Raw genomic sequence first — 54,425 nt, forward strand, 5'->3', positions numbered from 1 at the left:
GGCCGGGAGCGTCGGGATAGCTGCCGCGCAGGACGAGCGCGGAGCCCTCCCAGACCGCGGAGGTGATCACGGGGCGGCTGCTGCAGGTCACCCTCACCCTGCCCAGGCCCCGGACGAGTGAGCCGGTCAACGGTTTCCTCGCTGTGGACCAGGGAGTGGCGAACCTGGCGGTCACCTCCGATGGTGCGGTGCTGCCCGGCCCCGCCCTGTCCGGCACCATCGATGGCAACGGGCATGTGCGAACGTTGCGGGAGCGGCGGCACCGGCAACGCCGCCGGCTGCAGAAGAAGGGCACTCCTGCGGCGCGGCGGGTGCTGCGCCGCCTGTCCGGGCGTGAGCACCGGATGATGACCGACGTCAACCACCAGATCAGCAAGTATGTGGTGCGCGAAGCCGAACGCACCGGACGCGGCATCGTCCTGGAGGATCTGCAGGGCATCCGCTCCCGGGTAAGGGCTCACCGGTTCCAGCGGCGCACCCTGCACTCCTGGGCGTTCGCCCAGATGATCGAGTTCACCCGCTACAAGGCCGTACGGGCCGGGGTCGCCTTCATGCTGGTCGACCCCGCCTACACCAGCCAGGCCTGTCCAGAGTGCGGGTGTGTCGCCAAGGCGAATCGGCCCGCGCGGGGCCGCTTCGTCTGCACCCGGTGCGGCCTCGCTGGGCACGCCGACCACATCGCGGCCCGCAACATCGCCCAACAAGGCGTCGCGGGCTGGGCTGCCGTCAACCAGCCACACGCTACCGGCCTCCCCTCAGCCAGACGGGACCGTGAAAGCGAACCACCGGCTTCAACCAGTGGTAGTTGACCATGAAACAGTTCTTCGGATCGCTCCCGGCAAGCGCCGAGGGGGCGGCCGGGTGGACGGGGCGGGCATGTGCCGCGGGGGCTCGCCGACCTGGTGAGCGGGTCGCTGGGCAAGGGCACGCAGTACCCGCTCAAGCTGGGCGCCGCGCTGCTGGCGACCATTCCGGTGGCCGTCGTGTTCGTGGTCTTCCAGCGGTACTTCGTACGCGGCGCCAACGAGGGCTCCGATAAGGGCTGATGGCCGCCCATTCCCCTGGGCGTCAGGGTTTGTTCACAGACGGGTAGCAACCACACCATAGATTCCGATCCCATGAAATTTGATGACAAGTCGCCCTTGCTCTCCCGGCGTTCCCTGCTTGCCGGTGCGCTCTCCGGAGCCGGTCTCGCCGCGCTGAGCGCCACCGCCGCGTACGCCGGCGTGCGAGCGCCCCGCGTGCTGATCGCCACGAACGAGCCGTGGGGCACCTACCACGTGGCGCCGCTGCTGCCGGAGGCGCGGCGGCAGGGGTGGGAGATCACGCAGCTGGTGCCGGATCTGTCCGGGATCAAGCCGGGCGATCCGGTGCCGGTCGTGACACCGGACCGTGTTCAGGGCGCCGACCTGCTCGTGGTGACGGGCGCCGGGGACTGGCCGGCGGAGTGCGCGGCGCGGTTCCCGAAGCTGCCGTTGATCGCGAGTTCGCTGGCGTATCAGCTGCCCGTCGAGGCGCCCCGCGCGAAGGAGTTCCGCGACCGGCTCAGGGCGATCACCGCGTCCTCGCCCGCCGAGGCCAAGGTGTTCGACGACTACCTGGGCACGCGCCGCCCGATCGCGGTCGTGGGCACCCCGCAGACCGACGACCTGCCCAGGCACGCCCCCGAGGCCGGGACCGTCCTGGTGCTGACCAGCGTCACCAGGTCGAGCAGCACCGGCGGCTCGGCGCCCGGCACCGAGCTGCTCCTGGCCGCGGCCGAACGGCTGGCGGCAGCGGGCAAGCACATCCTGGTCGGGCTGCACCCGCGCGAGGACCGCTCGCTGTGGGAGCGGTACGAGATCAGCTCCGTGCCGTCGGTCCAGGCGTCGGCGCGGGCCGAGGCCGCCATCGGCATCCCGGGGACGGTCTTCCCCGTGGTCGCGGCCGTGGGCGTCCCGCTGGTGGGCTGCACGGATCCGCGCCTGCAGATCCCGGAGTACCTGCTGAGCGTCTGCTCGCACACGATCACCACCGCGGACGAGGCCGTGGCCGCCGTGGCGGAGGCCAAGCCGGTGTCGCGAGAGGTGCTGTACGAGGCGGTGGGGCCCGTCGGCGGCTCGGCCCGCCGTCTGCTCAAGGTGTGGCGGAAGGCGGGCGTCCGCGTCTGAACCCGGTGGGCGGGCCGCGTTCAGAGTGTTCAGGATTGCAGGTTCGACGTGGTGAAGCGGGTCAGGGCTCCCTCCCCGCCTCCAGCGCGCCTGGAGACGGGGAGGGAAGTCGTCACTTCAGGCCGTACGCCCGGTGGACGGTCTGCTCCACGGTGTTGCCCTCGGCGTCCGTGGCCTGGGCCCTGAGCCCCACGGCGCCCGTGGTGCGGGACAGCTCGGGCGTCGTGATGGTGGCGCGTCCCGAGGAGGACACGGGCACCGGGGTCCAGTGGGCGCCGTCGTCGAACGTGACCGAGAGCTTCAGCGCGGTGAGCTTCGCGTCCCGCACGCCGTAGGACCCGTGGTATCCGGTGACGGTGATCCGGTGCGAGGTGCCTGCCTTGAGCCGGTTGTCCAGGTCGAGGGGCACGTCGTAGCGGAGGTTGAGCCGCCTGACCGGCTCGCACGGCGCCAGCTTGCCCGTGGCGAACCAGGCTATGCAGAGACCGTCGTCCGTCGTGGACATCCCTCCGGTCGGCCGCTTGGACCGGAAGGTCCACGCGGTCTCGACGTCCTTGGCGTACAGCTGCGACGGGTTGGGGGTGTGGAACTTGTCGGTGAGCCGGTAGGCGGCCTCCGTCTCCGGCAGGGTGAAGGTCGGCACGACGAACGCGACGATCCAGAGCACGATCTGGGTCTCGACGAGCGGGATCTCCTGCCCGTCGCGATACAGGTGCATCTCGTCCTTGCCGCCGTGGACGTCGCTCTGCCAATTGGCGTTGTACGTGTACGCCTCCTGGTGGTTCGGCACCGGCCCCATGACGGGCACGGTCGCCAGGAAGGTGTCCTGCGTACGGCACGGGAAGCACTGGGCGACGCCCGCGTCGAGCACCGCGTCGGAGACGACGACGTTGCCCGGCACACGGGGCTGGATCCCCCACGCCTCGGTGCGCGACCCGGCCTTGGCGAAGATGTCCACGGCGGTCGTCGTCAGCGCGTGCTTGGCGTAATAGTTGTCGCCCTCGTCGTACATCGTGGTGTTCGTCCGGGTCCAGACGACGTCCGGCGAGAGCGGCCCCACGTACTCGGTGAGGGCCGTCTGCGCGCGCACGGCGTGCTCCATGGACCACGGCCCGGCGTACGCGCCCGGATGGGTCAGCAGCGACGCCGACGTGCTCAGCTGCACGTCGCCGGGCCGGTCGGCGTGGAAGCGGTCGTCGATCTGCTGCAGGTCGCGCGACTTGATCGAGTAGCGGACGCCGGAGGGGACCCGGCCCTGCTCGGGGAGGAACAGCGAGTACAGGTACGGCGTGGTCGCGACGCCCTCCGCCGTGACCGTCACCGGCCGGCGCCGGGACAGGGCGGCCAGCGCGCGCCCCTGCTCGGCGGGCAGGCTCATGGTCGGGATCGGGTACGTGGGCCAGCTCCCGGCCGGGTCGAGGAAGGACCGGCCGGCGGCCCCGTACCCGAGGACCGCGGCGGCGCCCGCCTGCTGGGCGGCCTTGACCCGGTCCAGGGCGTTGCCCGTGCAGGCCGTGGCCGGGCACAGGTCTTGGAGGTCGAGCAGGACGAGCTTGCCACGCACGTCCAGGCCGCTGAAGCCGGCGCCCTTGCCCGCGTCGACCAGCGTGAGCCTGCTGCGGCCGTCGAGCTTGGGCGTCACCGTCTGCAGGTTCGCGTAGCGCGGGGTGAGGGCGGGGCCGCCGGGCACCTTCATCCGGATGGCCGGGGCGCCCATCTGGTAGCGGCCGGTCAGATGGAACGTGCCCTGGGTGACCTTGCGGGTGGGCAGCATCAGGTAGTCGTCGATGCCGTACTGCGGATACAGCGACTCCGCGTCGATGGCGGCCACGCCGTTGGCCGCCTGGCGCCGGAAGGTGTACTGGGAGAGGTAGACCTCCGAGTCGCGCGGCGTCTCCACGGAGACCTTGCGCGCCTTGCGCAGGTCGAGCGTGACCGTGGTGTCCTTGGTGATCTCGATCTGCGGCTCGACGGGCAGGGCCTGGACCCATTCGCCGTCCGCGCCGCGCCAGGCGACCGCGCTCATCACGGCGTAGGTGCCGGGGTAGACCTGTGCCTGGCTCTCGGTGCCCGTGGCGGGGCTGTAGGAGTACTGCAGGTCGTCGCGGTCGTCGGTCCGCATGAGCAGCCACGGGATCTCCGTGTTGCCGGTGGCCCCGTCGGGCAACACCAGCCGGGTGCGGACGGTGACCTTCCGCGGCTCGACGAACGCGCCGACGGCCGTGTTCACCTGGACGTCGCCGCTCGAGGCCCGAACGTAACCCTCGTACCAGGTGTCGGGGCCCGCCGGGTCGAACGTGACCGTGACCGGCGCGGTGCCGTGCGCCGGGACGGTGACCCTGTCGCGGTCGAGGGTGAGCGCGCGGGCCGGCAGGTCGCCGCCCCGGTGTGCCTTGACGCCGGTGCTCAGGGTGAGGGTCACCGGCTGGTCGCCGTCGTTGGTGTAGGTGAGGGTCTTGGTGACCGGGCCGCTCTGGGGCGAGGGCAGGAAGCCGAAGTCGATGCTGCCGGAGGCGCGTACCTGCTGCTTGACGGCGCGGGCGACGTCGACGCGGCCGGCGCCCTGCTCGTAGGCGTCCTGCCCGTCGCCGTGGGCGGTGCTGGTGAGCGCGGCCTTGAGCTGGACGTTGGTCCAGTCGGGGTGCTCCTGGGCGAGGATCGCGGCGGCGCCGGCGACGTGCGGGGTGGCCATCGACGTGCCGGACGCGGCGGTGTAGCCGTCCTCGGCGGGCTCGCCCATGGACGTGCCGCGCGCGCGGGCGGCGACGATGTCCACGCCGGGGGCGCTGATGTCGGGCTTGAGGCTGTAGTCGAACGGGGTGGGGCCGCGGCTGGAGAAGGACGCGAGCGCGTCCGAGCGGTCCACGGCGGCGACGGTCAGCGCGGAGGCGGCGGTGCCGGGCGAGCCGATCGTACGGTTCTGGCCGTCGTTGCCCGCGGCGATCACGAACAGCGCGCCGGAGTCGGCGGAGAGCTTGTCCACGGCCTGGTCGAGCGGGTTGTCCGGGCCGGGGCAGCACCCGCCGAGGCTCATGCTCACCACGCGGGCCTGCTGGGCGACCGCCCACTGCATGCCCTGGATGATGTCGGACTCGAGGCCGCTGCCGTAGTTGTTCATCACCTTGCCGACGAGCAGCGACGCCTCGGGCGCGACTCCGCGGTACTTGGGGCCGTTGCCCGCGATGATGGAGGCGACGTGCGTGCCGTGGCCGTGACCGTCCTCGGCGCTCGACTCGGAGCTGAAGTTCGCGGTCGCGGCGATCCGTCCGGCCAGGTCGGGGTGGGTGGCGTCCACGCCGGTGTCGAGCACGGCCACCTTGACGCCCGTGCCCTTGAGCCCGGCCGCCCACGCCTCGGGGGCGCCGATCTGCTTGACGCTCCGGTCAAGCGTGACCTGGACCTTGCGGTCGAGCCAGATCTTCGAGGACGCGGCCCTGGCGGTGGCGACCCCGGACCAGAACTGCCCGGCGGCCTTCTTGTCCACCTTGACGGCCACGCCGTCGATGCTGGCGAGGGCGCGCGCCCCGGCGATCCGCTGCTGCGGCCCGTGCTGGACGATCACCGGCAGGGTGGGGCTCTCGGCGTCGGAGTAGCCGTTGCCCGCCAGGTACGCCACGTCGAACAGGCCCCTGTCCAGGCGGCCCGCCGACAGCTCGTCCATCACGTCCGTGGGGTAGACGTAGTACGCCTTGCCCTCGCGTACCGACATGAAGAACACCGGCGCGCCGTCGGGCCTGCGGGCCGGCTCGACCTGGGCCTGCGGGCTGCCGTCGGGGGCGGTGCCGTAGGTCACCACGTCCCCGGTGATCAATGTGATCTTCTTGGCGGACTCCCCCGCCGCACCGGCGACCGGCGCCGGGGCCGAAGGGGTGGGAAGGGGGGTCGGCGCTGCCATCCCGGTGGACAGCAGCACGCCTAAAGCGACAAGAGAGCGGCCGATCATGCGTCTCCTCAGAGATCATCTAGTCCCCGGGAACCATGACAGATCGCAGTAAAGCCGCGAAAGATGATCGAGAGTCCTTTTCCCGCCATGTACGGAAACAGGACAAGCGCCGGCAATGACTGGTCCCGGCGCGGCGATCACGGACGGTAAGCTGGAGATGACGGAAGGGGGACGTCATGATCGAGGTCAAGAGCATCGACAAGCCAGACGAGCGCCGCGACTTCCCCATGGGGCATCTCGAAGTGTGCAACCTGGAGGGCCTGACCTTCGGCGTGGCCACGTTCGAGCCCGGCTGGCGGTGGTCGGCGTCGGTCAAGCCGATCGTGGGCACCGACTCGTGCCAGGTCCACCACAACTGCTTCGTCGTCCAGGGCCGGATGCGCCTGCGGACCGACGAGGGCGGCGAGGCCGAGGTGGGCCCCGGCGACGTCTTCGTCTGCACGCCCGGGCACGACGCCTGGGTGGTGGGTGACGAGCAGTGCGTGGTCTACGACTTCGCGGGCGGCGCCGCCGAATACGCCAGGGGCACCCGGGCCGGCTGATCGGGCCGGCTGATCGGGGCCGGGCATGGCTGTGGCCGGATCGCCAGTCCGGTGCGATCCGGCCACAGGTCAGTGGGTGTTTATGAGCAGTGCTCGAAAGGGCTCTCGTACTTGCTGGTGCCGACGCTGCCGCCCCACTTGACGCACTTGTCGGCGGCGGCGGCCCGTACGGGTCCCGCGTAGTACTCGAACTTGCCCGCGTCCTCGATGCGGGCCTTGTCCTTGACCTCCAGGAAGGCGCTCGTGTCGGAGGCCGTGCCCACGGAGACCTTCTTGATCGTGGCCACGCAGTTGTTGCCGTTGGCCGAGTTGTAGAGCAGGTGGACCGTGCCCGCCGCGCCCCCCGTGCCGAGGGCCTGCGAGTCGATCACCTTGTAGCCGCTGCCGCACACCTCTTCAGGCGTGTGCGGGTTCGTGCCGCCGCCCCCGCCGCTGCCGCCGGTGACGTACTGCATGTACTTCGTCCAGTCCCAGTAGCGGCCCGGGTCGGTGTGGTCGGTGCCGGGGACCTCGACGTGGCCGATGATGTGGGTACGGTCCTTGGGGATGCCGTACCGGTCGGCGATGTTGCGGGTCAGCGCGGCCGACGAGCGGTACATCGCGTCGGTGAACCACGTCGCGTTGTCCACGAAGCCCTCGTGCTCGATGCCGATCGAGCGCCGGTTGTAGTTGCCGGCGTGGAAGGCGCGGTCCTTCTCCCTGACCATCTGGGTGATGGCGCCGTCGGAGGAGCGCACGACGTAGTGGGCCGACGTGGGGTTCGGCCTGGGCCCGGTCTGGAACCAGTCGATCGTCCCGGCGTAGGAGCCCTGCGTCACGTGGATGACGATGCGGTCGATGGCGTCGCTGGTCGGCCGGTTGGAGACCGCGTAGTTGCTGCTGTGGGCGGGCGCCCACACGGCCGACGGGTAGTCCGTGCTCGCCGCGAGCGTGCCGGGCTTGTCCAGGTCGTCCGCCTTGGCGTACTGGCCGCGGTCGGGCGTCACGGCGCGGGCCGGCACGGTGACGGTCTCGCCGCCCGGCGTGGTGGCGCGGATGCCCTGGGCCAGCATGTCGTAGACGGTGTCGGCGTAGAGCCGGGCGACCTCGGGCGCGGACGCGCCGGAGTACTTGGCCACCGCCTGGTACCACTTGCCGGCGTCCTTGCGGGCGGCGGCGGTCAGTTTCAGCTCGTCGGCGTAGGCCCGCAGCACCGCGGCGCCGCCGGCGATGTTGGCCGCGTCGTCCGCCTTCAGCGCCGAGAGCGGCTTCTTGGTCAGCGTGACGGCCCGGTCGAGGGTCTTGGAGGTGACCAGGTGCATCATGCCGTACCCGCCGTCCGCGCTGGGCTGGCCCTTGTGCCCGTCCAGGTGCGTCTCGGAGTACGCGACCGACACCAGCAGGTCACGCGGCACCTCGTAGGCGGCCGCGGCCTTGGCGAACGCGTCGGCCAGCGGGTCGGCCGCGGCGGCCGAGGCAGGGTGCCCCGCGCCTGCGAGCATCGCCAGGGGGATGACCGCGCCCGTCACAATTGTGCGAATCTTCACAGGGTTCAGCTCCCGCAGTGCCCGGACGGGGCGTCGTACTTGCTCGAGCCGACGCTGCCGCCCCACTTGACGCACTTGCCGGCGGCCGAGCCGCGCACCGGTCCGGCGTAGTACTCGAAGCTGCCGCTGTCGCTGACGCGGGTCTTGCCCTGTACCTCGAGGTACGCGCTGGTGGCGCTGGCCTTGCCGAGCGAGGTCTTCTTGATCGTGGCCACGCAGTTGTTGCCGTTGCCGGAGTTGTAGGTCAGGTAGACCGTGCCGGCCGTGCCGAGGGCCTTGGACTCGATCACCTTGTAGCCGCTGCCGCAGACGGACTCGGCGGTGTGCGGGTTGCCGCCGCCGCCACCACCACCGCACTTGTTGTTCGAGGTCACCGAGGCGATCGGGTAGCCGAAGGTGACGCCGTTGAAGACGGCCTTCTTGATGTTGGCCGGGTAGCTGGAGCCGTTGCGCACCTCGTAGTGGAGGTGGGGGCTGATGTTGTTGCCCGGCTTGCTGGTGTTGCCCACGGTACCGATCTTCTGGCCCTGGGCGACCTGGGCGCCGGCCGAGACGGCGCGGGAGTTCAGGTGGGCGTAGTACGAGGTCCAGCCACCACCGTGGTCGATCTTGACCAGGTTGCCGTAGCCGTTGGTCGAGCCCTGGTGGGCGGAGATGACCACGGTGCCGGCCGCGGCGGCGACCACGGTGTCACCCTTGTCGGCGTCGGGCGTGCTGCCCCGGTTGAAGTCGATCTCGTACGACCTGTGGGCGCTGCTCCCGCTGTTGTTGCCCGTCCAGGTCTGTCCGCAGGGGAACGGGAGCTGGAAGCTCGGGGCAGCCAGGGTCGACACCGGCGGAACGTCCACCTGGTTCGGCGGGTTGCCCATCTCACCCTCGTCCTCCTGCGCCGAGGACGACGGCTTAGGAGACGGGGTCGGGGCGGCCCATGCCGCCGTCGCGATCGAGCTCGTGGCGAGGCTGAAGAGCAGGGCAACCCCGGCCGTAAGCACCCCTCTGGGTCTCATGCGGATACCTTTCTGCGCGCGCCGGAGTGGGGGGTCCCCGACCGGCACCGCGAACTGTCCGTTGGATCTTTCGAAGCGCTCTTGCTGGGGACCAAGATTGCGAGTACGACATACAAAGAACATCCAAAATCGGTATAAAGGCCCTTCCAGCTTGATACGCCTCACCCACGGGCGCCCCGCCCGGCGTCCAGCTCAGGAGAACGCGCGGTCATGGTGGTTGAACAGCCCGTATTCAGGGTTCTCGGGCCGCTGCAGGTCTGGGGTCCTGAAGGGCCCCTTCGGATCGCGGGCAGGAAGCCCAGGCTTCTGCTCGCCTCGCTGCTGCTGGACGCCAACCAGGTGGTCAGCTCGGACATGCTCGTCGAGGTGCTGTGGCCGCGGGTGCAGCCGTCGTCCGCCGTGGCCAACCTGCGCACGTACGTGAGCTCGCTGCGCTCGGCCGGGGTCCAGATCGTGGCCCAGGCCTCCGGCTACGCGATCGAGCTCGACGCGGACCGGCTGGACGCCCTGCGGTTCGAGGAACTGGTGACCATGGCGCGGGCGGCGGGCCGTACCGATGAGGCCTTCGAGCACTTACGCCGCGCGCTGGCGTTATGGCGCGGCACGCCGCTCGGCGACCTGCCCGCCAGCCCGCTGTGGGACGGGCGGCTGCGCGTGCTCACCCAGGCCCGGCTGGCCGCGGCCGAGGAGCTGGCCGAGCTGAAGCTGGCGCGCGGCGAGCACGCCGGCGCGATCGACGACCTGCGCGCGCTGATCGGCGAGCACCCCTACCGGGAGGATCTGTGGCAGCGGCTGATCCTCGCCCTGCACCACAGCGGCCGGCGGGCCGAGGCGCTGCACGCCTACACCACGATCAGGCGGCAGCTCGTGGACGAGCTGGGCATCGAGCCGGGGCAGGACCTGCGTGACGTGCACGCCTCCGTGCTGGCGGGCGACCCCGCGCCCGTGACGGCGGGCGACCCGCCTGCGGCGCTCGCCGCCGCCGCGCCCCACCAGCTTCCCGCGGACGTGCCGGACTTCACCGGCAGGGCGGCGGACGTGGCGGCGCTGACCCAGGCCCTGTCGGCGGGCGAGCGGCCGCCGGACGGCCCCCCTTCGATCGCCGTGGTGACCGGGCCACCCGGCGTCGGCAAGTCGGCGCTGGCCGTCCACTGCGCGCACGCCCTGCGCGCCGAATACCCGGCCGGACAGCTCTACCTGTGCCTCGGCGGCACCGAGACGACGCCGGCCGACCCCCTCGACCTCCTCGCCGAGGCGCTGCGCGCGCTCGGCGTCGCGGAGCCGGCCCTGCCGCTCACGCTGCGCGAGCGGGCCTCCCTGTACCGATCCCTGCTGGCCCGGCGGCCCATGCTGGTCTTCCTCGACGACGCCGCCGACACCGCGCAGGTACGCGCCCTGCTGCCCGGCCACGGCTGCGCGGTGCTCGTCACGAGCCGGCGGCGGATCGCGGAACTGCCGGGCGCCCTCCAGCTCGAGCTCGATGTGCTGGCGCCCGAGGAGTCCGAGGAGCTCCTCGGCAAGATCGTCGGCGCCGAGCGGGTGGCCGCGGAGCGCGAGGCCGCACAGGCGATCGTGCACTCCTGCGGCCACCTGCCGCTGGCCGTCAGGGTGGCGGGGGCCCGGCTGGCCGGGCGGCCCGGCTGGCCGCTGAGCGTGCTGCGACAGCGGCTGGACGACGAGACGAGCCGCCTCGACGAGCTGCGCGCCGGAGACCTCGAGGTACGCGGCTCGTTCGAGCTCAGCTACCGCCGGCTCCCCGGCGACGCGGCCCTGGCCTTGCGCGCGCTCGGCCTGCTCGGCTCGCAGTCCGTGCCCGGCTGGGTGGCCGACGCCGTGCTCGACCGGCACCGGTCGGACACCGTGGTCGACACCCTCGTGGACGCCAACCTGCTGCGCCTGGCCGGCACCGACCCCGTCGGCCAGCCCCGCTACCGCCTGCACGACCTGGTCCGCTGCGCCGCGAAGGAGAAGGCGGGCGCCCCCACCATCGACGGCGCCGAACGGCACGCGCTCGTCAGGGTGCTCGGCGGCTGGCTGACCGCCGCCGAACACGCCGCCACGCGGCTGCCGACCACCCTGTTCGGGCTGACGTCCGACGGGGCGCCCCGCTGGAGCCTGGAGCGGGAGACCCTCGGCCGCCTGACCGCCGAGCCGCTGGCGTGGTTCGACGCCGAGCAGGACTCCCTGGTCGAGGCCGTACGGCTGGCCGCCGACGCGGGCCTGGCCCAGTCCGCGTGGGGGCTGGCCGCGACCCTGGTGCCGTACTTCGACCTGCACTGCCGCCTGGAGGAGTGGCAGACCACGCACCGCGTCGCCCTGGACAGCGCCCGCGCGGCCGGCGACCGCCACGGCGAGGCCGCCATGCTCCGCGGCCTGGCCCAGGTCTGCGTCTACCAGGACCGCTACGCCGAGGCCGGGGACATGTTCCGGCGGGCGCGGGCCATCTTCCACGAGCTGGGCGACACGCGGAGCGAGGCGATCTCCATCTGCGGGCTGGCGGCGGTCAACCAGTTCTCCGGCCGGCACCTCAGGGCGCTCGGATCCTTCAGGCACGCGCTGGCCATGTTCCTGGCCATCGGGGACCGGAGCGGCGAGGCGTACGCGCGGCAGGCGATCGGGCGCGTCTACCTGTCGCTGCGCGACGTGCGCCAGGCCTCCAGGTGGCTCGGGGACGCCCTGCGGCTGGCCGAGGAGCTCGGCGACGCCCACCGCGAGGGCTGCGTGTCGATGCAGCTCGGCCGCCTGTACGACCTGGTCGCCGAGTCCGACAGGGCCATGCGCTCACAGGGGCACGCGCTGGACATCTTCGAGGCCCTCGGGGATCGGCACTGCGGCGCGTACGCGATGCGGAACCTGGGCGGGCTCCAGGTGGCCAGGGGCGACCGGTCGGACGGCTCCGACCAGCTGGAGCGCTCACTGGTGATCTTCCAGCAGCTCGGGGACCGGAGCGGCGAGGCCGACACGTACCAGTCGCTGGGCGAGCTGTACCACTCGTCCGGGCGCTCCGTGCTGGCCCGCCACTACCTGCACCAGGCCCACGAGCTGCGCAGGGAGCTCAGCGAGTCGTTCGCGTGACGGCGGGGTGGCGGGCCAGCCACCGCGCCGTGGGCCAGGTCTCGAGGCGCCACGCGCTGTCCCAGAACATCCACTCGTACTCGGTGGCCCGGCAGAACGCCTCCTCCATCGCCCGGCGCGTCCCCGGGTCGGCGAGCTCGGCCAGCCGGTCCACGAGCGCCCTGGCCTGCTCCACCGAGGCCGCGAAGGACGGGTCGGAGTAGGTGGCGATCCAGGTCCGGTACGGGTGGTCGGCGGCTTCCGCCGTGCGCTCGAGCAGCGCCGTGCCGACGTCCTGGTAGACCCAGAAGCACGGCAGCACGGCGGCGGCGAGCACGGGCAAGGGGGCGGCGAGAGCCGTGGCCTGCAGATAGGAGGAGTAGGCCAGGCAGGTGGGCGAGGTGGCGACGGCTTCCGTCTCGGCGGCCGCCAGGCCGAACTGCTGCAGGTAGCCCGCGTGCAGGCCGCGCTCGACGACCAGCGCCGTGTGCGCGCTCCGGGCGAAGAACGCGGCGTCGGCCGGGTCGGTGGCGCGGGCCGAGGCGGTCGCCAGCACCTTGGAGTACGCCACCAGGTAGCGGCCGTCCTGGACGAGGTAGAACGCGAAGCGGTCGCGGTCGAGGGTGCCGTCGCGGAGCGCGGTGTTGAACGGGTGGTCGTGGATCGCCTCGAGCAACGGGGCCGTGCGCGTCCACATCTGCTCACAGAAGGTCACCGATGACGTCCCTTCGCTAGTGCGAACTAGATCAGGTTCGACGGGTGTGATCTCAGCCCGGCCTACCGGGCACCCCGCGTCACGGGGAACGCTAGCAGACGGCGAGCAGTCCCGGACCAGCGGCATGACGGCGGAACGCGCGTGAGACGGCGCCGGAGACCGGCGGCCGGGGTGAAACTTTCACGTCGATCCCGTCACCCTTCATCGCTTGACCTGCGATGGTGAGGATTTCTTGCTCGCCGCTGTTTCCCCTGGCCGGATGCGGACTTACGGTGACCCCACTTCCCCGTCGAACCGGTCCGGGTCGCGTCGAAATCTCGTCGAAGCGCTTCGACAGTCCGGATTCGACGAGGAGGTGCCCGCCATCGGCCGACAACAGCGGAAAGGGAGATCATGCTCAGGACGCTCCGCCTCTTCGTCTCGGCATCCATGCTCGTCGCGCTCATCGGGGTGCTCGCTCAGCCCGCCCAGGCCGCCGTCTGGTCCTCGACGGCCCAGTGGGGCACCTGGACCAACGGCGGTTACACCCTTTACAACAACATCTGGGGCAGCGGTGCCGGCCCACAGACGATCTGGGCCAATTCGTACAGCAACTGGGGTGTCTGGGCCAACCACCCCAACACCGGCGGCGTCAAGTCCTATCCCAACGCCACGAAGAACGTGAACCGGCGGCTCAGCGCCCTCGGCAGCGCGACCAGCAGCTTCAACGTGACCGTCCCGAACGGCGGCGCCTACACCAGCGCGTACGACATCTGGTGCGACGGCCACACCTACGAGATCATGCTCTGGATGAACAAGTACGGCCCGGTGGGCCCGATCGGGTCGCGGCAGACGAGCGCGTCGGTGGGCGGCCACAGCTGGGACGTCTACCGCGGCTCCAACGGGTCCAACCAGGTGTTCTCCTTCGTGCGGCAGGGCAACGTCAGCTCCGGGAGCGTGGACATCAAGGCGATCCTGAACTGGCTCCGGTCCAGGAACTGGTTCGGTGACGTGACGCTCGGCGACGTCCAGTTCGGCTACGAGATCACGTCGTCCAGCGGCGGGATGGACTTCCGCACCAACAGCTTCTCGGTGTCGGCGAGCTGAACTCGGCCCTTGGGCGATCACGCCGCTCGGCGTGACGGCGGAACACGCCGCTCGGCGTGACGGGGCGGCACGCGCGTGAGGCGGCTCAGGCGGTGAAGGCGGTGCGGTGGTCACGGGCCCAGGTGCCATACGTGCGGGGCGGGCGGCCCAGCGCCTTCTCCACGTCCGGCGTCAGCCGGGCGTTGCCGCCTCGCGCGACCAAGTCGGCGCCGTTGACGGCGGTGTCGGCGAACGCGGCGTCCTGTCCGGCGGCGAGCAGCCGCTGCCGGTAGAGCTCAAGCGGCACATCCACGGCCTCCAGGCCGCGACCGAGGACCTCGCCCAGACACTCCACCATGTCGGGGACGCTCAGCAGCTCCGGCCCCGTCAGTGTGAGCACGCCGCCCGCGAAGTCACCGGACGTCAGCGCGCGCACGGCTACCTCGGCCACGTCACGCGGGTCGATGACGCCCTGCGTGCCGGTGCCGGTCATGTTGGGAATCGGGTGCCCTGACCGGATCGGGGCGGCCCAGCGCAGGCTGTTGGAGGCGAAGCTGGAGGGGCGCAGCACCGTCCATTCCACGCCGGTCGACCGCAGCGCTTCCTCGCCGGGAAGGTGCCAGTCCGTCACCTTGGAGTCGGACTGCTCGCCGGTGCCGATGGCCGAGAGCTTCACCGCCTTCCGTACGCCCGCCGCCCGCGCGGCGGCGAGCATCGCCTCGTCGTGCCGGATGATCGCCGGGCCGGGGGCGCTGAGGAGGAACAGGGTGTCGACTCCCGCCGCCGCCTCCGCCAGGGACCCGAGGTCGTCGAAATCGCCTCGTACGGCATCGACGCCGGGCAGTGCGGGAACTCGGGAAGGCTCCCGAGCCATCGCCCGCACCCGCTCGCCACGAGCCGACAGCAACCGGAGCGTTTCACCACCGATGGTGCCAGTGGCACCGGTAACAAGAATCATGCGTCGCATGCTGTCAGCGCATCCGTCGGCGCCTATAGGAAGTTCCGGCACAACCGGCTCATATCCACCATCCGACAAGGGTCCAGCCCAGGGCGGTTAACGTGAGGCCATGAGCATCCCGCCCGGCAGGCTGCGACGCTGGATCAGCGACATCACCGTGTGGACGGACTTCGGGCCCGGCGATCGGCTGGTTCACGTCCCCGACGCCGACACCGCGCTGGTCGTGCGCCGAGCGCGGGACGGGCGCTGCGACCTGCTGGTGACCGGGCCACGTACGCGTGCTACGTACAACACCGGCAAGGACATCCCTTTCAGCCTCAGGCTCCGGCTTCGGCCCGGCTCCGCCCGGCCGCTGCTCGGCGTGCGAGCGGGCGAGCTGGTCGACCGGGTGGTCGGCATCGGCGAGCTGTGGCCCGGCTCGGACGACCTCGTGCTCCGGCTGTCCGAGGCAGGGACCGACGCAGGGCTCGTGCTGAAACATCTGGAGCCGGCGCTGCTGGCCCGGATCGCCACCCGGACCCCGGCGGACCTGGCGCGGAGCGAGCTGGTACGTGCCGCGGCCACGTCCCTGACGCGCCCTGCCGGCCCGGGACGGGAGCCGGTGCCCGCCATCGCGCGGCGGCTGGCCGTCAGCGAGCGTCATCTGCGCGGCCTGTTCGCCGACGGCGTCGGGCTCCCGCCCAAGCGCTTCGAGCGCATCACGCGCGTCCGCAGGGTGCTCGCGGACGGCCGTGCCTCCGGCTGGGCGGCGGCCGGCTACTACGACCAGTCGCACATGACGGCCGAGTTCCGCGTCATGATGGGCGTGACTCCCGGCGCCTTCTTCGCCGGCCGCCTCCCGGCGCTTCAGCCTTGCTAAGCTGACAGTTAGTTCGCTTTCCGAATCAAGCAGAGGGTCGGCGGCATGGTCAAGGCAACGGGTGAGCACATGGGAGTCGTCTCCGGGCTGGTGCGCGCCTCCTTCCTGGTGAGCGCCGTGTACGCCGAGTCGGCGCGCGAGTACGGGATCACCTCGCAGCAGGGACAGCTGCTGTGCGTGCTGATGGCGCAGCCGTACGGGATGAGCGCGCTGGGCGGGATCCTGGGCCTGGCCAAGTCCAGCCTCACCGAGCTGGTCGACCGCAGCGCCCAGCGGGGCCTGGTGCGTCGCGAGCCGGACCCGCGCGACGGGCGCGCCGTGCGGGTGGCGCTCACCGAGCGGGGCAGCGAGCTGGCCGAGGACTTCTACACCGAGACGTGCCGCCGGATCGACCAGCTTCCCTCGAGCCTGGCGGCGGACGAGCGCGCCACGCTGGCCGGGCTGCTGGGCCGCGTGGTCGAGGACAACCAGGTCCCGGTGGTCTTCCTGGAGCCGGCCGACGCCGCCTCCCACAAGCACTGACCGGTACGGCGCCGTCCTTCCCGCAAAGGGGCCCAGGTCCGGTAGGGGCGGGGCGGCCGTCCGAGGACCGGCTCCCGTACCATCGCGGAGTTCCGCACCATGGTCGCCGCCACGGCCGATGAGCGAAGTCCGTCCGCCGGGCGGACGGCGCTCTCCTGCTTCACCGCAGCGCGTGGACCTCGGGATAGAGCCGGGCACCGGCCAGGAGCGAGGACACCTGATGGCGGACCGCCTGGTCGGCGAACTGGGTGACGTAGGCGTTCTGGATGCGCAGGCCACGGGCTCCGTCGATGGATTCCAGCGGGAACAGGGCGCGGATCGGCGCCGCCAGGTAGATCACGGCGTAGTCGGTGAAGTTGAAGTGGCCGGTTCCAGCGATCTCGTAGCGCCAGACGGGGCCGGTGCTCGCGGCAAGCCATTGCCGCGTTCTGTCGCGCATGCCCCGGTTCCCCGCGTCGTCGGCGCGGCAGGCTCCGGTGACGCACGAGTTCTCACCGCCGAGGATCAGCGCGGGGGCGCGCAGGCCGGTACGCACGACGCCGCCGTACAGGGCTCCGTCCAGGTCGACCGCGCCCGCGCAGGACGGGTCGTCGTGGCAGGCCTGGAACGCGGTCGCGCCGCCGAAGGAGTGGCCGACGTACAGCGGGTGGCTCACGTCGACGTGCCCGGCCAGGAGCGCGTCCCGGTCGAGTGCGGCGGCGCGGGCGGCGACGAATCGGGCGTCCGCCGTCCACACGCCGATCAGCCTGTTCGCGGTTTTCTCCTCGTCTGTGTCGTCGGGCTTACCGGTCGGTGTGCTGGTCACCGCGTGCCCGTGCAGGACGGTGACGTTGGCGCTGTAGGTGGGGGTCAGGCTCGCCACGACGTAGCCGTGGCTGGCCAGGTCCTGGGCGAGAGAGCTGAACACCGGCGCGTTCAACCCCATCCCGGGCGCGAGCACGACCAGCGGGAACCGTCCCGGCGCGACGGCGGCGCCGTCGACGGCCCGGCTGTGCACAGCCGCGAAGCTGCCCTCGCCCAGGCCGGGCAGCGGCGTCGGGATGTGCTGGCGCGCCCACTGGCCGGGCGTGTAGGGCGCGCGCGGCCCGCCGGCGTCCCGTGTTGTGGGGTACCAGATCCACACCGACAACTCACGCCGCAGCCCAGGCCGCGGCGCGAGGGGGTCGGTCCGGCGGGTGTCGGTCCATTCCTGGATCACGCGCCCGACTCTGTACGCGCCGGTGGGGTCGGGCAGGTCCTGTGGCAGCACCCGTCGTACGGTCACCACGCCCAGATAGCCGACGATCAGCACGACAAGCACCAGCGGCAGCCCGACCAGGACCCGGGAAAAGCGCCGCACGCGGGTCCTGAAGGCCTGAACCAGCAGGGTGATCAGGGCGACAATGGCCGCCGGCCCCACGGCCAGCCGACTGATCTGCCCCAGGGAGCCCGCAGAATAGTCGAGCAGGTAGCCGATCCCGCCGCGGAAGGCGATGGTGACGGGAACGCTCACGGCCGCGCCGTACAGCGCCGCCGGCAGGACCGGTGGGCGGCGCGGCTCAGTCGATCGCCGGGCCCGGCACAGCAGCCCGAGATAGGCGTTGAGCGGGACGATCAGGGCGACCAGCAAGGTGGCGCCGACGACCACGCGGAAGGTCGCCGCCTGGAGTGGCTGGCGGCCGAGTCCGTCGCCGATCGCCTCGGCCAGCGCCAGGCAGCCCGAGACAGCGGTCGAGAGCAGGACGGCCGCGGCGATCCGGTGCCGGCGCAGGACGTCGGCGACCCGGCGTGCCCGGTCGACGGGAATCCCGAGGCGTTGCGCGGCGGCCAGAAGATCCTCGACCCAGTCGGTGTCGCCCCTGCTATCGGGTCCCGCGTGGCGCAGGGCCACCGCCAGCGGCACGGCCGACAGGGTGACCACCACCAGCCCGGCGACCAGCAGCAGTTGCCGCCAGTCCCGCAGGTCGGCGTTCGCGCCGGCGACGACCGACGCCCAGCAGGTCGCCACCGTCGCCGCCACGGCGGTGAGCACCACCCGGGCGCCTCGCAGCAACCCGGCGGATCCGGGCCGCGCCCAGGCGCGGATGGCGAGCGCCAGCGCCAGGGCCGGGACCAGCAGTTCGGTGGAGGAGATCACGACGTCGTACGGATCGTCCTGCCACGGGCTGGAGGCCCGCACGGCGCGGAACTGGGTGGACAGCAGGATCAGCACGGTGAAGGCCGCCGCGGACGCCATGCAGCACCGCAAGGCTCGGGTGAAGGTCACACGCCGGACGCTAGTACGCGAAACGATGTAACGTCAAACGTACTAGAGGCGGAGGGCCCGGGTGACGCTGACCGCCGAGCACAGCGCGGCCCCTACGCCGATCGCCACACCCGCCAGCGTCAGAGGCGTACGGCCGGCCATGGCGGCCGCGACGGCGTCCACCACCGCCACCGCACCGAGCAGGACGGCCACGGCCGCGGCCAGCAGCACCGGCCGACGCATCACCGCGACCGGCGGCCGGGCCCGCCGCAAGGTGACGACCGGCCCGACGGCGAGCGCCAACACCATCGCACCCAGCCCGGCCACCCACGTCAGCAGACCGGCCAGGAAACCCGGCGACAGCCGGTGCGGCTGCGCGAGCAGCACGGCGCCTGCGGCCTCGACCCCCACCAGCAGACCCGCCGGCAGCAGCGGCCGGACCAGGCGGCGATCCCGGGCCGGAAGCAGGACCCGCAGCGTCAGCTGCAGCGCTCCCGTTCCGGCCACGGCGCAGCCCGCCAGCACCAGCCACCAGGCCGCCGAGACCAGCACGCGAACCGCGTGCGGCGTCCCGGGCTGCGGCGGATCCAGCAGGAGCCGATCCAGCAGCGGAACCGAGGAGATCCCCGCGCACCAGGCGACCCAGGTGGTCGCCAGCGTCGCCTGGAGTCGCCGCCGCAGACGCGCGTCAGGGGCGCCCGCCAGCGCCGGCCGCAGCCAGGCCAGGGTGGCGGCGCCCGCGAGGTCGAGCAGCGCCCGCGGGCCGCCACCCACATCCTCGACCAGTGCCGCGAGCTCCTTCCCGTAGCGCTCCCGAAACCATGGTGGATAGCAGGCCAGCGCGACGCGCGCCACCAGGCCGCTCATCGCGCCAGGCCCGCTGACAGGCGGCGCAGGCCGGTGGTCGCGAAACGCGACATCTCGGCCAGCCGTTCACCCAGCGCCGACGCTCCCGCCGCGGTGATCCGGTACGGCCGGCGACGCTCCTCCCCGGGCAGTGCCTCCACCAGCCCCTGCTCCTCCAGCCTGGACAGCGCGGCGTACAGCGTCCCCGGGCCGAGCGTGATGCCGGTCTGCTCCCGGACGTCCTTGACGATCGCGTAGCCGTGTTTCGGCTCCTCCGCCAGGCTCCCCAGGATCAGCAGCGGCGGACTGCCCCACCCGAGCGGATCCGTCCGTCGAGCCATCACGCCCCCTAGTACGTCAAACGATAGGTCGCCAGACGATGGTACCGCCCTGGCGGCCCCACCGCCCCGGGCATGGAAGGGGCGGTGCGCACGGTGTCACCGTCGCTGACCACCGACGGTTGGACCGCCTTGGCCGCGCATACTCGTAGCATCGGCCGCATGGCATGTGTGCTCGTCGTGGAGGACGATCTGGTCATCAGGTCGGAGCTGGTCGAAGCGCTGGCCGCCCAGGGCTACGAGGCGGAGCCGGCCGCGGACGGGGCCGAGGCGCTGCGGGCGGCCGAGCGGCACCAGCCGGATCTCGTCCTGCTGGATCTGGGGCTGCCCGATGTGGACGGGGTCGCTCTGTGCCGGCGGTTGCGCTCGAGGGTGCCGGACACGGTGATCGTCGTGCTGACAGCTCGTACGCAGGAGTTCGAGGTCGTGGTGGCGCTGGACGCGGGGGCTGATGACTACCTGACCAAGCCGTTTCGGCTGACCGAGCTGATGGCCAGGATCCGCGCGCACCTGCGGCGACGTGGCCCGGCACAGGGGGAGCGCGTACTGACGGCCGGGCGGTTGCGGCTCGACCTGCCCGCGCGGCGCGCCTACGTCGGGCAGGCGGAGGTGGTGTTGCGGCCCAAGGAGTTCGACCTGCTGGCGGCGCTGGTCAGCCGGGCGGGCGAGGTGGTGACGCGCGAGCAGCTCATGGACGAGGTGTGGGACGAAAACTGGTTCGGGCCCACCAAGACGCTGGATGTGCACGTATTCGCGCTGCGCCGCAAGCTGGCCGAGCACGGCGAGGGGATGGAGCGGATCGTCACGGTGCGGGGGCGCGGCTACCGCTACGAGCCATGACCCACCGCAGGCCGGCCGCTGGCTAGGTGTCGTGGCCGGGTAGCAGCAGGCTGAACAGCGGGGGTCTGGCGCGGCTGAGTACCAGCCGGCCGCCTTCAGCTTCGGCGAGAGACCGGGCCAGGGCCAGACCGATGCCGTGGCTGTGTCCGCTGGACCTGATGAACGGGTCGCTCTCCGGCGCCACGCCGGGCCCGTGATCGCTCACCTCGACGGCCATGCCGGGGCCCACGTCGGCGACGGTGACGGCGACCTCTCCCTGGCCGTGACGCAGGGCGTTGTCGAGCAGGACGCGTAGGATCTGCCGGACGGCGGCGGGCTGGGCGGTCACCGGCGGTAGTGCGCGCTCCACGGTGATGGTCAGGCAGCGGCCCTGCCGGGCCAGCGGGCCGTGCCACTCCTGCCGGATCTCTTCCATCAGCGCGTCCACATCGAGTCGCTCGGCGGGCGCGCGGCTGTCGCGGCTGAGCCGTACAAGATCGTCGATTACCTCCTGCAGCCGCTCCCCCCTGGCCAGCGCGGCCCGGGCCGCCGGGGCCAGGTCCGTGCCCGGTCGGGACAGCGCCGATTCCAGGCCGAGCAGCAGGCCGGTCAGTCCGGTGCGCAGCTGGTGGGAGACGTCGGCGCTGAAGGCCCGCTCGCGGGCGAGCACGTCGCCGAGGCGACGCGCCGTGGACTCCAGCGCCTGTGCGGCCTGGTCAGCCTCGCGGAGCCCGGAGGGTGCGGCGCGGACGCTGAAGTCGCCGCCGCCGAGTGCCTGCGCCGCGGCGGTCAGCCGCTCCAGGGGTGTGGCGAGCCGGGCCGACTGGCGCACGGCCGCGCCCGCGGCCAGCGCGATCACGATCAGCGCCAGCCCGGCCATCAGCAGCCACGCCTGATGGATGCGCTGCTCAACCTGCGAGTTCGGCGTCGCCACCCGGATGATCAGCGCGGGGCCCTCCTCGGAGGGGACGGGGGCGGACACGGCCACGAAGCCGTCCTCCACCGTGTCATGGACACGGCCGTCCTTGCTGGAGGTGGCCAGGCCGGAGTGGACGGGACCGTCGCCGAACAGGCGGGCGCCGGTCAGGGTGTAGCCGCCGACGGCCAGGTCGCCCGGCAGGCCCTTCGGCAGCCCCAACGGTACCCGTGGCTCGTCGGGGATCGCGGCGGCTACCCAGGCCGCGTCGCGTTGCAGGGCGCCCACCGTCTGGTCGTGGTAAAGGATGTTCACCGCGATTGCCAGGGGCACCAGGAAGAGCGCAACGGCCAGGGCGGTCACGCTGACGATCACCACCAGCACCCGCCGCCGCAGCGGCACGCCCTGCGCTGTCACCCTTCCAGGGTGGCAGAAGGAAGGTAAACGTCCCGCTAACCCCTTGCTCAGCGGCGTCTTTCTGGCCAGCAGCGCCACGGCGATCGCGATCGACAGAGTCAGGCACACGTGACCGCTGGGAAAGCTGTCGGGGCCGAGCTCCCGCACCAGAGCGTGGACCGCCGGGGTCGGGGGCGGGCAACGATGACCTTGACCAGCGCGCCCACGCCCCACCCTGCGGCGATGACCAGCAGCATGCCTCCGGCGGCGCGCGTCCGTCCCGAGACGGCGACGCCGACGACGAGGACGGCGGCTACGCCACTTGGGACGAGGTTTCGGATGAGGATTAACCTCGCGTTATGGTTGGCCGAACCTGCCGCTATCCCGCGTTTCCGCAGACTGAGGGCGTCAGTACGACGTCAATGCATCGGAGATATTTCAATGCGTAAGTCTGTGATCATCCCCGGACTCGCCACCGTGGCCGTCCTCGTGGCGGGCGGCGGAGCTGCCGCGTACGCGTCCTCCCTCGACCAGAGCCCCGCCCCCACCTCCACCCAGTCCTCCGCTGCCCCCACGGAGCAGGCCCCCGAGAACGAGGCCGCCACGCCCGAGGAGAGCGCGGAGCCCAACGAGGGCACCAAGGAAGACGAGCAGAGCCAGAAGGCCGAGGCCGAGGACGGCAACGACGACCAGGGCGGCGAGAAGGCCGAGGACGGCAACGACGACAAGGGGCAGGAGACCGGCTCCGAGGCCCAGGAGGGCAAGCAGGGCCAGGCGGGCGACCAGCACGAGCAGGAGGGTAAGGGCGACGCCTCCGAACCCGAGGACGGCTGAGCCAAGCGCCGGGCACCCCGAGACTCACCGTGCTGGCGTGCCCGGCTCAGCCCTGAGCGTTCGGCGCTGCCCCGCGGCCGCCGCGCCAGGTCAGGGCAACCACGGGAAGATCTTCGCGCGTTCACAGTGTGCCGCTTGTAGCGCTGCGCGTCCGGCACACTGGGCGGGCCGGCCGTAGCCGCCCTCGGCTCCAGCCGTGGACATCGGCCCCCCGACGCCGCCTTCGCCCTGTACGCGATCCTGGCGGCCGGCACCGTGACGCTGTTCTGGCACCTGACACCTCAGGCCGAAGCGCCCGAGACTGCACGCCCCGACCGGAGGTCGCGCGCGGTGCCGGGCCAGGCGCGCCTGCCGGCCGGGTTGTCCGCCCTGTCCGGCGGGGCAGCCGCCCAGGTGGAGCGCTTGGTCTGGCCCGCATGGGCGCGTGCCGGGGGTCGGCTTGTCCGGCGTCGCAACGAGATCCTCCGCCGGCAAGAGGGCGAGCCTGGCTGGGACGGCCTCGGCAAACGGTCGCGTCCGGTCGCGTCAAGTTACTCCTCACCCAAGCCTGATCACTAAGAGTAATTGATAGATTACTCAGATGATTGTCCGGATGGTGGGCATGGTGCAGCGGCGGCTGTTCGCGTTGATGATCGTCTGTTATCTGCTGGCTGCTGTGGTGCCGCGGCCGGGTGAGGTTTTGCGGACGGCGGCGCTGCGCTTGCTTGGATCGGATGGTTCGGTCACGATGCCCATGGTTCTGCTGGCTGTGATGTTGTCGACTGCAGGTCTTGGGGTGCGGGTGCGGGATCTGTGCGCTGTGGTGGGCAGACCTCTGCGGCTCGCGTCGGGCGTGGCGGTGAACGCGCTCCTACCTCTGGTGCTCTTGCCGGTCGCTGCGATGTGCCTGCAGGCCTGGCCCGACGCCGCGGAGGTGGAGTGCCTCGCGGTCGGATTGCTGCTGGTGCTTGCGATGCCGATCGCCGGCGGAGCAGCGTCCTGGGGGCAGACCGCGGGTGGCAACGTTCCCCTGGTGGTCGCCATGGTCGTGGGTTCGACGCTGCTCAGTCCTGTCACGGTTCCGTGGGGGGTGGCCGCGTCCGCCGCCCTGGTCGGTCCGGCAGGCGTCGGCAGCCTTGATGACACGGCGCGGCTCGACGGGCTGGCCGGGACGGCGGGCGCGGGCGCGTTTGCCCTGGCCTTGATCGTGCTGCCGTGCCTGGCCGGGATCATCGCGCGGGCCATGCTCGGGGAGCGGCGCGCAGCACGCACCGCCCCGGTCATCAAGCTGGTCAACATCGTGAACATCCTGCTGCTGTGCTACATCAACGCTTCCGGCGCGCTCGGACAGGCGCTGTCACATCCCGACCCTGACTTCCTGGCCCTGGCCGTCAGCGTGGCCGGCGCGGTTTGCTGCTTGTCCTTCCTCGTCGGCAGGTGGATATCCCGATGGACCCGATGCGACGCTCCGGACGGGATCTCGCTCACCTTCGCCACCGGCATGAACAACACCAGCGCGGCGGCGGTCCTGGCCGCAAGCTGGTTCGCGCACCGTCCGCAGGTCCTCGTGCCGATCCTGGCCTACAGCCTGCTGCAGAAGGTCGCCGCCAGTCTGTTCGGACCCCGGTCCCCCGCCCCACCTGCGGCGCTGTCATGAGCCCTCCAGCACCGTCTCGGTGACGCATATCCCCTCCACCTACGCCAGGTGCGCGGCTTGATCTTTGAACTTCGACCAGCTCGCCCGGCGCGCCGGTCTGTTAAACCGGTCCTGTCCAGCACAGCCCTGGCCGAAGGCTGAGCCCGCCGAGCCGCCGAGCGGGGACGCGCCGGGCCAGGCGGCTCAGGTAAAGCAACCACGCGCCACCATCTCGGTCGCCACCAGGATCGCGAGCGCCTCGGCGGCCAGCAGAGCCACCAGGACAACGAGCTGCACGACTCCGGCCTCGATCGGGCTCGCCCCGCCGAGCAGCATCCCGACGAAGGCGCCAGGAAGAGTGACCAGCCCTACGGTCCGGGTCTGATCCAGCGCCGGTACCAGCGCCTGGGCCGCCGCCGGGCGGCAGATCTCCAGCGCCGCCTCCCTGGGCAGGAAGCCCAGCGCCAGAGCCGCCTCCACCTCTCCTCTTCGCTGGACCAGTTCCTCCACGGCCCGCCGTCCGGCGAGGGAGGTAGCGGTCAGACAGCCACCCAGCAGGATCCCCGCGATCGGGATCACCACGATCCCGTCCATGGAAATCGTCCCGCTCACGGCCAGGATCATCAGCGCTGGCGCGGAGCCCGCCGCGATCGGCACCGCCGCCCACCAGGCCTTCCGACTGCGAGTAATGCGCCGGCCCGCGGTAAAGGAGGCCACACCGTACATGAGCACGATGAACCCCGCCGCGGCCGCGAAGGAGGCGACCACCCAGGTGATCAGCACAGAGACCGCGCCGAGTTGGGCGGCCGCCCGCACGCAGGCAGTCAGGACGGCTCGTCCATGTCCGAGCCGGCCGAACCAGGCCACCAGGGCGCCCAACACAACGAGAGCGATCAAGGCCACCGGCAGGAGAGGGGTCACAGAGATCAACGAAGAGGAACGCACAGCAGGTAGTGTGCCGCCGTCTACCACCTCGACCATTGCCGGGGCTGCTTGACCACGTTCTCGTCGTCGCCGGTCTCGGCATGATCACCAGGCGTACGCCTCGGGCGCGGGGTTGGCGCCGTTCGGGCCGGGCGGGGGAAAGAGCTCGTCCAGCTTGGCGAGCGTGCCGTCGTCGAGCGTGATCTCCAGGGCACGCAGCGAGCCGTCGAACTGCTCGATCGTACGCGGCCCGATGATCGGCCCGGTAACCCCGTCCTGTGCGAGCAGCCAGGCCAGCCCGACGTTCGCCGGATCCTCACCGAGGTCGGCGCAGAGCTTCTCATACGCCTCGACCGATCCCCGCTGCTCGGCGAACGCGGCAGCCCAGAGCCCCGCGCCGCTGCGGGCGGCGACGCCCTCGCGCTGCTTGCGCAGGACGCCGCTGAGCACTCCGCCGTGCAGCGGCGACCAGGGGATCACGCCCAGGCCGTAGTGCCGGGCAGCGGGCAGCACCTCCAGCTCTGCCCACCGCGACATCAGGTTGTAGATCGACTGTTCGCTGACCAGCCCGAGGAAGTGCCGAGACCGGGCGGCCTCCTGGGCTTGGGCGATGTGCCAGCCGGCGAAGTTGGACGAGCCGAAGTAGAGCACTTTGCCCTGCTGGCGCAGGACGCTGAAGGCCTCCCAGATCTCCTCCCACGGCGTGTTCCTGTCGATGTGGTGCATCTGGTACAGGTCGATGTAGTCGGTCTGCAAACGCTTGAGCGACTCCTCGCACGCGCGCCGGATGTGCAGCGCCGACAGCCCGCTGTCGTTGGGCCACTCCCCCACCGGGCGATAGACCTTGGTGGCGAGGACGGTCCTGTCGCGCCGGCCGCCGCCCTGGGCGAACCACCGGCCGAGGATCTGCTCAGTGGCGCCTTCGCCGTAGACGTTGGCGGTGTCGAAGAAGTTGACGCCGTGCTCGTGCGCACGGTCCATGATCGCGTGACTGTCCGCTTCGGACGCGCGCGACCCGAAGTTCATGGTGCCGAGGACGAGCCGGGAAACCGACAGGCCGCTGCGGCCCAGGCGGGTGTACTCCACGTGTTCCACCTTCCAACTGCATCAAGTAAGACGCGAAGACACTACGACTTGCTACATGAATGATGCAAGTCTGCTGAGAACCGCAACGGTGTCGTATGATCTCCTCATGAAGACAACCGGCGGCCGGGCGCTGCGGGCGGATGCCGAACGCACGATGACGGCGATCCTGGAGGCGGCCGAACGCACACTCAGCCGCGATCCCGCGTCCACGATGGAGCAGATCGCCGAAGCCGCCGGCGTCGCCCGCACCACCGTGCACCGGCGCTTCGCCACCCGCGAGGCGCTCATCGACGCTCTGGCGCTGTGGGCCACCCAGCGGTTCGCCGCGGCGGTCGGCGCCGCCCACCCCGACACGGCCCCGCCGCTGGTCGCCCTCTACCAGACGACCGCGAACGTTCTCGACATCAAGGCCGGCTGGGGATTCGCGATGAGCCAGGCCTCCTCCGCCAACCCGGAGGTGGCTCGCCTCCACAGCGAGGTACGGGACACGTGCGAACGGCTGTTCCGCCGGGCCAGGGAGGCGGGCGTCATGCGCGCCGACGCCGACCTCGCATGGACCCGCCGCGTCTACTACGCGCTCATCCACGAGGCCGCCCAGAACAGGGACGACAAGGACAACGACGTGCTCGCGACGCTCGTCGTGGACACCCTGCTCCGCGGCGCGGGCGCCCCGCACCCCCACCGTCTGTGAGGCCGGCCACCGGCCTTCTCAGTGGGTCATCGGCACGCGCTCGAGCGGAGCCCCGAGGCGGGGCAGGAGCCGCCTGACACCCGGACGGCGGGCCGGAGCTGAAAGTTTCAGCGCCGACGTGCGCGGATGCCGGCGGAGCCGGCGCGGTGCTGGCGTGCCCGCTCCGGCCGGTCCTATGGTGAGGCGGCCATGTCCCGTGTCCTCGCCCTCCTGGCCGGGCTGTGCCTGGCACTCGCACTCCCGCCCGCCACCGCCGCGGCGCGGGCCACGCCCACGACGGGGTCTGTCGCCGCCGCCGTCACCGTGCCGGTCGGCGCCCAGTTCACCGACACGTCGGGAAATCTGCTGCACGCCCACGGCGGCGGCGTGATCAAGGTCGGCTCGTACTACTACTGGTTCGGGGAGAACCGCAACGCCGACGGCACCTTCCGGTACGTCTCCGCCTACCGCTCGGCCGACCTGCGCACGTGGGAGTTCCGCAACCACGTGCTCACCCAGTCCAGCGCCGCCGAGCTGCAGGTGGCCAACATCGAGCGCCCGAAGGTCGTCTACAACGCCTCGACCGGCCAGTTCGTCATGTGGATGCACAAGGAGAACGGCCGCGACTACGGCGAGGCGCGGGCGGCCGTGGCGGTCTCGAACACGGTGGACGGCGCCTACACCTACCTGCGCAGCTTCCGCCCGCTCGGCCACATGTCGCGCGACATCACCGCGTTCGTCGACACCGACGGCACCGCGTACATGATCTCGGCCGCGAACGAGAACTACGACCTGCACGTCTACCGGCTGACCGCCGACTACACCGACGTGGCCGCGCTGGCGCGGATGTGGGCCGGCGACCACCGGGAGGCGCCGGCGATGTTCAAGCGCGACGGCGTGTACTTCATGCTGACCTCCGCCGCCACCGGCTGGCAGCCCAACCAGGCCCAGTACGCCACCGCCACCAGCATCACCGGCACGTGGAGCGCCTGGCAGAACGTGGGCGACTCCACCACGTTCGGCTCTCAGCCGGCGTACGTGCTGCCGGTGCAGGGCACCTCCGGCACGTCGTACCTGTACCTGGGTGACCGGTGGGCCGGCGCATGGGGCGGCCCCGTCAACGACTCCCGCTACGTGTGGCTGCCGGTCCAGTTCCCGAGCGGCACGTCCATGAGCCTGACCTATGCCCGGCAGCTCACCGTCGACGCCGCCACCGGCACGATCACCACGACCGGCACCGGCTACGACCGGCTGGCGGTGCGCCACTCGGGCAAGTGCGCCGACGTGCGCAACGCCTCCACCGCCAACGCGGCCGCCGTCATCCAGTACTCCTGCGGCGGCGGCGCGAACCAGCAGTGGCGCATCCAGTCGATCAGCGGCGGCTACGTGCAGATCGTGGCCCGCCACTCCGGCAAGTGCCTGGACGTCAACGGCGCTTCGACCGCCGACGGGGCCGCCGTCCAGCAGTACGCCTGCGGCACCGGCACCAACCAGCAGTGGACGCTGCAGGACGCGGGCGGCGGCTACCTGCGGCTGGTGGCCAGGCACTCGGGCAAGTGCGCCGACCTGCCCTCGTCGTCGCAGGCCGACGACGTCCAGTTCAAGCAGTACGCGTGCAACGGCGGCCAGAACCAGCAGTTCACCCGTACCCCACTGTGATCCGGTGACAGGCCGTACACGTCAGTCCGCCGGCTCGGCGACCGTGGCGCCCACGACGGCTATGAGAGACCTCGGATGGGAGAGGAGGGACAAGGGGTCAGAGCCACGCCTGGAGCTCCTCGCCGTGCGGATCGTCCGCCACGCTCCACTCGCCGTCGATGCGCATGGTGGCCCGGCGCCCGGTCTCGTAGCGCTCCCAGCCGGGGTCCCCGGTCGTGGCGAAGGCCACCCACGCCGCGTGCATCCGGGTGGCCAGGCCCGGCGGCGGCTCGTCCGGGCCGAGCAGGACCTGTGGGCCGCGCAGCCGGGGCAGGCCGGTGACGTCGAAGACGAACGGCAGCTCCACGGCGTGGGTCGCGCCCAACTCGCCGCCCAGCGCGTTCGAGCGCCACGCGAACGAGTAGCGGTAGGTGGCGGCGGCCCTCCCCACATGCGCGGCCGTCCTCCCCGCATGCGCTGCGGCCCTCCCCGCATGCGCGGCGGCCGTTTGCGCATGAGCGTCGGCCAGGCGCCGGCTTCCCACGCCGAACATGGCATCGCCCATGATGGCCGAGCGCAGCTCCCCGTCGGACGCCTTCGGCCTGGCATTGCGGTAGGTCTCGACGAGGCGGGCGGGCCGCGGGTGTGAGCGCGCCGCGGCGGCGTCCACGTCCGCCGCCGTCGAGGTGGACAGGTTCCCGAACGGCGCCAGGTAGAGGTTGCCCTCCTCCGTGTTGGTGCCCACCAGCAGGTCCACGCCCGCGCCGCGGCCCGCGGCGACGGCCTCGGCCGGCTGCCGGTCGAGCACGAGGCTGAACGGGCTGAGCCCGATGAGCGGATCGCTGTGCGTCTCGGTCCGCAGGTCGATGCCCGACAGTTCGGACATGACCTCGACCAGCCGCCGGTCGGGAATGCCGGCGAAGGCGTCGGCATGCGGCTCGACCCCGAGTGCGTGGGCCGCGGCGCGGGTCACGCTGGCGGCCTGCTCGGGTGTGAAGGCGCCCAGGCCGCTGCCGCTCTGCATGATCACGCGCCGGAACAGCCCCTCGGCCTCGGGCGCGGCCAGCACGCCGCCCACGATCGTGGCGCCCGCGGACTGACCGGACAGCGTGACGCGGGCCGGGTCGCCGCCGAACGCGGCGATGTTCTCCCGTACCCACCGCAGGGCGGCGATCACGTCGAGCAGGCCCCGGTTGGCGGGCGCACCGGGCAGATCGAGGAAGCCCGTGATGCCCAGCCGGTAGTTGAGCGTCACGAGGACGACCCCGTCGCGGGCGAAGGCGGCGCCGTCGTAGATCTCCGCCCGGGTGGAGCCCGCCACGAACCCGCCGCCGTGCACGAACACCATCACGGGCAGCCGCTCCCCGGAGGCCCCCGGCGTCCACACGTTGACGGTCAGGAAGTCCTCGCCGGGGATCCAGCCCGGCCCGAAGTACGGGGTCATGTCCACGCTGCCGAGCCGGCGTTCGGCCTGCGGCGCGGTCGGCCCCGGCTCGGTGGCGTCCCGCACACCGTTCCAAGGGGCGTGCGGGCGTGGGGCGGCGAATCGGGCGGCGCCGGTCGGCGGAGCGGCGTACGGGATGTTCAGGAACACGGTCGCCCCGTCGCGCCGCAGGCCGCGCACTGCGCCTTGCGCGGTGACGACGGTCTCTGGTGCGTGGTGGTTCATCGGGCGTCCTTCGAGGTCTCGGAGTACAGGGCGAACGGAGCCCAGCCCTTGACGGCGAACCCGCCGCCTTCGCGGACCACCTCGGCGGCTCCGTGCCCGCCCAGGTGCGCGGGGACGACCAAGGCGCCCCGGTCGGCGGCCCAGCCGAGCACCTTGCGGCGGGTGGCGCGGGCTCCGGCCGGGTCCTCGCAGAAGCAACTGTTGACGTCCGGCTCCACGAACTGCACGGGGTTGTGCAGCATGTCGCCGACGAACACCGCGCGGTCCGTGCCCGATTCGAGGGTGACCACCGAGGACCCCGGCGTGTGCCCCGGCGCGAGGTCCAGTCGCAGGTTGGAGTCGATCGTGTACGAGTCCTCCCACAGTCTCGTCAGCCCCGCCTCGTGGACGGGGGCCACGCTGTCCTCGAACACGTTCTGGTTGCCGCGGCCGAACACTGACGCGTGGCCGTTCGCCGGGTTCCAGAAGTCGAAGTCGTCCTTCGGCATCAAATAGGTGGCGTTGGGGAAAGTGGGCACCCAGTGCCGACCGTCCAGGTACGTGTTCCAGCCGACGTGATCGATGTGGAGATGCGTGTTGATCACGATGTCCACGTCCTCCGGTCCGACGCCGGCCCGGGCGAGATTGGCCAGGAAATCCCTTTCCAGGTGGCTCCAGACCGGGGCGTACGGGCGCTCCTTGTGATTTCCCACGCCGGTGTCGACCAGGATGGTCCGGCCCTCGCTGCGGAGCAGCCAGGTCTGGATCGCGGAGTTGACGATCCGCGTCTCGGGGTCGACGAAGTGCGGCTCCAGCAAGGAGGAGTGCTCCTCCCACGTACGTGGCGAGCTTTCCGGGAAGAACGTCTTGGGCGTCATCCCGACAGGCCCGCAATATTCCCAGACCCGCGTGATCGTGACGTCACCCAGGGTGATCTGATGGGCAGGCATGAGTATTCCTTGATCAGATGAGTGGTGATGAGTGCGATGAAATCCCCCGCCCTTCCATCGTGCGCCCACCACCGGGGCCGGCGGTATGCGTCAGGTGACTGCATCCGTTGCGGGGTCACGCGCTTGCTACCGTGACAGAAAGCGGCACCGACCTGCGGCGACGCTGCGGTCCTGCTCGATGAGATCACTGGAGGGCCTGTGGACGAGCGGGCGCCGGGTTCCCGCGCCACCGCGGAGCGTGAGGTGTTCGTCGGGCGGGAAGCCGAGGTCGATCGGCTCTCCGCTCTGGTGGCGGACGCGTCCGGCGGCGGCCGGGTTCTGCTCCTGTCCGGAGCCGCGGGAAGCGGCAAGAGCACGCTGCTGGAGTACGCGGCCCGCCGCGCCGAGGAAGCAGGCCGTCGGGTGCTGCGGGCGGGCGGTCGCGAGTCCGAGAGGGACCTGGCCTTCGCGGGCCTGCACCAGCTGCTCCGGCCGGTGCTGGACGAGGCGGCCCACCTGCCGGACCGGCAGCGCCGTGCGCTGCTCGGCGCCTTCGGATTCGTGCCCGACGCCCCCGATCCCCTGCTGACGGGGGTCGCCGTCCTGACCCTGCTGTCCCAGGTTGCCGAACGGACGCCGCTGGTGGTCGTGCTCGACGACGCCCAGTGGATCGACTCGGCCTCCGCCGACCTCCTCGCCTTCGCCGCCCGCCGGCTGGACGACGATCCCATCACCCTGCTGGCCGCCGTACGCGACGACGACCCGGTCGGCGTACGCGACGGCAGGCCGGGCTTCGATCGAGGGCCGGCCTTCGAGCGGCGGCCGGCCTTCGGCCAGGGGTTCCCGACGCTCGTGCTGCCCCCGCTCGACCACACGGCATCCCGGCGGCTGCTCGACCTGCGCGTGCCCGGCCTGACGGGCAGGATCAGGGAATGCGTGCTCGACCAGGCCGCGGGGAACCCCCTGGCCCTGCTCGAACTGGCCGGACACGCCTCGCTCGACCCCGGCGACCACGGCCCGCTGCCGGTCGGAGAGCGGCTGGCGGCCATCTACGCCGCCCGGCTGGCGGAGTTGCCCGAAGCCGGCCGGCGGGCCCTGCTGCTCCTGGCCGCCGCCGACGTGGATGATCCCCCCGACGCCGTGCTGGCGCTGCTGCCCGACGCCGACGACAAGGCCTGGCCGGCCGTCGAAGGTCCGCGCCGGCTCGGCCGTCGCCTCGTCCAGGCGGTTCACGTGAAAGACCCCGCGGCGAGGCCGTCAGCGCACGGTCTCGTAGTGGCGCAGGAACAGCTCCTCCAGCGTCGGCGGCCGGCTGACCAGGCTGCGCACGCCCGCCTCCGTGAGCCGCCGCAGCGCCTGGTCCAGCGCCGGGTTGTCCACCGTGAACCGCACCCGTCCGTCATCGGCGGTGAGGTCGTGCACGCCGGGCAGCTCGGCCAGCCCGTCCGGCGGCCCCGCCAGCTCCGCCTCGATCGACGTGCGCGTCAGGTGCCGCAGCTCCGCCAGCGTGCCCGTCTCTACCGTCCGGCCGTCACGGATGATCGTCAGCCGGTCGCACAGCGCCTCCACCTCGGCCAGGATGTGGCTCGACAGCAGCACCGTACGCCGCGACTCCTTGACGCACTCCCGGAACACCTCCTCCATCAACGGGTCGAGCCCGGAGGTGGGCTCGTCGAGGATCAGCAGCTCCGCGTCCGAGGCCAGCGCGGCCACGAGGGCGACCTTCTGCCGGTTGCCCTTGGAGTACGTGCGGGCCTTCTTGCGCGGGTCCAGGTCGAACCGCTCCAGCAGCTCCGCCTTGCGCCGCTCGTTCAGGCCGCCGCGTAACCGCCCGAGCAGGTCGATCGCCTCGCCGCCCGACAGGTTGGGCCACAAGGTCACATCGCCCGGCACGTACGCCAGCCGCCGGTGCAGCTCGGTCGCCTCCGACCACGGATCGCCGCCCAGCAGCCGGGCGCTGCCCGCGTCGGGCCGCACCATGCCCAGCAGGATCCGGATCGTCGTGCTCTTCCCCGCTCCGTTGGGCCCCAGGAACCCGTGCACCTCGCCGGCGCGCACGGTGAGATCGAGGCCGTCCAGCGCCCTGGTCGACCCGAACCTCTTCACCAACCCCTTCACGGCGATGGCGTCAGCCATGGCGATGCTCCTTCACGTGTTCTGGCCCCGGTCGAGGGCTTTCCTGGCCTCCGCGGCCTCTTCGAGGCTGAGCAGCGGGTGGGAGTAGATGTCGAGCATCACCCGCATCAGCTTGGCCTGCCCCTCCGGGCTGGTCAGGTCGGCGTCCAGACCGCGTTCGACGTGCCGGCGCAGGACCGTGACCGACAGCGCCATCGCGGCGATCAGCGCCGAACGGGACCGCGCGTCGACGTCGGGCGGGTCGGGGCGGTTCTTGTCGGCCTCCGCGATCCACCGCTCGCCGATGTCGACCATCTCGTCGAACAGCGGCGCCGCCCAGCCCTCCGTCAACGCCCGCGCCAGGTAGGGCTGGTAGGGCCCCATCACCGCCACAGGGTTCAGGCCGGCCTGGGGATCGCGCGCGGCGTCCTCGTGCAGCTGGTGAATGATCTTCACCAGGTGCTGGTCGCACGCCTCGCGCAGCGCCTCCTTCGAGCCGAAGTGGTGACGCACCAGGCCCAGGGACACCCCCGCGGTCTCGGCGATCCCGCGGATCGTCGCCCGCTCGAAGCCGTACTCACCGATATGCCGCATCGCCGCGTCCCTGATCCGCGCACGCGCCGTGAGGTCCTCAGGGTCCGGTACGGTCGTCATCCTGTTCCTCTGTATAGCTGACTGTTCATCCGTGGAGCACACTATACCTATGTATAGTCGATAGGCAACGCGCCCCCGACTACGCACATCAGCCCGTCCCGTTCTACGCTCCATGACGACGATTGGAGCCACCGCCGTGCCACAGACCGACCTCCCGACGGCCGCCACGCCCCTGCGCCTGACCACCGCCATCCGGCCCTACGACTGGGGCTCGGTCACGGCGCTCCCCCACCTGTTCGGCACCGAGCCCACCGGCAAGCCCCAGGCCGAGCTCTGGATGGGCGCCCACCCCGGCGACCCCTCCACCGTCGACGGCACCCCGCTGAACGAGCTCATCGCCCACGACCCCGCCGCCACCCTCGGCGAGCCCACCGCCGCCCGCTTCGGCCCCGCCCTCCCCTACCTGCTCAAGGTCCTGGCCATCGAACGCCCGCTCTCCCTCCAGGTCCACCCCACCACCGCGCAGGCCGAGGCCGGGTTCGCCGACGAGAACGCCCGGGGCGTCCCCATCGACGACCCGGCCCGCACGTACAAGGACACCTCGCACAAGCCCGAGATGGTCTGCGCGCTCACCCCGTTCCACGGCCTGTGCGGCTTCCGCGACCCCGCCGCCACCGCCGGCCTCCTCGACCGCCTGGCCCTGCCGGACCTTCGCCCCTGGGCCGACCTGCTCAGAGCGGGCGGCCTGCGGGAGGTGTTCGCCCAGATGCTCGACGAGGCCAACCGGCCGCTGCGCGCCCAGGTCGAGCAGGCCCTGCTCGCCCTTGACGGCGACCCCGACCTGGCCGGGTACGGCGACATCGCCCGCGCCTGCCCCGGTGACCCCGGCGTCACCGCCGCCCTCCTGCTCCACCACGTCAACCTGCTCCCCGGCCAGGCCCTCTACCTCGGCGCCGGAGTCCCCCACGCCTACCTCGGCGGCATCGGCGTCGAGATCATGGCCAACTCCGACAACGTGCTGCGCTGCGGCCTCACCACCAAGCACATCGACGTGCCGGAGCTCATGCGCGTCGTGGACTTCACGCCCTCGGAGCCGCACCTGGTACGACCCGAGGAGGGCGTACGGGGCGAGCACCGCTACCGGCCGCCGGCCCCCGAGTTCGCCCTCGCCCGCTACGACCTGGAGACCCCCCACTCGCTGACCGGCGGCGTCCCCCAGATCGTCGTCTGCGTCGACGGCGAGGCCCACCTCGGAGATCTGACCCTGCGGCCGGGCGAGTCCGCGTTCGTCCCGGCGGCCGTCCCCTCGGTGCGGCTCTCCGGCAAGGGAACGGCGTACTGCGCCTCGCCGGGCGCCTTTACACTGTAGATTCATACATGGGTGAGGCCGATCCTGTGATACGTTCGGCGTCGCCGTGCACCGCTGCGACCTGAGGAGGTGAGACCGATCAACGCTGTGACAGATCGGGGCTCCCTCCCTCGCATGGTCTAGGGAGCGCCCGAAAAGGCATCCCGAAAGGCCTGAAACGCTGTGCGCTTCACCTCTCAGACGTCGTCGGACGGCGTCACCGAACACCTCTTCACCCTCGGCGAGACCCCCGGCGTGCTGTGGACGCCGCAGGACGCCCCCGGCACTCGTCCCGTGATCCTCATGGGACACGGCGGCGGGCAGCACAAGAAGGCTCCCGGCGTCGAGGCCCGCGCTCGCCGCTTCGTCGCCGAGGGCGGTTTCGCGGTCGTCGCGATCGACGCGCCCCACCACGGCGAGCGGCCGAAGGGCGAGGAGTTCAACCGGCTCGCGGCCGAGAACCGGGCCCGCATGGCCGCGGGCGAGGACAAGGCCCCGCTGGTCGCCGCCATGCACGAGCTTCTGGCCGAGCAGGCCGTCGCGGAATGGCAGGCGGTCCTGACCGCGGTCCAGCAGCTCGACCACGTCGGCGCCGGTCCGGTGGGCTATTGGGGCGTGTCGATGGGCTGCGGGCTCGGTGTCCCGCTCGTCGCCGCCGAACCCCGGGTCCGCGCCGCGGTGCTGGGCCTGCTCGGGCCGTCCGGGCTGGCCGGGACCGCCGCGCGGGTCACCGTGCCGGTGCAGTTCCTCCTCCAGTGGGACGATCAGCTGGTGCCTCGGGACCAGAGCCTGGCGCTGTTCGACGCCCTGGCCTCACCGGACAAGACGCTGCATGCCAATCCCGGCGATCACGGGGAGATCCCCGCGTTCGAGACGGACAGCTCGCTGCGCTTCTTCACCCGGCATCTCGGCCAGGACGCGCCCCTGCCCGTGTGATTCCCGGACCGCACGGCGTGCTCGACGGCATCGAGCACGCCGTGCGGCCGGCCGGGAGGCAGAGGCGCGGACACGTTTCGCCGCCGGCTTGAACATCGCGTTCCTAGGCTCCCGGGCATGAACGCCGTGTCTACCGCCACTCATGTGACCATCGAGCCGAGCATCCTGTACTTCGGGACGCCGGTCGTCCTGCTCTCCACGGAGAACCCGGACGGGACCTTCAACCTCGCCCCGATGTCCTCCGCCTGGGCGCTGGGCAACGTGATCGTGCTAGGGCTGGGCGCAGAAGGGCAGACCGCGCGCAACCTCATGAGCCGCCCCGAGGTGGTGATCAACCTGCCCGCTCCCCACCAGTGGGCGGCCGTCGAACGTCTGGCCTCTCTCACCGGCCGTCATCCGGTGCCGGAGAGCAAGCCGGCGGGCTGCCGTTACGAGCCGGACAAGTTCGGCGCGGCCGGGCTGCGGCCCTCGCCGTCCGAGACGGTACGGCCCCCTCGCGTGGCCGAGTGCCCGATCCAGTTCGAGGCGCGCGCGGAACGGGTGGGGCGTGACGTGTCGGGGTCGTTCGTCATCGCCGAGGCCGTCGTGGGGAAGGTGCACGCGGACCCGCGCATCGTCGTGCCCGGCACGCACCACGTGGACCCGGGCGCCTGGAGCCCGCTCATCTACAACTTCCGCCACTACTTCGGCCTCGGCCCCGAACTCGGTCACTCCTACCGCAGCCAGACGCCCCGCACCCGGTAGCGGCGCGGCTCAGCGAGGTTCGCCGGGCAGCCGCCTGACCTTGAGCACGTTGTCCGTGCGGGTGCCGGGGTGGCCGTCGGGGCCGTTCTGGGTACGCTCGTACTCCTCGCTGAGCAGCACCTCCCACTCCCCCTCCGGCAGTTCGAGAGCGTCGAGGACGTCCTGCGGCGTGGGGAAGTGCGCCTCGAAGGGCGGGTTCTCCACCCAGGACGCCCAGCCCCCGTGCCCGACCACCAGCAGCACCCCACCGGGGGCGACGGCCGACGCGGCGGCGCGCAGGATGGCCTCGCGCGGCATGTCACGAGGGGAGTGCAGGAAACAGGCGGAGACGAGGTCGTACGTGCCCTCGGGGAAGGACACGGAGAGGTCGTGCCGCTGCCAGTCGATGCGGTCGGCCACCCCCGCGCTCGTGGCGTGCTCGGCGGCGCGTTCGAGCGCCACGCCGGAGACGTCGGCCGCGGTGACGCGCCACCCCTGCCCGGCGAGCCAGATCGCGTCGGCGCCCTCGCCGCACCCGAGGTCCAGCGCCGTGCCGGACTCGAGGTCCGTCGCCTCGCGCACCAGCATGACGTTGGGGTCGCCGCTCCACATCTGCGCGCTCTGGCCGTAACGAGCGTTCCAGTACGCCTCGTCGGACTCGTACGAATCCTGGGAGCCGTGGGCCCAGGCCCGGGCGGCGACCGCGCGCCGGGTCTCCTCGGCGATCAGGTCGGCGTTGATCGCCCCCGCCGCCCGTACGCCCGCCGCCGCGGCGGCGATGACCTGGTCGGTCAGGCCGGTCACGTTCCCCGCCACCCACACCCCCGGCACGCTCGTGGCGCCCGAGGGGTCGGCGGGCACGCGGGTGCCGATCACGTACCCGGACATCTCCTGCTCCTCCGTCTCCAGCCCCAGCCCCGCGAGCAGGCCCGCGCGGGCGGTCAGGCGGCCGGCGGCGGCAAGGGCCTGGCACGGAACCACCCGCCCGTCGGCGAGCTGTACCCCGGTGAGCCGGTCGTCCGTCACCTCCAGGCCCGTCACCTTCCCCTCCACCACGGTGACGCCCCTGGCGGCGAGCTGCTCGCGCTGCTGCGCGTCGAGCTCGGGCGCGGTGTGCAGGAAGAGGGTCACGTTCTCGCTCCACTGCCGCCACAGCAGTGCCTGGTGAACGGAGAGCGGGCCCGTGCCCAGGACCCCGATGGCCTGGTCGCGCACCTCCCAGCCGTGGCAGTACGGGCAGTGCAGCACGTCCCGCCCCCACCGCCCGGCCAGGTCCGGCACGTCCGGCAGCTCGTCGACCAGGCCGGTGGTGACCAGCAGCCGGGCCGCCTCGACCGCGGAGCCGTCGTCGAGCACGACGCGGAAGCCCCCTCCGTCCAGGCGTTCGGCGGTCTCGGCGGTGCCCGTCACGATCTCCCCGCCGTACCCGGCCACCTCCTCCCGGCCGGCGGCCAGCAGCTCCAGCGGCGCGACGCCCTCGCGCCCCAGATACGTGTGCACGCCCTCGGCGGGGGCGTTGCGCGGCCGCCCCGCGTCGATGACCAGCACCTTGCGCCGCGCCCTGCCCAGCGTGAGCGCCCCGCTCAGCCCGGCGGCCCCGCCACCGACGACCACCACGTCGTACTTCGCGTCCATCGCGCGTCTCCTCTCGATCGTTCCCGACTGCGCCAACTGTCCGCGATCAGCCGACAAGTTGACAAATATCGTTGCCGAAATGGCAAAGTAGGGCGCATGGAACTCGACGACGTGCTCCAGTCCGTCGGCCCGCGGCTCCGGGCGCTGCGCCAGGAGCGCGGGGCGACGCTGACGCAGCTGTCCGCGAGCACCGGCATCTCCGTCAGCACCCTGTCCCGGCTGGAGTCCGGGCAGCGCAAACCGACCCTGGAGCTGCTCCTGCTGCTGGCCCAGGCCCATCAGGTGCAGCTCGACGAGCTGATCGACGCGCCTGTGACCGGCGATCCACGCGTGCACATGCGCCCGTTCAAACGCCACGACATGACGTACGTCCAGCTGACCCGCCGGCCCGGCGGGATGCAGGCGTACAAGCAGATCTACCCGCCACACTGGCCGGGGTTCGAGCCCGAGCAGCGGGTCCACGAGGGTTACGAGTGGCTGTACGTGCTGTCCGGGCGGCTACGGCTGCGCCTCGGGGAGCACGATGTGATCCTCACGCCGGGCGAGGTCGCGGAGTTCGACACGAGGACGCCGCACGCGTTCAGCAATCCCGGCGAGGAGCCGACGGAGGTCCTGGCGCTGTTCGGGCCGCAGGGTGAGCGCATGCACGTCCGCGCCCGCCCCGCCGCCCGCTGACCACGCTCTCTCCGCCCCAGCGGGGTTTGGTGGTGGGGGTAGGTGGCAGTCGAGTGCATGATGAAGCACGTGATCGAGTCCGTGAAGCGGTGGGTGCGCGGGCACCGGCCGGACGGCAATCCGCTGCGGCGGCGCTCCGACCGCCTGGAGAGCGCCGCGCTGGCGGTGGCGGCGCTGCTCGTCCTGCTCAGCGTGTGGCCGGCGGTCGTGGCGGGGCGGGAGGCGTACGAGGAGGCGCGGCACGCGGGCGCCGCGCGCCGGACGGTGGAGGCGACGTTGCTGGCGGACGCGCCGGTCACGCGCCTGTCGTTCGGGGAGGTCTCCCGTGGCGGCCTGACCTCCGCGCGCTGGACGGCGCCTTCGGGGCTGGAGCGCACCGGCCAGGTGCCGGCTCCGTCCTTGGCCAAGGCGGGTGCGAAGGTGCGGATCTGGGTCGGTCCCGACGGCCGGCGGGTCGCCGCGCCCCCGAGCCCCGCGGGGCTCCGGGTCACCGCCGTGGTGACGGCGCTGCTGTTCGTGACCGTGGCGGCGGCGATCGCGCTCCTGGCGTTCGCCGGGTTCCGCCGGGTGCTCGACCGGGGCCGTTACCGTGCCTGGGAGGCCGCCTGGGCGCTGTCCGGCGAGCGGTGGCGGCGGCCGCGCCCGTCTTAGCGGTCCTTTCCTATACCGAAATCGCATGGTCAGTCATGCGCCGGGTCAACGGCCCGCCCAGCTCAGAGGCCATATCAGTGCCGATCGACCGCATTTCCGAGCGTCTATGGTGAAACCGAGTCACGTGTTCGCCCGCTTCATGGACGGGGTGCGGGCGCGGGGCGCCCGGTTCGGCCGGGCGGTGCTGGAGCCGCCGTGTTCGCCGCGGGCGCCCCGCTGTCTCTCCTCGCTTACGAGTCCGTGCCGAAGCCGTCGAGCGCCTCGCGCTCCTCGAGGGTGCGCAGCTCCTGGAACACCGTGATGTGCAGGCCCGCGGGCGCGTCCAGCCGCGAGTTCAGCGACTCCCAGGGCGTCACCGTGGGCGGCGCCACCTCCGCCGCGCCCGCCGACACCAGCCGCTCGGTGGTGCCGCGCGCGTCGTCCACCTCGAACGCCACCCGGATCTTCGGCGCCACCTGACGCCCCACCTCGACCTCGTCGATCATCTTCTTCTGCGCCGGGTTCGCGATCTCCAGCGTGGCCCGTCCGGCGTCCAGGATCACCACCTGCGCGCCGTCACCGCCGGAGAACGCGGCCTGCTCGGGCAGGCCCAGCACATCGCGGTAGAAGGCGACCGCGGCCTCGTAGTCCTCGGCCTCCACCACCAGCCGGAGCTGGCGGACCGGGCGGTCTTCGTCGGGCGTGCTCATGGGGTCTCCTCCAAGGGGACGGGGGCGTTTATTCCCCTGCTCCAACCCGCCGGCGTCGGCCTTTCATCCCCGCCCGTAACGGTCTTCGGCCCGCCAGAAATACCAGAAACCGGCGAACAGCGCGAAAACCGCCCAGAACACGCAGGACACCCAGACCGTCCGCGGCGGGTCGTGGCTGCCGATGAGGAGGTCGCGCATCCATTCGATGTAGGAGGCCGCCGGGTTCAGGTACATCACCGTGGCCACCCACTCCGGCAGGCCCGCGCTGTTGACGACCTTGTCGTGGATGGCGAAGAACACCCCGGACGCGTACAGCCACGTACGCATGATGAACGGCAGCAACTGGTTCAGATCGCGCATCGAGGCGCCCAGCCTGGCGAGCACCAGCCCGGCCCCGATGTTGAACGACGTCTGCAGCACCAGCACGATGGGGATCATCAGCCAGAACCACGTGAGCGGCTCCCCGGTGAGCAGCACGATCAGCAGCAGCACGCCCATCGAGATGCCCAGCTGTTGCAGCTCCTGGATCGTGTACGCCAGCGGCAGCGACGCCCGCGGGAAGTGCAGGGCGCGGATCAGCGACAGGTTCCCGGAGATCGACTTGGCGCCCGCGGTGGCGGTCCGCTGCGTGTACGTGAAGACGAACATCCCGGTGAGCAGGAACGCCGGGTAGTTGTCGACGTTCTTGCTGCCACCCAGGATGAGCCCGAACATCACGTAGTAGATGGCCGCGTTCAGCAGCGGCGTGAGGACCTGCCACAGCTGCCCCAGGGCCGAGCCCGAGTACTTGGAGACGTTGCGCGAGGTCGCGTACGTCAAGATGAAGTGCCGCCGCTCCCACAGCCGGCGGGCGTACACGGGGAGTCTCGGCCGCGCGATGGCGGGGCGCAGCCCGTGCCTCCTGGCGAGCTCGGCCAGCGACCCGCTCTGCGGCGCGGCGTTCTCCAGTTCGCTCATGCGCACCTCATCGGTGTTCATAGGGTCGTGGGCCGCGCCGGTCAGGGCATCGCGAGGGTCACTCCCGTCACGGCGAAGCGTTCGACGGCCGCCAGGTGTCCCCCGGTGGAGGCCACGACGGTCAGCGTACGTCCCGGCGTGGCCGTGAACGAGACCCGGGCCGACCACGGCGAGCCGTTGCCGCCTGCGCTCACGCAGCACGTCTGCCCCACCGGCGCGGACGAGCCCGGCTGCCTCACCTGGACCCTGATGCTCTCGTCCACGCCCGAGATCCGCCCTCCCACGGTCAGCGGGGAGCGCACGACGGCGCCGTACCCGGGCTTGGTGAGCGAGAGCGAGGTGTCGTCGGTGCCGACCACCTCCCAGGGCGCGTCCCCGCCTGAGCCGTACCTGACCAGGTGCACGACGGCCGCGACCAGCGGTCGCGAGTCCTCCTCGCCGCGGTAGGCGACGTGCACCCGCGCGTGGGCGCCCTGTGCGACCGCCTTGGCGACCCGGTCGATCCCGGTGAAGCCGAGGTAGTCGCGGGTGAAGGCGAGCGCGGTACGGCGCGCGTCGAGATGCCACGCCCCGCGGCCGTCCTTGCGGTACGCGCGCCGCCACGCCGCCACCTCGCCCGGGCCGGAGAACGGCCACAGCGGCTGGTAGCGACCGGCGACCAGGCCGTCGCGGGGACGGGACGCACCGGTCGACGCGGTCGGCGAGGCGGTGGGGCCGGTCACGCTCGACGCGGGGGCGGCCGTCCGGGTGGTGGTCGTGGCTCGCTGCGCTCCGGCGTTGCCGCAGCCGGCGGCGGCGAGCCCGAGCACGACCAGCACCGGCAGGGCGTGCCTGGCAAGGGATTTCATAGAGTTGGAAGGTACCCCACCGAGCCCCGTCCTGACCTGGCCTTTCCGCCACTGGTTGATCTCCGGTGGCGGCTAGGCGCCGTGGATGCGGCGGCCCGCGATCTGGTGCGGGACGATCCGGATGTAGAGGCGGCGCTCGCCGCCCACCCACGGCGTGACATCGGCGTCGGCCACCTCGGCCATCTCGTCCGGCGCCACATGGTGGGCGGGGCCCTGCACCAGGACGCTCCACCCTTCGCGGTTGGTCTCGTCGATCCGGTCGATCTCGAAGGCGATCTTGATGTCCACGCCTTCCAGCCCCGTACGGAGGTCACGGTCCATCGAGCCACCCGAGGCCGTGCGGAAGACGATCGCGCCGTGGTGCATCGTGTAGTTGACGAGCAGCACCGCCGTCCCCTGGGAGCTCTGGAACGCGACCCGCCCGATCCCGCCCGGCTCGATCAGCCGCAGGCACTCCTCCCGGTCCAGCTCCTCCAGCGTCGGGTTGGCCATGGCGGGCCCGTGCCCGGGCGGCCGGTCCCGGTCGCCGCCCAGCAGCTCGTGCACCGTGGTCTGCAGGGCGTCGGCCAGGCGGTAGAGGGCTCCGGCGTCGAGCAGGTCGGGGTTCTCCTCGAGATATCGGAGATAGCCCGGCGACATGTCCGCGTGCTCGGCGACCTGCTCGCGGGTCAGGCCGAGGCGTTCGCGGCAGTGGATGATGCGGCGTCCGAGATCTCCCGTGCCGGTCATGATGGCGCCTCCTCGCGTATGGATACGGCGCGCGGTGCCGTTCAACCGGAGCCCGTCCAGACGGGTGCCCACACTCGGACGCCTACCCACGCACACCCCGGCCAGCCCTCACCTGACCAGGGCGAACGCCGTCGAACAGCGGCGCCGCCACTCGGCTACAGGCGGGTGCCGATGACCGTCGTGGCGTCCAGCTCCTCCGAGCGCGCCACGCGGGCGGCCAGGCCCGCGCCCTCGACGGCCTCCGCGGTCGTGGCCGCCTGCCGCTCGCCGGTCTCGACCAGCAGGTGGCCGCCGGGCGCGAGCCACCGCGGCGCTCCGGCGATCACCCGCCGTACGACGTCGAGCCCGTCGCCTCCGCCGTCGAGCGCGACGAGCGGCTCGTGCAGCCGGGCCTCGGCAGGCAGCAGCGCGACCGATTCTGAGGGTACGTACGGTGGGCTCGCGATCAGGATGTCCACCCGGCCCCACAACGAGGCGGGCAGCGGCTCGTACAGATCGCCCTCATAGACGTGACCGGCGGGCAGGTTGCGCCGGGCGCAGCGCACGGCGGCCGGGTCGAGATCGCCGGCGTGCAGCTCGGCCCGCTCCAGCCCTGCGACGAGCGCCGCCCCCATCGCGCCGCTGCCGCAGCACAGGTCGAGGACGACCGGCGTCGCGGCGACCCGGCGGGCCAGCGCGACCGCCTGCCGGATGAGGAACTCGGTGCGCGGCCTGGGCACGAACACCCCGGGCTCCACGACCACCCGCAGCCCGCAGAACTCGGCCCAGCCGAGGACGTGCTGGAGGGGCTCGCCGGCCACGCGCCGCTCGACCATGGCGGCGAGCCCCTCAGGGGTGGCGGCGGTGGAGACGAGCAGGTGGGCCTCGTCCTCGGCGAACACGCAGCCGGCGGCGCGCAGCCTGGCGACGAGGGTGTCGAGCTCCGGCGTCACATCATCCCCCGGCGGCCCGGACCCGGCACGGCGACGACCTGGCGGGGGTCGACGAGCTCGCCGCACTCGGCGCACTCCAGCTTCTGCTCGACCGCCCCGCCACACGAGGAGTGCCGGAACAGGGCCGGCGGCCCTTGGGGCGCCGCCCAGCGGTCGCCCCAGGCGGTCAGGGCCAGGATGACCGGCAGCAGATCGGCGGCCTTGTCGGTGGGCAGGTACTCGTAATGGTCGGCGTGGCCGCCGTAGGGCCGGCGCCGGAGAACCTCTTCCCTGACCAGGTGATCGAGCCGGGCGGACAGCACGTTCCTGGCGATGCCGAGGCTGGCCAGGAACTCGCCGAACGTCTTCATGTCACGCAGCAGCACATCCCGCAGGATCAGCAGGGTCCACCGCTCTCCGACGAGCTCCAGGGTGCGGGCGGCGGAGCAGTTCTGCCCCTCGTAGGTTCGGCCGAGCATGGCCTCATCTTAGTGGTTGCGTCATAGGACCAACTCTCGTACATTCGTGGTCCTATCAAGCAACCACGAGCGAGCGGAGCAGCCACATGACCGCCAGCGACGAGATCGCCGCCGTCAAGCACACGCAGGCCCAGGAGTGGTGCGCGGTCGCGCAGAGCCTGGAGGGTTTCGTGGACGAGCTGGAGGCCGCCCTGTCGTCGGCCACCCACCGGCTCATCGAACTGGCGGCCTTACGCCCCGGCCGGCGCGTCCTCGACCTCGGCACCGGCTACGGGGAGCCCACGCTCTCGGTGGCCCCGCTGCTGCGGCCCGGCGGCCACGTGACCGGCATCGACCTGGCCGGCGAGATGATCGAGCTGGCCCGCCGCCGCGCCGGCGGCGAACCGGACGTCGAGTTCCGCGTCGGCGACTACGACACCCTCGACCTGCCGGACGCGTCGGCGGACGCCGTCCTGGCCCGCTTCTCCCTGATGTTCGCCCCCGAGCCGGCCCGCACCTTCGCGGAGATCCGGCGCGTCCTGGCTCCGGGAGGGGTGCTGGCCGCGACCGTGTGGGCCTCTCCCGAGCTCAACGGCTTCGCCACCGGCACCTTGGCCGTCGCCCGCGCCCTCGGCGCCGCCCCGCCGCCCGGCGCGCCGGGCCCCTTCGCCATGGCCGACCTCGACACGCTGATCGGGCAGCTGCGAGAGGCGGGGTTCGCCGACGTCAGCAGTGAGGAACTGGTGATCCCGTTCAGGTTCGCCGGCCTCGACCGCTATGTACAGGTCACGCTGGCCGTCACGGCGCCCCGGCTGCTCGCCGCGGCCCGGCAGCGCCTCGGCTCCGACGCCGCGGTCGCCGACCTCATCAGCACCGCCGCCCGGTCCTGTCTCGACGGCGACGGCACCGTCGTGCTGCCCTCGACCGCCTTCTGCGTACGCGCCGTGGCACCGGCACAGCGCTGAAGCACCGATAGGGTCTGGATCACGACCCTGCGACCCCAGGAGAGCGGCATGAGCATCGCCCCGTACACCGTGACCGATCCTGTCGCCGAGCACGGCGAGGGGCCCGTGTGGTCGAGCCGCTGGGGCGGGCTGCGGTGGGTGGACATGCTGGCCGGCGACGTGCTCGCGCTCGGCGCCCAGGGCAAGGTGCGCCGCCGCCATGTGGGCAAGGTGGCCGCCGTCGTGCGACCGCGGGTGTCCGGCGGCTACGTGGTCGCGGCCGAGCGCGAGCTGCTGCTGTCCGACTCCGACGACCTGGACGCGCCGCTGCGCTCGCTGGGCGAGGCCTGGAGCGACCCCGCCGTCCGGATGAACGACGGCGGCTGCGACCCCGACGGCCGCTTCTACATCGGCAGCATGGCCTACGACGAGAGCCCGGGCCGCGGGTCGTTCTACGTGGCCGAGCCCGGCGGCGGGCTGCGGGTGGTGCTGTCCGGGGTGACGATCTCGAACGGTTTCGACTTCAGCCCGGACGGCGCCCTGGCCTACTACGCCGACACCACGACGGGCCGGGTGGACGTCCTCGACTACGACCCGGAGGGTGGGCTGAGCGGGCGCCGCCCGTTCGCCGCCATCGATCCCGGACAGGGGCAGCCCGACGGGCTGACGGTCGATGCCGAGGGCGGGGTGTGGGTGGCGCTGTGGCAGGGCGGGGCCGTGCATCGCTACGACGCGAGCGGCCGGCTCGACGCCGTCGTCAACCTGCCCGTACGGAAGGTCACCGCGGTGACGTTCGGCGGCGAGAGCCTCGACCGGCTCTTCATCACCACCTCGGCCCTCGGCGTGGACCGCGCCGAGCAGCCGGACGCGGGCGCCGTCTTCGCCGCCGACCCCGGCGTGCGGGGGCGGCCGGTCCTGCCGGCCGCCATGTGACTCAGCGGCGGTGGTCGCCGATGGCGCCGTCGACGAGCTCGCGCAGGATGTCCATGTGGCCGGCGTGCCGCGCCGTGTCCTCGATCATGTGGATGAGCACCCACCGCATGCTCACCGTCTCCCCCGTGAACGACGTGCCCGTCGTCTCCAGGTCCAGCTCGTTGATCGCCCGGTCGGCGGCGGCTCGCGCGCGGCCGTAGAAGGCGACGATCTGCTCGACGCTCTCCTCGGGCAGGATCTCCATGTCCGCCTCCGGCGCGAACCACAGCGGCTCCGCCTCCCGCCCGAACGTCAGGCAGAACCACCCGTTCTCCACCGCCGCCAGGTGCTTCACCAGGCCGAGCAGGCTCGTGCCTGACGGTGTCATGGGCCGCCTGACCTGCTCCTCGTCGAGCCCTTCGATCTTCCAGAGCACGGCGTCGCGGTGGCGGTCGAGGCTGGCGTGCAGGCTCTCCTTCTCGCCGCCGGTCAGCGGCACCCTTCTGATCATGCGGCGACCGTAGCACCTGCCCACCAACCTAGAGCTGCTAGGATAAAAACTAGAAGCCCTAGGTTAAGAGGAGGTGCCCATGGCTCGTGCCGGGCTGACGGCGGACCGGGTGACCGAGGCGGCCGCGGAGCTGGCCGACGAGGTCGGGTTCGACAACATCACCGTGTCGGCGCTGGCACGCAGGTTCGGGGTGGCGGACGCGAGCCTCTACTCGCACGTCAAGAACCTTCAGGACCTGCGCACCCGCGTGGCCGTCCTGGCCGCGCGAGAGCTGGCCGACCGGCTCTCCGACGCGACGGCGGGGCGGTCGGGCAAGGACTCGCTGACCGGGTTCGCCAACGCCTGGCGCGATTTCGCGCTGACTCGTCCAGGCCGCTACCAGGCCACCCAGATGCCCATCGGCCCGGACGTCGTGGCCGCGTCCCAGGGGCACCAGCGCATCATGTCCCTCACGTACGCACACCTGAGCGCGTACGAGCTGCCCGAGCCCGACCTGACCGACGCCATCCGCCTGCTGCGCAGCACGTACCAGGGCTTCTTCGAGTTGGAGGCGAGCGGCGGGTTCCAGCACGCGCGCAGCCTCCAGGCGTCCTGGACGAAGATCCTCGACGCACTCGACAGCGCGCTGCGCCATTGGCAGGTTTCCGATCGACCCCCAGGAAACGAGCATGAATCCGATCACTGAGCACGACATCCGCACGTCCTTCGTCAACTGCTCCAAGGGCGAGGCCCGCAGGCTCAACCTCCCGCGTGACCTGGCCGGGTCGCCCTGGCCCGACCTCGACTTCCTGGGCTGGCGCGATCCGGGGGCGCCGGAGCGGGCGTACCTGGTGGCCGAGCGCGGCGGCGAGCTGGTCGGCGTGGCGCTGCGGCCGGCGCAGGAGGCGCGCAGGAGCTTCACCAAGTCCACCCTGTGCTCGGTCTGCGTGACGCCGCACGCGGGCACCGGCGTCGCCCTGTTCGCCGCACCCAGGGTCGGCGCCGCCGGCCGCCAGGGCAACACGGTCGGCGCGTACATGTGCGCCGACCTGGCCTGCTCGCTCTACGTACGCGACAAGAAGCAGACGGAGCTGGGCACGCGGTTCGAGTCGCTCACGGTCGAGGAGCGCATCGCACGGGCGGCCGCGAACCTGGACGGCTTCCTGGAACGCGTGCTCGACGGCACTGTGAGCTGACGCGCCCCGACGGGGCGTCAGTACCCGACGGTGAACCTGACCCGGTGGTGCCGAGGGCGTTCGGCCTCGTCGAGCAGCGCGACGGCGAAGTCCTCCATGGAGATCGCCGACCTGCCCTGGGCGTCGAGCAGCAGCTCGTCGCCACCGAGCCGGTAGCGGCCGGTCCGCTCCCCCGGCTCGAGCAGCGCGGGCGGGCTCAGGTAGGCCCAGTCGGCGACCGGCTCGGCCCGGCAGGCGTCGAGCTGCCGGTCGCAGGCCAGCGCGATGGGCCGCCACGCGGGCGGGAAGTCCGGGGCCTCCACGACGGTGAGGCCACCGGTGCCCGGGACGGTCAGCCCCGCCGCTCCGCCGACGAGCAGCAGCCGCACACCGGTCGCCGCCAGGCCGGCCAGCAGCGCCTTGGCGGTCGCGACCAGGTCGTCCTCGTGGCCGGGGGCGGGCCGGGTGGCGCTGATGACGAGGTCCTGGCCGGCGCTCAGCGCGGCCACGTCCTCGACGTTCGAGGCGTCACCCGTGCGGGCGCGCGCGGTGGGGTGCAGCTGGGGGAAGCGGGCGGGGTGACGGACGACGGCGGTGACGTCGTGGCCGCGCGACAGCGCCTCGGCCACGACCCTGCCGCCCACGGCCCCCGCGGCTCCGAAGACGGTGATGCGCATGTCAGGACTCCTTTCCGACCAGGACGCGGGGCGTCCGGGCCACCGTGCGGGCAGGCTGGAGCTGGGCCGCGACGAGGGCGGCCAGGACGACGACCGCGCCGAGCGCCTGGGCCGGGGCGAGCCGCTGGCCGAGCACGAGCCAGCCGAGCGCGGTCGCGACCACGGGGCTGAGCAGGCCCAGGAACGTGACCTTGGTGGCCGACAGCAGCCGCAGCCCGCGGAACCACAGCGCGTAGGCGAGCGCCGACCCGATGACGGTGAGGTAGGCGTACCCGGCGAGGTTGGCGGCGGTCAGGGTGGCCGGCGGCGCGCCTTCGGCCAGGAGCGCGACGGGGAGGAGCAGCAGACCTCCGGCCACGAGCTGCCAGCCGGTGGTGGCCAGCAGCGGCGCGGGCGACTGCCACCGCTTGCTCAGCACGACTCCCAACGCCATCACGGCCGCGCCGCCGAGCGCGGCGGCCACCCCGACGGCGTCCAGCCGGGCGTCGGCCCGCAGCACGAGCAGGCTCACCCCGGCCATGCCCGCCGCGGCGGCCACCAGGGTGCGCAGGGACAGGCGTTCGCCGAGCAGCCCGGCGGACAGCAGGGCGACCAGCAGCGGCTGAATGGCCCCCACGGTCGCGGCCACCCCGCCGGGCAGCCGGTAGGCCCCCACGAACAGCAGCGCGAAGAACACCCCGATGTTCAGCGCGCCGAGCACCAGGGCGCGCCACCACCAGACGCCCCGGGGCAGGCGGCGGGTGATGGCGACGAGGAGCAGCCCGGCGGGCAGGGCGCGGATCACGGCGGCCAGCAGAGGGCGGCCGGGCGGAAGCAGCTCGGTGGTGACGAGGTAGGTGGTCCCCCAGATGGCGGGGGTCAGCGCGGTCAGCAGGACGGTTCCGTTGAAGTTTCTTAGCACTAAGACAAAGTAGCTCAGCGCTAAGCTACTTTGCCAGGGTGATTTACCTCACCGCTAAGACATCTGTAGGCTGGGCCGGTGGCTGATCACGTCGACCTCGTCCTCGAGCAATGGGCCGCCCAGCGTCCCGATCTGGACGTCTCCCCGATGGCGGTGATCGGGCGGCTGTCGCGGGTGACGCGGCTGATCGACACCGAGCTGCGCCGTACGTTCACCGCGCACGGGCTGGATCCGGCGTCCTTCGACGTGCTGGCGACCTTGCGCCGCAGCGACCCCCCGCACCGGCTGACCCCCGCCGAGCTGATGCGCGCCTCCATGGTCACCTCAGGGGCGATCACGCAGCGGCTCGACCGCCTGGAGTCCAAGGGCCTGGTGACCCGCATGCCCAGCGACGTGGACGGGCGCGGCGTCTATGTGACGCTCACCGACGAGGGGCGCGCCCTGATCGACCGGGCACTGCCGGACCACCTGGCGACCGAGGAGCGCGTGCTCTCGGCCCTGCCCGAGGAGCGCCGGGCCACGCTCGCGCACACGCTGCGCGAGCTGCTGGAGTCGCTCGGCGACACGACCACGCCGTCCTGACCGGGGCCCGCGCCCTCACGGACCCGCGAGAGGGCGCTCCGAGCACGCGGCCGGACGCGTTCCGCGGTGGCGATCATGCGCGCGTCGTCGGCTGGAGATCCTTGGCGTCGGGCTCCGCCGTCGTGCGGGTCTTGGGCAGCAGGAACACCAGGACCGCCACGACGACGGCGGCGGCGAAGGTGGACAGCGACGCCATCGCCAGGCCGTGGGCGGCGGCGTCCGCCCGGTCGTGGGAGGCGGGGTCGAAGGCGTCGAAGAACACCGCCCCGATGACCGCCACGCCGAGCGCGCCGCCGACCTGCTGGGCGGTGGACAGCACGCCCGAGGCGATGCCCGCGTCCTGGGGATCGATCCTGCTCAGCACCGCGTTCAGCGAAGGCGTGATGAGCAGCCCGCCGCCGACGCTCTGCAGCACCAGCGTCGGGATCACCGTCGCGGGGCTGTAGGGGACGCCGCCGATCAGCAGCGCGGCGGTGGCGGCGTAGCCGAGGACGAGGACGATCGCCCCGGCCTCCAGGACGCGGCGGCCGTGGACGGGCACCAGCCGGCCGGCGAGCAGGCTGAACAGGAAGAAGGCGACGGCCGCGGGCGTGTAGACCAGTCCCGCGTTCAGCGCCGACAGGCCCAGCCCGTCCTGCAGGGAAACCGACAGGACGAGGTAGTAGGACGAGATGACGGTGTAGAGGACCAGCACCAGGACGATCCCGACCGAGAACGACCGCGCACGGAACAGCGAGATCCTGACCAGGGGGTCGCCGCCGCGCGCCGCGATCCGGCGTTCGAGCAGGACGAAGGCGGCCAGGCACGGGACGCTCGCGCCCAGGCAGGCCCAGGCCCAGCCGGGCCATCCCGCCTGGTGGCCCTGGATCAGGGGGACCGTGATCATCACCAGGGCCACGCTGAGCACCGCCACTCCCCGCAGGTCGAGCCGCCGGGCGTGCGCCGCCGTGGACTCGGGCAGATGCCGGGCCGCCAGCAGCATCGTGGCCAGCCCGATCGGCACGTTGATCCAGAACACCGGCCGCCATCCGGAGCCGAGCAGGTCCGCCCCGATGAGCAGCCCGCCCACCAGCTGGCCCGCGATCGTCCCCAGCCCCATGACCATCCCGAGCACCCCGAAGGCGCGGTGCCTGGCGCGTTCGGGCACCAGCACCGTCAGGAACGCGTACACCTGGGGCAGCATCAGCGCCGCGCCCAGTCCCTGGGCAAGGCGCGCCCCGATGAGCAGAGAGGCGCTCTGCGCCACCGCACACACCACCGAGGCCAGGGTGAAGCCTCCCATGCCGGCGAGGAAGACCCGGCGGCGGCCGTACAGGTCGCCCAGGCGCCCTCCGGTGATGAGCGACATCGCGTACGTGAGCTGGTATCCGGCCAGGATCCACTGCACCTGGTCGTCGCTGGCGTGCAGGTCCGCCTTGATGGAAGGCCCGGCGACGATGACGATGTACGAGTCGAGGACCGCCATGAACGCCCCGGCCAGCACGATCGCGACCGCACCCCACGGGGTGGCCGCCTCGGCCCGCTGCCGCGCCTGCGTGTTCACGGCCGCGCCTCCTCGGCGAGCTCGGCGTCGTGCACCCGTTGCAGGGCGGCCTCGAGGGGCGTGTGGCCCGGGTCGGATTCTTCGGTGAGAGGTGTGGTTGCTTCGATCACAAACAAAACGTACGATCGTTCGTACACATATGGCAAGTCGAATATGGGGGGCCACGATGACCACCGATCCGATGCCCGTCGACCAGCGCCTGGCACGCGGGGCGCGCACCCGGAGGACGATCACCCGCCATGCCGTCGACGTCGCCTCCATGGAGGGCCTGAACGGGCTGAGTCTCGGCCGCCTGGCCACCGACCTGGGGCTGAGCAAGAGCGGAGTCGCGACGCTGTTCCGTACCAAGGAGCAGCTGCAACTGGCCACCGTCGAGACCGCTCGCGAGGCGTTCCTGGAGGCGGTCGTGCGGCCGGCCTCGGACACGCCGCCCGGCGCCGCCAGGCTCCGGGAGCTCACCGAGCGCTGGATCTCCTACGCCGAACAGCCGTTGTTCCCCGGTGGCTGCTTCTGGGCGGCCAACCTGCCCGAGTTCGACAGCCGTACCGGCCCGCTGCGCGACGCCCTGCGGCGCCAGCACCGGTCCTGGCTGGGCCTCCTCGCGGATCAGGTCCGCCACGCGGCCGACGCCGGCGAGATCGCCGGGCTGGACGCCGACCTGGCGGCCTTTCAGATCGACGCGGTGCTCACGGCCGCCAACCTCGCGATGCGCCTCGGCGAACCGCGCGCCGGCGAGAAGGTCCGCCGGGTGATCGAGGGACTTCTCACCTGACGCGCGACGCGGGCGTCAGCGGCGGCGACGGGGTCGCCCGGGCCTGGAGCCGGAGGCCTTCTCGTAGCGGGTGGCGGGCCAGTGGGCGGGGCGGGTGAGGGTGGAGGGGAGGCGGGTGGCGGCGTCGCCCTTGGCGGCGTTGAGCTGGGCCTGGGTGAGGAAGATGCTGCCGGTGAGATCGGCGCCCGACAGGTCGGCACCGCGCAGATCGGCCCCGATCAGGTCGGCCTCTCGCAGATCGGCGCCCCGGAGGTCGGCGCCGATCAGATATGCCCCGCGCAGGTTGGCCGCCCGCAGGTCGGCGCCCGTCAGCCGGGCCCCGATCAGGTCGGCTCCCCTGCGGTCCTTCCCCTGACGCCCGGCCCTGGCCAGCTCGCTCGCACGCAGCAACAGGGTGTTGACCTCGGCCCGGTGCGCCGCGACATCCAGCTTCTCCAGCACGTCGGCGCTCTCCCGGGTGAGCCGCTCGGTCTCGGCGAGCGCCTGGGCCAGCTCGGCGTGAACGGCCCGGGCGGGCTCCAGGGTCAGCGCCTCGGCCAGGTACCACAGCAGCTCGTGCAGCTGCCGCATGACGGGGAACACGGCGTACATCTGCTTGGCCGTGCCCGGGGCCTCCCGCCAGCTCGTGCCGCCGAAGGTGACCTGGGAGACCTTCTGCCCCGCCCCGAAGCAGTCGAAGACGGTGCAGCCCGGATAGCCGCGCTCCCTGAGCCGCGCGTGGATGGAGCAGCGGAAGTCGTCGCGCAGGTTGCGGCAGGGCTGCCCGGCGTCCTTGTCGGCGGCGAAGTCGGCCGACGCCGAGAACGGCAGCGCGACGCAGCACAGCCCGAAGCAGCTCTCGCAGTCGGCCAGCAGGCCGAGCTCGCGGGGGTGGGTTCCGGGCAACGTGCTGCTCTCCGTTCGTCAGTCAAGGGCGGCAAGGGCGTCGCGGGTGCGGCCCCGTCAAGGGTACTCAGTCGTGGACGTACGGCGTCGTCGTGGTGAGCGCCTCGAAGCCCAGCCGCAGCAGGATGGGACGGCTCTGGCTGGAGGCGTCCACCTGCAGGTGGTCGTAGCCGCGCGCGGCCGCCTCGCGGGCCCGGTAGGCGACGAGCGCGCGGTAGACGCCCCGCCCGCGCCATTCCGGCACGGTGCCGCCGCCCCACAGGCTCGCGAACCGGGTGCCCGGGTGCAGGTCCATGCGGGCCGCGCTGACAGGCACGTCGCCGGCCATGGCGAGGACGGCGATGAGGTCGCCGGCGGCGAGCTGGTCGAGCAGGCGCTCCCTGATGCGCTCGCGGGTCGCGCCGAAGGCATGCTCGTGGACCTCGGCCACCAGCTCCACGCCGTCCGGGCCGGTCACCGGGACCAGCCGCACGCCGTCGGGCGGCTCCGCCTCCATCGGCAGGCGCGCGACCTCGGCAACCATCAGCGTCTCGGTGGGCTCGGGGGTGAAACCGGCGGCCAGGAGGCGCCGGTCGAGGTCGGCGGGCCGGTCGTGGCCGTACAGCTTCCACTCGAACGACCGCCCGAGGCCCCCGAAGTACCGGACCTGCTCGGCGATGGCCGCGTCCGCGCTCCGCTCGTCGAGGTCGGACCAGAGGACGCCGTTCCAGGCGTGTTCGGGCCCCACCTGCCGCACCACGTGCCCGGCCCGCTCGATCGTGACGTCGGGTCCGTCGGGGCGGGCCTCCCGGCGCATCTGCCGGTCGAAGAGCTCCAGCATCTCAGCCTCCGAACCGGCGCTGGCGGGCGGCGAAGCTGCGCAGCGCGCGCAGGAAGTCGATCTCGCGGAAGGCGGGCCAGTACGCCTCGCAGAAGTACAGCTCGGAGTAGGCGGACTGCCAGAGCAGGAAGTTGGACAGCCGCTGCTCGCCGCTGGTGCGGATGACGAGGTCGGGGTCGGGCTGACCGGCGGTGTACAGGTGGGGCGTGATGTCGTCCACGCTCAGGGTCG

General features: G+C 72.1%; 53 protein-coding genes, 1 pseudogene and 1 riboswitch (1 of these 55 running past the window's edge). Of the genes and pseudogenes, 25 read left to right on the forward strand and 29 right to left on the reverse strand.

Annotated features, from left to right (window positions below; all coding sequences use genetic code 11):
- Positions 1-62: 62 nt before the first annotated feature.
- The 3 genes from AB0J64_RS21775 (at position 63) to AB0J64_RS21785 (ending at position 2,150) form a co-directional block, all read left to right on the forward strand.
- Entirely contained in the window at positions 63-809 is a 747-nt protein-coding gene (locus AB0J64_RS21775) for a transposase (RefSeq protein WP_364029387.1), read from the forward strand.
- Positions 810-878: 69 nt separating this feature from the next.
- Positions 879-1,046, forward strand: coding sequence for a hypothetical protein (locus AB0J64_RS21780; RefSeq protein ID WP_364029389.1), 168 nt, complete (start codon positions 879-881; stop codon positions 1,044-1,046).
- Positions 1,047-1,118: 72 nt separating this feature from the next.
- On the forward strand, positions 1,119-2,150 hold the full coding sequence (locus AB0J64_RS21785) for a hypothetical protein (protein WP_364029391.1): 1,032 nt from the start codon (positions 1,119-1,121) through the stop codon (positions 2,148-2,150).
- A 112-nt stretch (positions 2,151-2,262) separates the two neighbouring features.
- On the opposite strand, the gene AB0J64_RS21790 is transcribed toward AB0J64_RS21785, so the two are convergent.
- Positions 2,263-6,093 (reverse strand): S8 family serine peptidase, encoded by a 3,831-nt coding sequence (locus AB0J64_RS21790; RefSeq protein WP_364029393.1) that lies wholly within the window; start codon positions 6,091-6,093, stop codon positions 2,263-2,265.
- A gap of 176 nt (positions 6,094-6,269) precedes the next feature.
- Here AB0J64_RS21790 and AB0J64_RS21795 point away from each other — a divergent pair, with 176 nt between their 5' ends.
- Positions 6,270-6,635, forward strand: a complete 366-nt coding sequence (locus AB0J64_RS21795; RefSeq protein WP_344988452.1) for a cupin domain-containing protein — start codon at positions 6,270-6,272, stop codon at positions 6,633-6,635.
- Positions 6,636-6,715: 80 nt separating this feature from the next.
- On the opposite strand, the gene AB0J64_RS21800 is transcribed toward AB0J64_RS21795, so the two are convergent.
- Positions 6,716-8,161, reverse strand: coding sequence for a peptidoglycan recognition family protein (locus AB0J64_RS21800; RefSeq protein ID WP_364029395.1), 1,446 nt, complete (start codon positions 8,159-8,161; stop codon positions 6,716-6,718).
- Between the two features lie 5 nt (positions 8,162-8,166).
- The gene (locus AB0J64_RS21805; protein ID WP_364029397.1) at positions 8,167-9,168 is read right to left on the reverse strand and encodes a M23 family metallopeptidase; all 1,002 of its coding nucleotides are present in this window, start codon (positions 9,166-9,168) and stop codon (positions 8,167-8,169) included.
- A 210-nt stretch (positions 9,169-9,378) separates the two neighbouring features.
- Between AB0J64_RS21805 and AB0J64_RS21810 the strand changes: the two genes are divergently transcribed.
- Complete coding sequence (locus AB0J64_RS21810) at positions 9,379-12,243, forward strand: BTAD domain-containing putative transcriptional regulator (RefSeq protein ID WP_364029399.1); 2,865 nt, start codon at positions 9,379-9,381, stop codon at positions 12,241-12,243.
- On the opposite strand, the gene tenA is transcribed toward AB0J64_RS21810, so the two are convergent.
- Complete coding sequence (gene tenA, locus AB0J64_RS21815) at positions 12,224-12,937, reverse strand: thiaminase II (protein ID WP_364029401.1); 714 nt, start codon at positions 12,935-12,937, stop codon at positions 12,224-12,226. The two genes, AB0J64_RS21810 and tenA, sit on opposite strands and share 20 nt — an antisense overlap.
- Positions 12,929-13,024: riboswitch (TPP riboswitch) on the reverse strand. Its footprint overlaps the gene before it by 9 nt.
- A 303-nt stretch (positions 13,025-13,327) precedes the next feature.
- Here tenA and AB0J64_RS21820 point away from each other — a divergent pair.
- Positions 13,328-14,023 (forward strand): hypothetical protein, encoded by a 696-nt coding sequence (locus AB0J64_RS21820; RefSeq protein ID WP_364029597.1) that lies wholly within the window; start codon positions 13,328-13,330, stop codon positions 14,021-14,023.
- A gap of 85 nt (positions 14,024-14,108) precedes the next feature.
- On the opposite strand, the gene AB0J64_RS21825 is transcribed toward AB0J64_RS21820, so the two are convergent.
- Positions 14,109-14,960, reverse strand: a complete 852-nt coding sequence (locus AB0J64_RS21825) for an NAD(P)H-binding protein (protein ID WP_364029403.1) — start codon at positions 14,958-14,960, stop codon at positions 14,109-14,111.
- Between the two features lie 109 nt (positions 14,961-15,069).
- On the opposite strand from AB0J64_RS21825, the gene AB0J64_RS21830 reads away from it, so the two are divergent.
- Both AB0J64_RS21830 and AB0J64_RS21835 read left to right on the forward strand, forming a co-directional pair.
- Positions 15,070-15,819 carry a helix-turn-helix domain-containing protein gene (locus AB0J64_RS21830; protein ID WP_364029405.1) on the forward strand — a complete coding sequence of 250 codons (750 nt, stop codon included), beginning with the start codon at positions 15,070-15,072 and terminating at the stop codon, positions 15,817-15,819.
- A gap of 45 nt (positions 15,820-15,864) precedes the next feature.
- Positions 15,865-16,341, forward strand: coding sequence for a MarR family transcriptional regulator (locus AB0J64_RS21835; RefSeq protein ID WP_364029407.1), 477 nt, complete (start codon positions 15,865-15,867; stop codon positions 16,339-16,341).
- A gap of 160 nt (positions 16,342-16,501) precedes the next feature.
- On the opposite strand, the gene AB0J64_RS21840 is transcribed toward AB0J64_RS21835, so the two are convergent.
- Genes AB0J64_RS21840 through AB0J64_RS21850 form a run of 3 tightly spaced genes read right to left on the reverse strand, consistent with a single transcriptional unit; the run spans position 16,502 to position 19,752 of the window.
- The gene (locus AB0J64_RS21840) at positions 16,502-18,586 is read right to left on the reverse strand and encodes a hypothetical protein (RefSeq protein WP_364029409.1); all 2,085 of its coding nucleotides are present in this window, start codon (positions 18,584-18,586) and stop codon (positions 16,502-16,504) included.
- A gap of 42 nt (positions 18,587-18,628) precedes the next feature.
- Positions 18,629-19,432, reverse strand: coding sequence for a hypothetical protein (locus tag AB0J64_RS21845; RefSeq protein WP_364029411.1), 804 nt, complete (start codon positions 19,430-19,432; stop codon positions 18,629-18,631).
- Entirely contained in the window at positions 19,429-19,752 is a 324-nt protein-coding gene (locus AB0J64_RS21850; RefSeq protein WP_364029413.1) for a PadR family transcriptional regulator, read from the reverse strand. The genes AB0J64_RS21845 and AB0J64_RS21850 overlap by 4 nt, the downstream gene beginning before the upstream one ends.
- 159 nt (positions 19,753-19,911) lie before the next feature.
- On the opposite strand from AB0J64_RS21850, the gene AB0J64_RS21855 reads away from it, so the two are divergent.
- Positions 19,912-20,589: a response regulator transcription factor gene (locus AB0J64_RS21855; RefSeq protein WP_364029415.1), complete on the forward strand. Its 678-nt coding sequence runs from the start codon at positions 19,912-19,914 to the stop codon at positions 20,587-20,589.
- Positions 20,590-20,611: 22 nt separating this feature from the next.
- Here the strand turns inward: AB0J64_RS21855 and AB0J64_RS21860 are convergent, their stop codons facing one another.
- Positions 20,612-21,901 (reverse strand): HAMP domain-containing sensor histidine kinase, encoded by a 1,290-nt coding sequence (locus AB0J64_RS21860; RefSeq protein ID WP_364029417.1) that lies wholly within the window; start codon positions 21,899-21,901, stop codon positions 20,612-20,614.
- A 420-nt stretch (positions 21,902-22,321) separates the two neighbouring features.
- On the opposite strand from AB0J64_RS21860, the gene AB0J64_RS21865 reads away from it, so the two are divergent.
- Both AB0J64_RS21865 and AB0J64_RS21870 read left to right on the forward strand, forming a co-directional pair.
- Complete coding sequence (locus tag AB0J64_RS21865; protein WP_364029419.1) at positions 22,322-22,714, forward strand: hypothetical protein; 393 nt, start codon at positions 22,322-22,324, stop codon at positions 22,712-22,714.
- A 580-nt stretch (positions 22,715-23,294) separates the two neighbouring features.
- Positions 23,295-24,350, forward strand: coding sequence for a bile acid:sodium symporter (locus tag AB0J64_RS21870; RefSeq protein ID WP_364029421.1), 1,056 nt, complete (start codon positions 23,295-23,297; stop codon positions 24,348-24,350).
- Between the two features lie 183 nt (positions 24,351-24,533).
- Here AB0J64_RS21870 and AB0J64_RS21875 read toward each other — a convergent pair whose 3' ends face one another.
- Positions 24,534-25,232 (reverse strand): ABC transporter permease, encoded by a 699-nt coding sequence (locus AB0J64_RS21875; RefSeq protein ID WP_364029600.1) that lies wholly within the window; start codon positions 25,230-25,232, stop codon positions 24,534-24,536.
- A gap of 126 nt (positions 25,233-25,358) precedes the next feature.
- Positions 25,359-26,339: an aldo/keto reductase gene (locus tag AB0J64_RS21880; protein ID WP_364029423.1), complete on the reverse strand. Its 981-nt coding sequence runs from the start codon at positions 26,337-26,339 to the stop codon at positions 25,359-25,361.
- 106 nt (positions 26,340-26,445) lie between these two features.
- On the opposite strand from AB0J64_RS21880, the gene AB0J64_RS21885 reads away from it, so the two are divergent.
- Together AB0J64_RS21885 and AB0J64_RS21890 are read left to right on the forward strand one after the other, a co-directional pair.
- Positions 26,446-27,030: a helix-turn-helix domain-containing protein gene (locus AB0J64_RS21885; protein ID WP_364029425.1), complete on the forward strand. Its 585-nt coding sequence runs from the start codon at positions 26,446-26,448 to the stop codon at positions 27,028-27,030.
- A 189-nt stretch (positions 27,031-27,219) separates the two neighbouring features.
- Positions 27,220-28,668 (forward strand): RICIN domain-containing protein, encoded by a 1,449-nt coding sequence (locus tag AB0J64_RS21890; RefSeq protein ID WP_364029427.1) that lies wholly within the window; start codon positions 27,220-27,222, stop codon positions 28,666-28,668.
- A 97-nt stretch (positions 28,669-28,765) separates the two neighbouring features.
- Here AB0J64_RS21890 and AB0J64_RS21895 read toward each other — a convergent pair whose 3' ends face one another.
- Together AB0J64_RS21895 and AB0J64_RS21900 are read right to left on the reverse strand one after the other, a co-directional pair.
- Positions 28,766-30,316 (reverse strand): carboxylesterase family protein, encoded by a 1,551-nt coding sequence (locus AB0J64_RS21895; protein ID WP_364029429.1) that lies wholly within the window; start codon positions 30,314-30,316, stop codon positions 28,766-28,768.
- Positions 30,313-31,245 (reverse strand): MBL fold metallo-hydrolase, encoded by a 933-nt coding sequence (locus tag AB0J64_RS21900; RefSeq protein ID WP_364029431.1) that lies wholly within the window; start codon positions 31,243-31,245, stop codon positions 30,313-30,315. Before AB0J64_RS21900 ends, AB0J64_RS21895 begins: the two co-directional genes overlap by 4 nt.
- A gap of 288 nt (positions 31,246-31,533) precedes the next feature.
- On the opposite strand from AB0J64_RS21900, the pseudogene AB0J64_RS21905 reads away from it, so the two are divergent.
- Positions 31,534-31,899 (forward strand): annotated as a pseudogene (locus AB0J64_RS21905) (ATP-binding protein); the annotation flags it as partial.
- A 582-nt stretch (positions 31,900-32,481) separates the two neighbouring features.
- Here AB0J64_RS21905 and AB0J64_RS21910 read toward each other — a convergent pair.
- Positions 32,482-33,360 carry an ABC transporter ATP-binding protein gene (locus AB0J64_RS21910; RefSeq protein WP_364029433.1) on the reverse strand — a complete coding sequence of 293 codons (879 nt, stop codon included), beginning with the start codon at positions 33,358-33,360 and terminating at the stop codon, positions 32,482-32,484.
- A 12-nt stretch (positions 33,361-33,372) separates the two neighbouring features.
- Positions 33,373-33,993 carry a helix-turn-helix domain-containing protein gene (locus AB0J64_RS21915; RefSeq protein WP_364029435.1) on the reverse strand — a complete coding sequence of 207 codons (621 nt, stop codon included), beginning with the start codon at positions 33,991-33,993 and terminating at the stop codon, positions 33,373-33,375.
- Between the two features lie 112 nt (positions 33,994-34,105).
- Here AB0J64_RS21915 and manA point away from each other — a divergent pair, with 112 nt between their 5' ends.
- The 3 genes from manA (at position 34,106) to AB0J64_RS21930 (ending at position 36,961) form a co-directional block, all read left to right on the forward strand.
- A complete protein-coding gene (manA, locus tag AB0J64_RS21920) occupies positions 34,106-35,302 on the forward strand; it encodes a mannose-6-phosphate isomerase, class I (RefSeq protein ID WP_364029437.1) in 1,197 nt (398 codons plus the stop codon).
- A 162-nt stretch (positions 35,303-35,464) separates the two neighbouring features.
- Complete coding sequence (locus tag AB0J64_RS21925) at positions 35,465-36,217, forward strand: alpha/beta hydrolase (protein WP_364029439.1); 753 nt, start codon at positions 35,465-35,467, stop codon at positions 36,215-36,217.
- A 117-nt stretch (positions 36,218-36,334) separates the two neighbouring features.
- Positions 36,335-36,961 carry a flavin reductase family protein gene (locus AB0J64_RS21930; RefSeq protein ID WP_364029441.1) on the forward strand — a complete coding sequence of 209 codons (627 nt, stop codon included), beginning with the start codon at positions 36,335-36,337 and terminating at the stop codon, positions 36,959-36,961.
- A gap of 9 nt (positions 36,962-36,970) precedes the next feature.
- On the opposite strand, the gene AB0J64_RS21935 is transcribed toward AB0J64_RS21930, so the two are convergent.
- Positions 36,971-38,575 (reverse strand): bifunctional NAD(P)/FAD-dependent oxidoreductase/class I SAM-dependent methyltransferase, encoded by a 1,605-nt coding sequence (locus AB0J64_RS21935; protein WP_364029443.1) that lies wholly within the window; start codon positions 38,573-38,575, stop codon positions 36,971-36,973.
- Between the two features lie 96 nt (positions 38,576-38,671).
- Here AB0J64_RS21935 and AB0J64_RS21940 point away from each other — a divergent pair, with 96 nt between their 5' ends.
- Entirely contained in the window at positions 38,672-39,250 is a 579-nt protein-coding gene (locus tag AB0J64_RS21940; protein ID WP_364029445.1) for an XRE family transcriptional regulator, read from the forward strand.
- Between the two features lie 69 nt (positions 39,251-39,319).
- A complete protein-coding gene (locus AB0J64_RS21945; RefSeq protein ID WP_364029447.1) occupies positions 39,320-39,901 on the forward strand; it encodes a hypothetical protein in 582 nt (193 codons plus the stop codon).
- Positions 39,902-40,131: 230 nt separating this feature from the next.
- On the opposite strand, the gene AB0J64_RS21950 is transcribed toward AB0J64_RS21945, so the two are convergent.
- From AB0J64_RS21950 to AB0J64_RS21975, 6 genes are all read right to left on the reverse strand, one after another.
- Positions 40,132-40,590, reverse strand: coding sequence for a VOC family protein (locus AB0J64_RS21950; RefSeq protein ID WP_364029449.1), 459 nt, complete (start codon positions 40,588-40,590; stop codon positions 40,132-40,134).
- Positions 40,591-40,653: 63 nt separating this feature from the next.
- Positions 40,654-41,547: an ABC transporter permease gene (locus tag AB0J64_RS21955; protein ID WP_364029451.1), complete on the reverse strand. Its 894-nt coding sequence runs from the start codon at positions 41,545-41,547 to the stop codon at positions 40,654-40,656.
- A gap of 41 nt (positions 41,548-41,588) precedes the next feature.
- Positions 41,589-42,395: a hypothetical protein gene (locus tag AB0J64_RS21960; protein ID WP_364029453.1), complete on the reverse strand. Its 807-nt coding sequence runs from the start codon at positions 42,393-42,395 to the stop codon at positions 41,589-41,591.
- Positions 42,396-42,467: 72 nt separating this feature from the next.
- Positions 42,468-43,124, reverse strand: coding sequence for a pyridoxamine 5'-phosphate oxidase family protein (locus AB0J64_RS21965; protein ID WP_364029455.1), 657 nt, complete (start codon positions 43,122-43,124; stop codon positions 42,468-42,470).
- Between the two features lie 155 nt (positions 43,125-43,279).
- Entirely contained in the window at positions 43,280-44,056 is a 777-nt protein-coding gene (locus AB0J64_RS21970) for a putative protein N(5)-glutamine methyltransferase (protein WP_364029457.1), read from the reverse strand.
- Entirely contained in the window at positions 44,053-44,514 is a 462-nt protein-coding gene (locus AB0J64_RS21975) for a helix-turn-helix domain-containing protein (RefSeq protein ID WP_364029459.1), read from the reverse strand. Before AB0J64_RS21975 ends, AB0J64_RS21970 begins: the two co-directional genes overlap by 4 nt.
- An 86-nt stretch (positions 44,515-44,600) precedes the next feature.
- Here AB0J64_RS21975 and AB0J64_RS21980 point away from each other — a divergent pair, with 86 nt between their 5' ends.
- The gene (locus tag AB0J64_RS21980) at positions 44,601-45,458 is read left to right on the forward strand and encodes a methyltransferase domain-containing protein (protein WP_364029461.1); all 858 of its coding nucleotides are present in this window, start codon (positions 44,601-44,603) and stop codon (positions 45,456-45,458) included.
- Positions 45,459-45,506: 48 nt separating this feature from the next.
- The gene (locus tag AB0J64_RS21985; RefSeq protein WP_364029463.1) at positions 45,507-46,370 is read left to right on the forward strand and encodes an SMP-30/gluconolactonase/LRE family protein; all 864 of its coding nucleotides are present in this window, start codon (positions 45,507-45,509) and stop codon (positions 46,368-46,370) included.
- 1 nt (position 46,371) lies between these two features.
- On the opposite strand, the gene AB0J64_RS21990 is transcribed toward AB0J64_RS21985, so the two are convergent.
- A complete protein-coding gene (locus AB0J64_RS21990; protein WP_364029465.1) occupies positions 46,372-46,860 on the reverse strand; it encodes a DinB family protein in 489 nt (162 codons plus the stop codon).
- A gap of 79 nt (positions 46,861-46,939) precedes the next feature.
- Here AB0J64_RS21990 and AB0J64_RS21995 point away from each other — a divergent pair, with 79 nt between their 5' ends.
- Positions 46,940-47,545, forward strand: a complete 606-nt coding sequence (locus tag AB0J64_RS21995) for a WHG domain-containing protein (RefSeq protein ID WP_364029467.1) — start codon at positions 46,940-46,942, stop codon at positions 47,543-47,545.
- Positions 47,529-48,035 (forward strand): FBP domain-containing protein, encoded by a 507-nt coding sequence (locus tag AB0J64_RS22000; RefSeq protein WP_364029469.1) that lies wholly within the window; start codon positions 47,529-47,531, stop codon positions 48,033-48,035. Before AB0J64_RS21995 ends, AB0J64_RS22000 begins: the two co-directional genes overlap by 17 nt.
- Before the next feature lie 17 nt (positions 48,036-48,052).
- On the opposite strand, the gene AB0J64_RS22005 is transcribed toward AB0J64_RS22000, so the two are convergent.
- Both AB0J64_RS22005 and AB0J64_RS22010 read right to left on the reverse strand, forming a co-directional pair.
- A complete protein-coding gene (locus AB0J64_RS22005) occupies positions 48,053-48,691 on the reverse strand; it encodes an NAD(P)H-binding protein (protein WP_364029471.1) in 639 nt (212 codons plus the stop codon).
- A gap of 1 nt (position 48,692) precedes the next feature.
- On the reverse strand, positions 48,693-49,592 hold the full coding sequence (locus tag AB0J64_RS22010; RefSeq protein WP_364029473.1) for an EamA family transporter: 900 nt from the start codon (positions 49,590-49,592) through the stop codon (positions 48,693-48,695).
- A gap of 78 nt (positions 49,593-49,670) precedes the next feature.
- On the opposite strand from AB0J64_RS22010, the gene AB0J64_RS22015 reads away from it, so the two are divergent.
- The gene (locus tag AB0J64_RS22015) at positions 49,671-50,174 is read left to right on the forward strand and encodes a MarR family transcriptional regulator (protein WP_364029475.1); all 504 of its coding nucleotides are present in this window, start codon (positions 49,671-49,673) and stop codon (positions 50,172-50,174) included.
- A 73-nt stretch (positions 50,175-50,247) separates the two neighbouring features.
- Here AB0J64_RS22015 and AB0J64_RS22020 read toward each other — a convergent pair whose 3' ends face one another.
- Entirely contained in the window at positions 50,248-51,717 is a 1,470-nt protein-coding gene (locus AB0J64_RS22020) for an MFS transporter (protein ID WP_364029477.1), read from the reverse strand.
- Between the two features lie 166 nt (positions 51,718-51,883).
- Between AB0J64_RS22020 and AB0J64_RS22025 the strand changes: the two genes are divergently transcribed.
- Positions 51,884-52,489: a TetR/AcrR family transcriptional regulator gene (locus tag AB0J64_RS22025; protein WP_364029479.1), complete on the forward strand. Its 606-nt coding sequence runs from the start codon at positions 51,884-51,886 to the stop codon at positions 52,487-52,489.
- 15 nt (positions 52,490-52,504) lie between these two features.
- Here AB0J64_RS22025 and AB0J64_RS22030 read toward each other — a convergent pair whose 3' ends face one another.
- The 3 genes from AB0J64_RS22030 to uppS form a co-directional block, all read right to left on the reverse strand.
- Entirely contained in the window at positions 52,505-53,374 is an 870-nt protein-coding gene (locus AB0J64_RS22030; protein WP_364029481.1) for a pentapeptide repeat-containing protein, read from the reverse strand.
- 67 nt (positions 53,375-53,441) lie between these two features.
- A complete protein-coding gene (locus tag AB0J64_RS22035) occupies positions 53,442-54,194 on the reverse strand; it encodes a GNAT family N-acetyltransferase (protein ID WP_364029483.1) in 753 nt (250 codons plus the stop codon).
- 1 nt (position 54,195) lies between these two features.
- Positions 54,196-54,425, reverse strand: partial view of a polyprenyl diphosphate synthase gene (gene uppS / locus AB0J64_RS22040; RefSeq protein WP_364029485.1) — the 3' end only. It continues 547 nt past the right edge of the window; the window shows 230 of its 777 coding nt (coding positions 548-777); the start codon falls outside the window, past its right edge; its stop codon occupies positions 54,196-54,198.

The sequence above is a fragment of the Nonomuraea sp. NPDC049695 genome (genome assembly GCF_040674955.1).
GTDB classification, from domain to species: Bacteria; Actinomycetota; Actinomycetes; order Streptosporangiales; family Streptosporangiaceae; genus Nonomuraea; species Nonomuraea helvata.

What these genes read in the sequence shown, in the direction of transcription:
- AB0J64_RS21785 (WP_364029391.1), top strand. Translation starts at nt 1,119, where the DNA reads ATGAAATTTGATGACAAGTCGCCCTTGCTCTCCCGGCGTTCCCTGCTT.
- AB0J64_RS21790 (WP_364029393.1), bottom strand. Translation starts at nt 6,093, where the DNA reads ATGATCGGCCGCTCTCTTGTCGCTTTAGGCGTGCTGCTGTCCACCGGG.
- AB0J64_RS21795 (WP_344988452.1), top strand. Translation starts at nt 6,270, where the DNA reads ATGATCGAGGTCAAGAGCATCGACAAGCCAGACGAGCGCCGCGACTTC.
- AB0J64_RS21805 (WP_364029397.1), bottom strand. Translation starts at nt 9,168, where the DNA reads ATGAGACCCAGAGGGGTGCTTACGGCCGGGGTTGCCCTGCTCTTCAGC.
- AB0J64_RS21810 (WP_364029399.1), top strand. Translation starts at nt 9,379, where the DNA reads ATGGTGGTTGAACAGCCCGTATTCAGGGTTCTCGGGCCGCTGCAGGTC.
- AB0J64_RS21825 (WP_364029403.1), bottom strand. Translation starts at nt 14,960, where the DNA reads ATGATTCTTGTTACCGGTGCCACTGGCACCATCGGTGGTGAAACGCTC.
- AB0J64_RS21830 (WP_364029405.1), top strand. Translation starts at nt 15,070, where the DNA reads ATGAGCATCCCGCCCGGCAGGCTGCGACGCTGGATCAGCGACATCACC.
- AB0J64_RS21835 (WP_364029407.1), top strand. Translation starts at nt 15,865, where the DNA reads ATGGTCAAGGCAACGGGTGAGCACATGGGAGTCGTCTCCGGGCTGGTG.
- AB0J64_RS21845 (WP_364029411.1), bottom strand. Translation starts at nt 19,432, where the DNA reads ATGAGCGGCCTGGTGGCGCGCGTCGCGCTGGCCTGCTATCCACCATGG.
- AB0J64_RS21850 (WP_364029413.1), bottom strand. Translation starts at nt 19,752, where the DNA reads ATGGCTCGACGGACGGATCCGCTCGGGTGGGGCAGTCCGCCGCTGCTG.
- AB0J64_RS21855 (WP_364029415.1), top strand. Translation starts at nt 19,912, where the DNA reads ATGGCATGTGTGCTCGTCGTGGAGGACGATCTGGTCATCAGGTCGGAG.
- AB0J64_RS21865 (WP_364029419.1), top strand. Translation starts at nt 22,322, where the DNA reads ATGCGTAAGTCTGTGATCATCCCCGGACTCGCCACCGTGGCCGTCCTC.
- AB0J64_RS21870 (WP_364029421.1), top strand. Translation starts at nt 23,295, where the DNA reads ATGATTGTCCGGATGGTGGGCATGGTGCAGCGGCGGCTGTTCGCGTTG.
- AB0J64_RS21885 (WP_364029425.1), top strand. Translation starts at nt 26,446, where the DNA reads ATGAAGACAACCGGCGGCCGGGCGCTGCGGGCGGATGCCGAACGCACG.
- AB0J64_RS21890 (WP_364029427.1), top strand. Translation starts at nt 27,220, where the DNA reads ATGTCCCGTGTCCTCGCCCTCCTGGCCGGGCTGTGCCTGGCACTCGCA.
- AB0J64_RS21895 (WP_364029429.1), bottom strand. Translation starts at nt 30,316, where the DNA reads ATGAACCACCACGCACCAGAGACCGTCGTCACCGCGCAAGGCGCAGTG.
- AB0J64_RS21900 (WP_364029431.1), bottom strand. Translation starts at nt 31,245, where the DNA reads ATGCCTGCCCATCAGATCACCCTGGGTGACGTCACGATCACGCGGGTC.
- AB0J64_RS21910 (WP_364029433.1), bottom strand. Translation starts at nt 33,360, where the DNA reads ATGGCTGACGCCATCGCCGTGAAGGGGTTGGTGAAGAGGTTCGGGTCG.
- AB0J64_RS21915 (WP_364029435.1), bottom strand. Translation starts at nt 33,993, where the DNA reads ATGACGACCGTACCGGACCCTGAGGACCTCACGGCGCGTGCGCGGATC.
- manA (WP_364029437.1), top strand. Translation starts at nt 34,106, where the DNA reads ATGACGACGATTGGAGCCACCGCCGTGCCACAGACCGACCTCCCGACG.
- AB0J64_RS21930 (WP_364029441.1), top strand. Translation starts at nt 36,335, where the DNA reads ATGAACGCCGTGTCTACCGCCACTCATGTGACCATCGAGCCGAGCATC.
- AB0J64_RS21935 (WP_364029443.1), bottom strand. Translation starts at nt 38,575, where the DNA reads ATGGACGCGAAGTACGACGTGGTGGTCGTCGGTGGCGGGGCCGCCGGG.
- AB0J64_RS21940 (WP_364029445.1), top strand. Translation starts at nt 38,672, where the DNA reads ATGGAACTCGACGACGTGCTCCAGTCCGTCGGCCCGCGGCTCCGGGCG.
- AB0J64_RS21950 (WP_364029449.1), bottom strand. Translation starts at nt 40,590, where the DNA reads ATGAGCACGCCCGACGAAGACCGCCCGGTCCGCCAGCTCCGGCTGGTG.
- AB0J64_RS21955 (WP_364029451.1), bottom strand. Translation starts at nt 41,547, where the DNA reads ATGAGCGAACTGGAGAACGCCGCGCCGCAGAGCGGGTCGCTGGCCGAG.
- AB0J64_RS21960 (WP_364029453.1), bottom strand. Translation starts at nt 42,395, where the DNA reads ATGAAATCCCTTGCCAGGCACGCCCTGCCGGTGCTGGTCGTGCTCGGG.
- AB0J64_RS21965 (WP_364029455.1), bottom strand. Translation starts at nt 43,124, where the DNA reads ATGACCGGCACGGGAGATCTCGGACGCCGCATCATCCACTGCCGCGAA.
- AB0J64_RS21975 (WP_364029459.1), bottom strand. Translation starts at nt 44,514, where the DNA reads ATGCTCGGCCGAACCTACGAGGGGCAGAACTGCTCCGCCGCCCGCACC.
- AB0J64_RS21980 (WP_364029461.1), top strand. Translation starts at nt 44,601, where the DNA reads ATGACCGCCAGCGACGAGATCGCCGCCGTCAAGCACACGCAGGCCCAG.
- AB0J64_RS21985 (WP_364029463.1), top strand. Translation starts at nt 45,507, where the DNA reads ATGAGCATCGCCCCGTACACCGTGACCGATCCTGTCGCCGAGCACGGC.
- AB0J64_RS21990 (WP_364029465.1), bottom strand. Translation starts at nt 46,860, where the DNA reads ATGATCAGAAGGGTGCCGCTGACCGGCGGCGAGAAGGAGAGCCTGCAC.
- AB0J64_RS21995 (WP_364029467.1), top strand. Translation starts at nt 46,940, where the DNA reads ATGGCTCGTGCCGGGCTGACGGCGGACCGGGTGACCGAGGCGGCCGCG.
- AB0J64_RS22000 (WP_364029469.1), top strand. Translation starts at nt 47,529, where the DNA reads ATGAATCCGATCACTGAGCACGACATCCGCACGTCCTTCGTCAACTGC.
- AB0J64_RS22005 (WP_364029471.1), bottom strand. Translation starts at nt 48,691, where the DNA reads ATGCGCATCACCGTCTTCGGAGCCGCGGGGGCCGTGGGCGGCAGGGTC.
- AB0J64_RS22025 (WP_364029479.1), top strand. Translation starts at nt 51,884, where the DNA reads ATGACCACCGATCCGATGCCCGTCGACCAGCGCCTGGCACGCGGGGCG.
- AB0J64_RS22035 (WP_364029483.1), bottom strand. Translation starts at nt 54,194, where the DNA reads ATGCTGGAGCTCTTCGACCGGCAGATGCGCCGGGAGGCCCGCCCCGAC.